Origin of the sequence: Maricaulis sp. (genome assembly GCF_039978735.1) — a bacterium.
Lineage (GTDB): Bacteria > Pseudomonadota > Alphaproteobacteria > Caulobacterales > Maricaulaceae > Maricaulis.
Genome location: NZ_JBDWAS010000007.1, coordinates 1 through 54,104 on the forward strand (window position 1 = coordinate 1; position 54,104 = coordinate 54,104).

Genomic DNA, 54,104 nt, shown 5'->3' on the forward strand with positions numbered 1-54,104 from the left:
CGGCGGACATCGTGTCCGGATTTGAAGCTTTGGTGGTGATGCCCGAGGCATCCCGCACGCGGAGATTTACCCGGATCCCTTGCGGGACCGTCTCGAAACCTGCAGGCACGGGCCGGTCGAGCTTTTTGCCGGTGTCCCCGCAGATGGCCACGCCGGAGCCTGATGCTGTCACCCACCAGGCGCGGACGAGCTCCGCACGCTCCCGGGCACAAGGGACTGAGCTCATGCCTCCCATCCCGGAAACCACTGACGAGCATACGCGCATCTGGGAGGGTGGGGATAAATCTCCCAAACCGCCCCCACAAACCGTCATCCTGACGAAAGTCAGGACCCAGTTCGTAAAGCGGAATTTCGGCTAACTGGGCTCAGAACGGGCGGTGGCGAAGTGCGGGATAAGTGCGATCCCGCGGCCACCGCGCTCTATGAACTGGGCCCTGACTTTCGTCAGGGTGACGGTGGATGTTGTACCGCCAACGCTCCTACTTCTCCCGGACGAAAGCCTGCGCAGGCAGGCTGCAGATCCGGGACCGACCGAAGATCGTTTCAAGCGATGTGTTTCCCGTAGGTCCAGGCACTTCGCCCGCGAGAGCGGGTGGCATGGAAAATGTCAAATGGGGGTCAGGACGCCGGTGCCTTTAGTAGGCGCGCCGGATGCCTCGGTTTCCAGCAAAGCGGGCAGGACTCCCGGGGCAGATTTCCCTCTTTGAATGCCACCGAAGCTGGTTCAATCTTGGGGTGAGGAGAGGCGCATGCGTCTGTGGATCTGGTTTGTCGTTGCGATGGCGATCGTCGTGGCCGCGTTTTTGGCGGTGCCGCCGTCCGAAATGGACCGAGGCTTGGGACGCGGGCTCAGGGACGCTGGTTGGCTTCCGCGGAATGCATTCGGAAGCTTCGTAGCGAACCATCATGCCGCCGGAGCGGGCCATGTGCCGTACTACCAGCGGCTTGGCGGTTACCAGGACGCGTGGGACGATCTGGTTTGGCTGCGCGCCACGGAATTCTATCCGCCAGCCCATCCGGGTGCTTTCATGGATACGCGCAGGGCGTTGGCATATGCCTATGCGGCTATTGGCCGGCCGGAGCCCGCGGCTGCGCGCATGCTGGATGCGGCCCGGTTGCCCAATCAGGTGAGCTTCTATGGTGGTTCTTTCACCGAGCTGGACTGGGAGCGCGCAGTCCTCATGACTTACGATGCGCATGGCCTTGAAGCGGCGCTTGAGGTCTGGCGAGAGGGCCTCGAAGCGCTGGAGTTGAACGAGCGGCTTTATCTGGAACGGGCCATTGCCGATGGTTGGGTCCTCACCGTGGACGAGGTGGTGGCAGCGAATGGTGAGGCGACTGGCGGGTGGCCCCGTGATCTGTATCCGCTGGAAGAACGCTATCGCGACGGGACCCGGATAGAGCTGGTCGAACGACTTCTCGCGGATCGCGACATTGCGCGTGCGGATACGCTTCTTGCCGAGCTTGACGAAGAGGGTGTGCAAGGCTGGTCGCTGACATCAGCCAGGATTCAGAGAGCCCTGAACGCGCTTGAACGCGATGGAGAGGTGCGCGACGCAGGCCACCTTGCAGATCTGTCCTATCCGTTGGTTCTGGCATCGTCGGTCGAACCGATGCGCTGGCATACTTCCGTTGGCTACACGGCTCTGGACCTGAACAGAACGGTGCATCTGCACGACACCTTGGGTCGGTGCGATGACGTTCGGCAGATTGTCGATGCCTACGCGGCAAGTGCGGAAGTTTCGCCGTCTCCAAGTGCGCTTCAGGACTCTGAAGCCGCACACCGGGCATGGCGAGCCTTGTCTGATGCGTGCTGGATCTCAAGCTGGCGCGGAGATAATGAAGCGGATGAGCTATGCCGCTTGAGGCGCCAAGTGTGGCAACAGGAAGCCGAGCGTATCGAGAGCGGTGATCGAAATCAGTCCTGGTTTCCCATGACGCTCAGGCCGCCGCCGGAGACACTTGAGTGCTATGCGCCAATCGCTCCTTAATGCGCCTCGGCCCAGCTCTTTCCGGCCTTCGCGTCGACATCCAGCGGCACGCTGAGCTCAACCGCCGGCGCGCAGGCCTCGCCCATTACTTTTGACGCCAGGTCGATCAGGCGGTCGGCCTGGTCTTCGGGGACTTCGAAGACGAGTTCGTCGTGGACCTGGAGGAGCATGCGGGCGTCGAGATTGGCGGCGCGGAGGGCGTCGTCCATGCGGATCATGGCGCGGCGGATGACGTCGGCGGCACTGCCCTGGATCGGGGCGTTGATGGCCTGGCGTTCGGCGAACATGCGCATGTTGGGATTCTTGTCGCGAATGCCCGGGAAGTGGCAGCGGCGGCCGAAGACGGTCTCGACATAGCCGGTATCCTTCGCCTCGGTCTTCATCCGCTCCATATAGTCGGCAATGCCCGGGAACTTCTCGAAATAGGCGTCGATGAAATTCTTCGCCTCCTCGCGGGAGACATCGATCTGGTTGGCCAGGCCGAAGGCGGAAATGCCGTAGATGACGCCGAAATTGATCGCCTTGGCCTTGCGGCGCACCATCGGGTCCATCCCCTCGACCGGTACGCCGAAGACTTCCGAGGCGGTCATGGCGTGGATATCCTGGCCGTCCCGGAAGGCCTGTTTCAGGCTCTCGACGCCGGCGATATGGGCCAGAAGCCGCAGCTCGATCTGGGAATAGTCGGCGGCGACCAGCACATGGCCGGGCTCGGGGATGAAGACCTCGCGGATCTTGCGGCCGGCCTCGGTGCGGATCGGGATATTCTGCAGGTTCGGCTCGGTGGAAGAGAGCCGGCCGGTCGTGGTGGCGGCCAGCGAGAAAGAGCCGTGAATGCGTTTTGTCTTCGGATTGATGTGGTCGAAGAGCGCGTCCGAATAGGTCGACTTCAGCTTGGCGTATTGCCGGTATTCCAGCAGCGCGACGGGCAGGTCATGGCCTTCTGCGGCCAGCTGGTCGAGCACGGTAACGTCGGTCGACCAGGCGCCGGTCTTGGTCTTCTTGCCGCCGGGCAGGCCCATCTCGCCGAACAGGATCTCGCCGATCTGCTTGGGCGAGGCGACGTTGAAGTCGCGCCCCGCCGCCTCGTGCGCCGCGGCCTCGGCGGCGGCCATTTTCTGGGCGAAGTCGGAGGACAATTGGCGCAGCTGGTCCGGATCCACCTTCACGCCCACCCGCTCCATGTCCGAGAGCACCTTGGCCATCGGCCGTTCCAGCGTCTCGTAGACCGTCGCCTTCTTCTTGGAGACCATGGCCGGCTTGAGGATTTCCCACAGGCGCAGGGTGACGTCGGCATCCTCGGCGGCGTATTGCGTGGCCTTGTCCAGCGGCACCTTGTCGAAACTGATCTGGTTCTTGCCGGTGCCGCAGATCTCCTTGAAGGCGATGCATTGATGGCCCAGGTGGAGCTCGGCCAGCTCGTCCATGCCATGCCCGTGCAGACCCGCCTCCATGACGTAGGAGATCAGCATCGTGTCGTCATAGGGCGCGACATCGATGCCGTAGCGGGCGAGGACGGAGAGATCGTATTTGAAATTCTGCCCGACCTTCAGCACGGCCGGATCTTCCAGCAGGGGTTTGAGGGCCGCGATGGCGTCGTCCATCGGGATCTGGTCGGGCCTTTCGCCCGTATCGAACATGTCGCCGGAGCCCTCCGGGTCGACATGGGCGAGCGGGATGTAGCAGGCCTCGCCCGGCGCGGTGGCGAGGCAGATGCCGACCAGGCCGGAGGCGGTGGCCGAGAGCGCGTCGGTCTCGGTATCGACAGCGATCACGCCAGCCGTGCGGGCCTTCTCGATCCAGCTTTCCAGCTGCTGCATCGTGGTGACGCACTCATAGCTGTCGCGGTCAATGGGTGCGGTGGCATCGCCCGTCTCGTCGGCGACCGGTCCGCCCAGGGCCTCCTCGACCTTGCGCGTGAAAGTGCGAAATTCCATTTCTTTCAGGAATTTGACCAAGGTTTCCGCATCCGGATCGGTGATGCCGAATTCGTCCATTTCGTCGGTGACGGGCGTGTCGGTCTTCAGCGTGACCAGCTGGCGGGAGATACGCGCATCCTCGGCATGGGCGAGGAGTTTTTCGCGCCGTCCCTTCTGCTTGATCTCTTCGGCGCGCGCCAGCAGCGTATCGAGATCGCCGTATTCATTGATCAAGAGGGCGGCGGTCTTCACGCCGATGCCCGGGACGCCGGGGACGTTGTCCACGCTGTCGCCGGCGAGCGACTGGATGTCGATCACCCTGTCCGGCCCGACGCCGAATTTCTCGATCACCTGTTCCGCTTCGATGCGCTTGTTCTTCATCGCGTCGAACATGTCGATCCTGTCAGAGACCAGCTGCATCAGATCCTTGTCGGAGGAGACGATGGTCACCTTGGCGCCCTTCGCCTCGGCCATGCGGGCATAGGTGGCGATGATGTCGTCGGCCTCGTAATTCTCCAGCTCGATACAGGGCGTGCCGAAGGCGCGCGTGGCGTCGCGGATGATGGAGAATTGCGGCACCAGGTCTTCCGGCGCCGGCGGGCGGTGGGCCTTGTACTGGTCGTAGATATCGTTGCGGAAGGACTTGCCGGAGTGGTCGAAGATCACGGCGAGGTGCGAGGGCGCATCCTCGCCCTTGAGATCCTCCAGCAGCTTCCAGAGCATGTTGCAGAAGCCCTGCACCGCACCCACCGGCGTGCCGTCCGACCGGGTGAGCGGCGGCAGGGCGTGATAGGCGCGGAAGATATAGCCCGACCCGTCGATCAGGTAGAGGTGGGAGGTCTCGTCGAGGGGCTTCTTGATGGCCATGGGGCTCTCTCTCGCTTGGATCGCCGCGAGGTTAACGCGGTGCGGCCAAGAGGTCATCGGTGGAGTGCGGTGGGGATGTCTGCGCACAGGGCGGTGCGTGTGCTATGATAATAATTATCCAGTCACGACGAGACCGCCATGCCCAGCTCCTACTCTCTCGGCGAACGCTATGAAAAGATGATCGAGGACCTCGTCGCCTCCGGCCGCTTCAATTCGAAGAGCGAGGTGCTGCGCCATGGCCTTCGCATGGTGGAGGAGAGCGAGGCGCGCTACCTTACCGAGCTCGAGGAGCTGCGCGAGGCCGTGCGGATCGGCATGGAAAGCGGACCGGGCATCCCGGCCGAGGAGGTGCGCGCCAACCTGAAAGCGCGAATCCGGGAGATCGCCGCCCGCTCGAAGTCGTCGTGATTGTTGTCATCGCACCTGCCGCCGAGGCGGATATGGGCGAAATCCTGGACTATATCGCCATCGATAACCCGGGCCGGGCGGAAAGCTTTGTCGATGAAATCATCGACCGATGCCTTGATATCCCGGAATTCCCGGAAGCGGGGACAGCCCGACCGGACGTGGCAGACGGTGCGCGCTCGATTGTGCACGGCCGCTATCTGATCCTGTATCGTCTTCGTCCCGGAGAAGTGCGTATCGAACGCATCGTGCACGGCAGCCGCAGCCTGCCCGACAGCCTTTAACCCCCGAAGCCCAGCATTGCCGCGACCGAGCCGACGCCGGCGATCGCCAGCACGGCGAGCAGGTTGAGCCGGAAACCGGCCTTGATCATCTGGCCCTGGGTGACCGCGCCTGACGCATAGACGATGGCGTTGGGCGCTGTGGCGACGGGCAGCATGAAGGCGGCCGAACCGGCGATGGCGACCGGGGCGATGAGCTGTTCGGCGGGCACGCCGGCTTCCACCGCGATAATGCCCAGCACGGGCATGAAGCCGGTCACCGTGGCGACATTCGAGGTGAGTTCGGTCAGGAAGACGATCACGGCGACGATCACCAGGATCAGCAGCGGGGTGGGCAGATCGGTGAGGAAATGCATCTGCCCGCCCAGCCAGTCGGCTAGGCCGGTGGCCGTGAGAGCGGCCGCCAGGGATAGTCCGCCGCCGAACAGGATGATGACATTCCAGGGCAGGCGGGCCGTGTCTTCCCAGGCCATCAGGGCCGTGCCGCGGCCTTCGGTGCGGCAGCCGGACGGGATGAGAAAGGCCGCCAGCGCGCCCATCACGGCGATCTGGGTATTACCCAGGCGGATATCGACGGGCAGGCCCAGCGTATCGCCGATCCAGCCGAGCAGGGGATTCCAGCCCCAGTTCCACTCGCCGGCGGGAATTCCGGGTATCCACGAGATCAGGAAGCTGGGCAGGGTGGCGCCCATCCACAGGATGGCGACGGTGCCGAACAGGGCGGCGACGCGCAGTTCCGGCATTGTCATGCGGCCCAGCTTGCCCAGCTCCTCCATCACCAGATCGTGCGCCGCGCCGCTGGCGCGTTCGCCCTTGAGGGAGAAGGCCCAGCGCGTCAGCACGAACCAGGCGGCGGGAATGATCAGCGCGACAACGGGCAGGCCGACACCCATCCAGCTGGCGAAATCCAGCGTGCGGCCGAACTCGTTCTGCAGGAAGCCCAGCCCGATCAGATTGGTCGGCGTTCCGACCGGGGTCGCCATGCCGCCGATAGACGCTGCGTAGGCGATGCCCAGCGCGAGGGCCGGGGCGAAGTATTTCGTGGTCACGCCTTCGCGTTCCACTTCGGCCGCCACGCGCAGGGCGATGGGGATCATCATCAGCGTCGTGGCCGTATTGGAGATCCACATCGACAGGAGGGCCGAGGCCAGCATGAAGCCGGCGATCAGCGCCGCCGGCTGTCCGCCGAAACGGGCGACGACATTGAGCGCGATCCTTGTGTGCAGATTCCAGCGTTCGATCGACAGGGCGATGATGAAGCCGCCGAGCAGCAGCATGACGATCGGGCTGGCATAGGGGGCGGTCGCCGCGCCGGTGGAGGTGATGCCCAAGAGCGGGAAAATGGCGATGGGGATGAGGGCCGTGGCGGCAATCGGGATGGCTTCGCTCGCCCACCAGCTTGCCATCAGCAGGGCGAGCGAGGCCAGCAGCCAGGCTTCACGCGAAAGCCCGTCCGGAACCGGAATGAATTGCAGGAGGACCGCCAGCACGAGGCCGGTGATCAGCCCGATACGCTGGCTGGCGGTTTGACCCAAAGACGCCTCCCCAGTCGTCTTGTGTGATCGGCGTCTTGCGGCCCTTGCGGGCTATTTCCGCCCGGTCAGGCGGCCGGATCCTGCGCCGAACCCTTCTTCACGAAGCGGCGGTCGCAATATCCGCACTCGACAAAGTCGTCCTCGCCCATTTCCAGATAGATTTTCGGATGGCCGAGCGCACCGCCGCCCCCGTCGCAGGCAATGCGATGGTCTTCGGTGACGATGACTTCCGGCGGCGGAAAGGCGTTGCTGGCGTCGGCCATTGAAAAGCCCTCATGGACAGACAGCGGGACGATCCCTAGGTATGACGCCTAGTTATGGCGCTTGACCCCGTCCCGTCAATTCCGAGGCGACATGTCCGACAGTTCTTCCATGCCCGAATACGCCCTTGAGGCCACCGATCTGCGCAAGACCTATGCAGGGTCCAAGAATGCTCCGCCGAAGGAAGCGCTGAAAGGCGTCGACCTGAAAGTGCGCCGGGGCTCGATCTTCGGCCTCCTGGGCCCCAATGGTGCCGGCAAGTCGACCTTCATCAATATCTTTGCCGGCCTGGTGAACAAGACGTCGGGCACGGCGAAGACCTGGGGTATCGATATCGATCGCGACAGCCGCGCTGCGCGCGCCGCGATCGGTGTGGTGCCGCAGGAAATCAATATGGACGTCTTCTTCACGCCCCATGAGACGCTGGAGCTGATGGCCGGCTTCTACGGCGTGCCGAAGGAAGAGCGGCGGACGGACGAATTGCTCGAGGCGGTCGGCCTGTCCGACAAGCGCGATGCCTATGTGCGGCAATTGTCCGGCGGCATGAAACGGCGCCTGCTGGTGGCGAAGGCGATGGTCCATACGCCGCCGGTCCTGGTGCTCGACGAGCCGACGGCGGGTGTGGATATCGAACTGCGCCGCCAGCTCTGGGCCTATGTGCGCGAACTGCATGCACGCGGCACGACGATCGTTCTCACCACGCACTATCTGGAAGAAGCCCAGGAGCTGTGCGACGAGATCGCCATTATCGACCAGGGCGAGGTGATCGCCTGCGAGCCCAAGGAAACCCTGCTCAAGCGCATGGATTCCAAGACGCTGGTGATCGATCCGGTCGATCCCCTGACGGCCGTGCCGCCCGAGTTGGCAGGATATGATGCGGAAATCCGCGAGGACGGTTCGCTGGCCATCACCTATCGCTATGGCGAACAGTCGGTCGCCGAGATGATCGAGAAATTCCGCGCTTCCGGTGCCCGGATCGACGATCTGCGCACCGAGGAAGCCGATCTGGAAGACGTCTTCCTGGCGCTGACCTATCATCGCGAAAGCGCCTGAGGCGGGATGTGGCGGGGGCCAGTCCCCCGGCGGCTGCCCCTTTTCCGGCATGATTGCGGCGCAGGGTTGAAGCCGGGTCCGCGATGGACCGAAGGGAGGTCGACATGCGCACTCATCCAATCCGCCGCTTTTTTGCAATCCTTGTTGCTGCGCCGGTCTTCGTATTCCTCGCCTGGTTCTTCGGTATCTTCCTGCAGCCTCAGGGCCAGCTGGGCGCCGGTTTCGCAGCCGGGCTGATCGCGATCAGCGCTCTGGCCGCCCTGTGGGTCTATGCTTGGCTGGTTCGTCCGGGACCGAAAATGCGCTTCCGCAACCGCGGTGTCGACGGGATCGACAAGGACTGGGGTGTCGGACTGACCGGCTATGCCCAGCACCAGGACGGCCGCCGCCGTCGTGACGATACCGATGGTGACGATCTGGGCGGGCGCCGCTCCTCCGACGACGTGGACGGTGATAGCGATATCGAGGATGGCAGCCTCGCCTGACAGGGTCGCAGGCCCCGATTTGACTCTATTTAGATAATTGGCTAATTATCTAAATATGAACGATGTCTTCAAAGCCCTGGCTGATCCGACACGCCGCGAAGTGCTGCAGCGGCTCAAGGCCGGCCCGATGAGTGCGGGCCGTCTGGCCGAGGCCTTTCCGGTATCCAAACCCACCATGTCCGCGCATTTTGCCGTGCTCCGGCAGGCCGGGCTCGTCACGACGCAGAAGGACGGCACCTCGGTGATCTATCACCTGAATGTCTCCGTCCTGGAAGAAGCCCTTCTGGGTTTTGCCGGCGTGTTCGGCCTGGGCAGCGGCGCCGCATCCCCGCAGGAGGAAAAATCATGATCACCCGTTCCATCAGGGGCTCGCTGGCCCTCGCCGGCGGCCTCATCCTGGCCGCCATCCTTTTTGCCTTTGCCGCTCGTCAGGGCTGGATCGGCGAGGATATGGACCGGCGCCTCGTGCAGGCGTTGATCGGGGCGGTCCTGGTTGTGTTCGGCAATGCGGTCGGAAAGCGCGAGCCTGGCGCAGAGGCGCAGCCCGATCCGCGGCCGGGCCTGGCGGCGGCGCGTCGCTTCTTCGGCCTTGCCCTTGTGGTTGGCGGCCTGGTGCACACGCTGTCCTGGCTTTTCGCTCCCCTGGAGATCGCCAACACGTTGTCGATGGCCGCCGTGATCCTGGCAATGCTGGCCGGGCTGGCCCGCGTGGCGCTGAGCCTGCGGGGACCGGGAACGCCGGCCGGATAGGCTGGCGGCTTCAGCGCGCGGGCCGTCTCAGGCCAGGCACCACAGCCCGGTGCATACGCCGAAGAAAACCTGCATGGCCAGGTCGAGCAGGCCGGTGATCACGAGCAGCGGGACGCCGACATAAAGAAAGACCAGCCAGACCGCCATCAGGGTCGGGCGCGGCTCGGTGATGCGGTGTCCCATCACGCTCTGGGCTTTTCTGGAAAACACGGTCAGTCTCCCGCGGGCAGTTCGGATCAGTTCCTGTTAACCGTGATTCCCTAACGCTTTGCCTATGCGACTCGACCCCGACATCAACCGGATCACCTGGGACATCGCCCTGATGAGCCGTCCGGCTGCGCTGCAGCAGGACTGGAGCTATGGCGAGGCGGTGACGGCCCTGGGCGGTGCCGTGCGACGGGTCGGGATTCTCGACGGCAATACGCTGGTGGGACTGGCGCAATTCACGACCCGCCGGATCGGCGGTGTCGTGCAGATGGCCCTGTGCACGCGCGGCCCGGTCTGGCTGGAAGATGTCGATCCGGCCGGCAAGGCTGCCGCAATCCGGACCCTGCGCAAGGGCCTGGGACTTGGCTGGCCGCGTCTCACCCTGGTCTCGCCCGATACTGAAACATTCGAGGGCATGGCCGGCCGCAGCCGGGTAATGACCGGGTATTCGACGGTCATGCTGGATCTCACGCAGGACTTGGAAGCCTTGCGCGCCGGTCTCGATCGAAAATGGCGCAACCGTTTGAATGCGGCTGAAAAATCGGACCTCGTCGTGCAGCAGAACGGCACCAAGCTGGCGCAGTATCGCTGGCTGCTGGAGACCGAGGAAGGGCAACGCGCCAGCCGCGGGTATCGCTCGACCCCGGCGGCACTGGTCCCCGCCTTTGTCGAAGCCAAGGGTGACCGCAACAGCCTGCTTGTCATGCGCGCCGATGAGGGACGCCACAAGTCTTCGGGTATGCTCTTCCTCATTCACGGCTGTGCGGCGACCTATCACATTGGCTGGAACGACCCGGACAGCCACGCGACGGGTGCGCACAATCTGGTGCTGTGGCGCGCTATTGGCGAGTTGCAGAAGCGGGGTGTTGCGCAGCTCGATCTGGGCGGCGTCAACACGGTAACCGGCGCCGGCATCGCGCGTTTCAAGATCAGCACCGGCGGCCGCGTCGTCACTCTCTGCGGCACATTCCACTAGTATTCGCTGGCTCAATTCCCCGTGATCGGCCTAAAATGCTCCAAGGCTCTGGGGACACACCATGAAAAAGACGATCGCCGGTCTTGCGGCCTTTCTGTTGCTGGCCGCCTGCGGCCCCGAATCGCGAACCGGTGGCGATCTGCCGGTCATCACCGTTTTCGGTGCGATCGAAGCCGAGCCGACACGGGCCGCCATGGACCCGGATGTCGAGCCGCTTTTTGCCCAGTACGGCCTTGTCTTTGAAGCCGCCGCCGAGCTGAGCTGGCCCCAGCTGGCGGCGCTCGAACAGCACCGGATCGATACGGATTTTCCTGCAGGCGGGCCAATGCGGCATTTCTCGGGCCCCCTGCTGCGTGATGTGATGGATCTGATCCGGCCGCGCGAGGAGGAGATCGTCGTCACGGCGCTGGACGGATACCAGCGATCCCTCGCCCGCATGACGCTGGATGTGCATGAAGTGATCCTGGCGATCCGCATGGACGGCGATCCGATCCCGCTGGGCGGTTTCGGTCCGGCCATGATTGTCTGGCCCCGCGCGCAGGATCAGGCGCTCAACGGCATGCCCGACGACGACTGGGTCTGGGGTGTCTTCGCCATTGAAGTGCGTGCTGAAAGCACGTCTCCCGCCCCCTGATCGTCCGGGTACCGCGGACCTTTTGCACAAAGCACCTCCCCAAAACCGGTCGCAGTCCCTAAGGTGGCGCAAACCGGTTTCGGGGGAGAGACATGGACGCATTTTTCGACGGGGTCACCACTTTCAGTGACTTCCTGTGGGGCGGGACCTGGGGCGATACGCGCATCCTGCCTGTCGGCATTATCACCATCGCCCTTCTGGGCACGGGCCTTTTCTTCATGCTGCGGCTGGGCTTCCGTCCGCTGCTGCGGGTTTTCCCGGCTTTCGGCGAGCTGTGGAGCGGCCGCAAATCGACGGGTGAGGGCGAGATCACGCCCTGGAACGCGCTGTCGACGGCGCTGTCCGGTCAGGTCGGTACCGGCAATCTTGCCGGTGTTGCAACCGCCATCACGCTGGGCGGTCCCGGTGCCATCTTCTGGATGTGGGTCACGGCCCTGTTCGGCATGGCTGCGGCCTACGCCGAATCCAGCCTCGCCGTGCGTTTCCGCGAGCGTCACCCGGACGGCCAGTTCCACGGCGGGCCGATGTATTACATCAAGAACGGTCTCGGAAAGAACTGGGGCTGGCTCGCCGTCCTGTTCTGCATCGGTACCGTCCTGTCGGCCTTTGCGACCGGCGGCATGATCCAGGCAAACTCGGTCACCCAGTCGGCGCTGGAGGCGGGTACTTCGCTCGGCTTCGAGCTGCAGAACTGGATGGTCGGTGTCGTGCTGGCTGCGCTGGTTTTCCTGGTCATCATCGGCGGCATCAAGTCGATCGGTAATCTGGCCGGCAAGGTCGTGCCGGTGATGGCGGTGGCCTACGTACTGTGTGCCCTCTTCGTGCTGATCACCCATATCGACCATATCCCGGGCGCTTTCGGCCAGATCTTCGGCCAGGCCTTCGGCTTAGGCCAGGCCGCCGGCGGTCTCGCCGGCTATGGCGTGCTCGCGGCGGTGCGGGCCGGTGTCGCACGCGGCCTGTTCTCCAACGAGGCCGGTCAGGGTTCCGCCCCGATCGCCCACGCGGCGGCGCAGACCAAGAACCCGGTCAAGCAGGGCGAGATCGCCATGCTGGGCGTGTTCATCGACACGCTGGTCATCTGCACCATGACGGCGCTGGTTATCCTGGTCGTCGAGGGTGCCTATCCCAATGATGACGGTACGACGGCGGCCTATGCCTGGCAGGCGACCTCGCTGGAAGCCTCGGCCATCACCACGGCAGCCTTCTCGAACGGCATGTTCGGCGGCGCCTGGGTGATCCTGGCTGCGCAGGCCCTGTTCGCCTTCACCACCATTATCGGCTGGTCCTACTATGCCGAGACCTCGCTGACCTATGTGCTCGGCGACTGGGCGGCCAAACCGTTCCGCTATGTCTGGGTGGCGGTCGCCTTCGTCGGCACGCTGATCCTGAACGTCGACGGGCTGTGGCGTTTCGGCGATGTGGCGAACTCCTGGATGCTGCTGCCGAACGTGGTGGCCTTGCTCATGCTGTCTGGCGTGGTGGTCTCCATGACCAAGCGCTTCGACAAGACCGGCGAGCTGCCGCCCAACTGGGCCGGCGATGACTGGGGCACGACCGAGACCCCGGACGACACCATCACCGCCGTATCGCCTGATGGCAGCGGCGAAGACAGCAAGCCGAACGCCTGATTGCCAGGTCTTTGGTGAAACAGGATCAGGCCCCGCTCCGGCGGGGCCTTTTCTTTTTGCCGGTCAGGAAGCCGTGTGGTCCCAGCGGCGAAGCCCGTTGAACAGGCGGATCAGGGCAAAGCCTGCCAGGATGCCGACCGCATCGGCAATCAGGTCGGCCAGAGAGGCAACGCGGCCCGCGTTCAGAGCCTCCTGCGCGGCCTCGATGCCGAAGCCATAGGCCAGCAGGAGCAGCGCGATCAACCAGCCTGACAGCCGCGGCCAGGCCAGGCGGGACACGATTGTCAGCGCCAGAAAGGCGGCGGCATGTTCGATCTTGTCGGAACCGAGCAGGCTGCCGGGCAGGTCCGGAGCCGGTTGCAAGGCAAGGTCGGTGATGACCGCAATCGCCACCACCAGCACGATCCGCGCTGCCCAGCGCAGTGTCATGTCTGGACGCGGCGCGCCACTGTTTCTAGGTTCCCTTGTCATTTTCCGGGACTGACCTTTCATGACCACACTGCTCAGCGATATCGACCTTCTGGCACAGCCCCGCATGGACTGGACGCGTGAAGACGCAGCCCGGATCTATCGCGCACCGTTCGGCGATCTCATCTTCGCCGCCCAGTCTGTGCACAGAAAGTGCCATCCGGCCAACCAGGTCCAGACCAGCCAGCTGCTTTCCATCAAGACCGGCGGCTGTGCCGAGGATTGCGGCTATTGCAACCAGTCCGCCCACTTCGACACCGGGCTGAAAGCCTCCAAGCTGATGCCGCTGGACGAGGTGCTCGACGCGGCGAAGAAGGCAAAGGATGGCGGGGCGACACGCTTCTGCATGGGCGCGGCCTGGCGCGAGCTGAAGCCGCGCGACGAGGAGAAGGTCTGCGACATGATCACCGGCGTGAAGGCGCTGGGCATGGAGACCTGTGTGACGCTGGGCATGCTCGCCGACGGTCAGGCCGAGCGTCTGCGCGATGCGGGGCTGGATTATTACAATCACAATCTGGACACCGCGCCGGAAGATTATGGCCGGGTGATCTCGACGCGCGCCTATCAGGACCGTCTCGACACGCTGTCGCGCGTGCGCGGTGCGGGCATCCATGTGTGCACCGGCGGGATTGTCGGCATGGGCGAGGACGAGAGCGCCCGTATCGGCCTGTTGACCGAGCTCGCCTCGATGGACCCGCATCCGGAAAGCGTGCCGATCAACCATCTGGTGGGCGTGGCCAATACGCCGCTGGGCGATTCAAAGCCGCTGGACGGGATCGAGTTTGTGCGCACCATCGCCACGGCGCGCATCCTGATGCCGAAATCCATGGTGCGCCTGTCGGCCGGCCGCGAGGGCATGAGCCAGGAATTGCAGGCGCTGTGCTTCCTGGCGGGAGCCAATTCGATCTTCGTCGGCGAGGAATTGCTGACCACGCCCAATCCGGGCGAGAGCGAGGATTTTGACCTGTTCCGGGCCCTGGGCATCGAGCCGATGGCCCTGCCGGCCGCGGAATAGACCAGCAAGCAGAACGGGAGATTGCAGATGGAGCGTATCGGAGCACAAGCCGCGCTGGCCCGCCTGAATGGCTGGTCTGCCGTCGAAGGGCGCGACGCCATCCGCAAGGTCTATGAGTTCGAGGACTTCAACGCCGCCTGGGGCTTCATGAGCCGGGTCGCGGTGAAGGCCGACAAGGTCGATCACCACCCCGAATGGTTCAATGTCTACAACAAGGTGGACGTGACCCTGGCGACGCATGACGCCGATGGCGTGACGCAGAAGGATGTCGATCTGGCATCCTTCATGGACGCGATCGCCTGAGTATCAGCCGTCAATCGGCGTGGATGATCACCATGCCGATCAGCACTTCGGCGCCTTCCTGGCCAAGAGTGATATCGGTCGCTTCCTGCAGAATCTGCGCGATGCGGTCGGCATCCGGCACGTCGCCGAAACGATAGCTCATGCCGGTATAGGCGCTCAGACCCGAAACCCAGGCATTGCGCAGGCGCGGCAGGTAGCGCTCGGCGCGGCGGCGCAACTCCGGATCGTCGATCTCCAGACCGGCCTCGATCTGCAGCAGGCCGCGGGCGCGGTGATTGGCCTGCACGGTCGCTGTCAGCGGCGGCAGGGGCATATAGGTCTGTGACGGCGTGATCATCCGCCGGCGCGTTTCCTCGCCCTGGGCCGGTGCATGGCTGCCACCGCCTCCGCCTCCGCCACCACCACCACCGCCTCCGGCGGCAAGGGCCGGACCGGTTGCCGAGGCCAGCAGGACGGCCACAAGGCCGCAGGTCAGAAGAGAGCGCGTGCGTGTCATGCCCCTGTCCTAGCAGGCGGCGGTAAAGGAAGCGTTCCTGTTGCAACTTCAGGGCCCTTGACTCTTTCCGGTGTTGGAACAAAAACAGAACAATGAGCCTGAAGCCGGATATCCTGGCCCCCGTGGCGGGGCATGATCTGCCCTTTCCCTACGGGCTGGGCGAAGCGGGTGTGCACGAGCTGGCCGAGGCCGGGTTCGGGGATTTCCCGGCGCTGACCGGGCTGGCCTTGGCGGCGATCCGCGATACGGGCCGTACCGGCGGGCTTGTCTGGATCCGCCAGGCGGCGCTGTCGCGCGAGCACGGGCGGCTCAGCGGGCGGGGCCTGGCCGGGTTCGGGATCGATCCGGGGCGTATGCTCCTGGTCGAGGCAAAGGGCCGGATGGAGGCCCTGCAGGCCGCTGAGGAGGCCTGCAGGGCATCCGGCCTTGCAGCCGTGATCGCCGAGCTGGACGATATGGATTTCACGGCTTCGCGGCGGCTGGGTCTGGCCTGCGAGGCCAGCCGGACGCCGCTGGTTCTGGTCTTTCCCCATGCGCGGTCGGGGGCAACGGCCGCCCAGGGGCGCTGGCGGGTCTCGGCCCGGCCATCCGCTCCGCACCAACACGATGCGCGCGCCCCGGGGCGGCCGGCCTGGCGCGCCATCCTGGAAAAGTCCCGCCTGCAGCCGGGCAAGGCGGGACGGGTCTTCGACCTGGAGTATGATGATGCGACGCCATGTCTGCGTCTGGTTTCCCGACTGGCCGCTCGACCGGCTGCGCCGCAGCCGCGCCGGATCGGTGCCGGGCTCGCTGGCGTCTGGCGCGACGCCGGATGACGCGGCCGGGGATGCCCCCTTCGTCCTGACCGAGGCCGGACGGAACGGCCTGCGTGTGGTCGCGGCCAATGATGCCGCACGCGCCTGTGCCATCGAGCCGGGCCTGCGTTTTGCCGATGCCCGCACCCGGGCGCCCGAGCTGGCGGCCGAACCAGTCGACCGGGCTGCCGATGCCCAGGCGCTGGAAAAACTGGCCCTGTGGATGGAGTGCTGGTCGCCTGCGATCGCCGTGGCGGGGGGCGACAGCATCCTGATCGACATGACGGGCGGGGCGCACCTGTTCGGCGGGGAAGATGCCATGCTGGATCATATGGAGGTCCGGCTGAAACGGGCGGGCCTGTCGGTCCGGCTGGGTCTGGCGCCCACCCCGGGCGCGGCCTGGGCGCTGGCGCATGAAGCGTCTGGCGGCCGGTCTGGGCGGCGTGTGGACGAGGCCGGGCTGAAGCCGGGGCTGGCGGATATGCCCATGGCGGGGCTGCGCCTGTCCGATGCCAGCCTCACCCTCCTGCGCCGTTTCGGCCTGACGCGCATCGGTCAGCTCTACGGCATCGACCGCAAGGCGCTGGCGCGGCGCTTCCATTCTGTCAGTGCAGCCGATGCCGTGCTGACACGGCTGGACCAGGCGCTGGGGCTGCGGCCGGAGCCGCTGGATCCGCTGCGTGCGCCGCCGGATCATTCCGTGCGCCTGCCCTGTCCGGAACCGCTGCTGCATCCGGACGGGATACGGGCGGGGCTGGAGCGCCTGGCCCCGGCCCTGTGCGAACGGCTCGAGGCGCATGGCGAAGGGGCCCGGCGTTTCCGGCTGGCGATTTTCCGCAGCGATCAGAGCGTCGCCGCCGTGACCGCCGGTGCCGCACGCCCGGTACACGATCCGGCCCACCTGCTCACCCTGTTCCGCGACCGGCTGGACGGGCTCGATCCCGGCTTCGGTGTGGAATTGATGGAGCTGGAGGCTGCCCGCACGGGCCCGGTCACGCCGCAGGCCCGGCCGCTGGATGCGGTTCTGGCCGGCGACGGTCCGGACGCGGCCGGTCTGGCCGTGCTGGCCGACCGGATCACCGCCCGGCTGGGCGATCGCGTGGTGAAAATCCTGCAGCCGGTGGAAAGCCATCTGCCCGAGCGCGGCGAGGCGCTGGCCGTCTATGACGGTGAATTGCCCGACTGGCAGTCCGCCACACCGCCCGGCCCCGCCCCGCGCCCGCTGCGTCTGTTCGAACGGCCGGAGAGCTTGCAGGTGATCGCGGAAATCCCCGACGGTCCGCCCATGCGTTTCGTCTGGCGCCGCATCGTGCACCGGGTACGCCGCGCCGACGGGCCGGAACGGATCGCACCGGAATGGTGGCGGGCGGGCGCGTCCGGTCCGGGCGGACGCCGCGCGCGCGACTATTACCGGGTCGAGGACGAGGAGGGGCGCCGCTACTGGATCTTCCGCGAGGGGCTCTATGGCGATGGCCGCGGCGGGCCGCCGGCCTGGTTCATCCACGGCCTGTTTGCGTGAGGCGGCGGCGATGACCGGTTATGCCGAACTGCTCTGCCTGACGAACTTCTCCTTCCTGCGCGGCGCCTCTCATGCCGAGGAACTGGTGGCGACGGCGCGCGCGCTGGGACTGGACGCGCTGGGCGTCTGCGACATCAACACGCTGGCCGGCGTGGTGCGGGCGCATCTGGCCGCGAAGGAACAGGGGATGCGCCTGCTGGTGGGCGCGCGGCTGCGTCCGTCCGACGGGCCGGACCTGGTTTGTTATCCCACCGACCGGGCCGCCTATGGCCGCCTCTCCCGCCTGCTGTCGCAGGGCAAGACGGGAGACGTGGTGGGCGAGGTGCCCAAGGGCGAGTGCCATATCACCGTCGAGGACATTATCGAGCATGCCGAAGGGCAGATCTTCATCGCTGTGCCGCCGGATGTGCCGGGGCCGGATTTCGAACCGCTTCTGGTCCGGCTGGCCGGTCTGTGGGGCGACCGGCTCTATCTGGCGGCTGTGCACCGCATGACCGGTGGCGACCGGGCCCGTCTGGGGGCGCTGGAGGCCTTGTCCGGCCGCACCGGTGTGCCACTGATTGCCAGCCAGGACGTGCTCTACCACACGCCGGCGCGGCGTCCGCTGCAGGATGTGCTGACCTGTATCCGCGAGGGCTGCTCGATGGAGACGGCCGGTTTCCGGCTCAACGCCAATGCCGAACGCCATCTCAAACCACCGGAGGAAATGGCGCGCCTGTTCACCGGGTTCGCCCCGGCCCTGGCGCGCACCCGCGAGATCGCCGCGCGCTGCCGCTTCTCGCTGGACGAGCTGTCCTATGTCTATCCCGACGAGCCCGTGCCGCCCGGCCGCACGCCGCAGGAACACCTGGTCGCCCTCACCTGGGCCGGTGCCCACACGCGCTATCCGGAGGGCATCCCCGACAAGGTCGCCCGGCTGGTTTCGCGGGAACTCGAGCTGATCGAGGATCTGGACTACCCGGCCTATTTTCTCACCGTGCACGACATTGTCGCCTGGGCCCGCGCCCAGGGCATTCTGTGCCAGGGGCGGGGTTCGGCGGCCAATTCCGCGGTCTGTTTCTGTCTCGGGATCACCGAGGTCGACCCGGCCCGCTCCAGCCTCCTCTTTGCCCGCTTCCTGTCGAAGGAACGCAAGGAGCCGCCGGATATCGACGTTGATTTCGAGCATGAGCGGCGCGAGGAGGTGATCCAGTATGTCTATCGCCGCTATGGGCGCGAGCGGGCAGCGCTGACGGCGACGGTGATCTGCTACCGTCCCCGCTCGGCCCTGCGCGAGGTGTGCAAGGCGATGGGCCTGTCCGAGGATGTCGCCACGGCGATGGCCGGCACCGTCTGGGGCAGCTGGGGCCGCAAGGTGGATGGCGAGCATATCCGCAAGGCCGGGCTGGATCCGGACAATCCGGGGGTGCGTCTCGCCCTGCGTCTGGCCGGCGAGCTGATCGGCTTTCCGCGCCACCTCTCCCAGCATGTCGGCGGTTTCGTGCTCACCCAGGGGCCGCTGGTGGAGACCGTGCCGATCGGCAATGCCGCCATGGACGAGCGCACCTTCATCGAATGGGACAAGGACGATATCGACGCGCTGGGCATCATGAAGGTGGATGTGCTGGCCCTGGGCATGCTGTCCTGCATCCGCCGCGCCTTCGACATGCTGTCGCTCTACAAGGGCGAGGACTGGACCATGGCCGCCCTGCCGCCGGGCGACGAGGCCGTCTATGACATGTTGTGCCGCGCCGACAGCCTGGGCGTTTTCCAGGTGGAAAGCCGCGCGCAGATGTCGATGCTGCCGCGGCTCAGACCGCGCAATTTCTATGATCTGGTGATCGAGGTGGCGATCGTGCGGCCGGGCCCGATCCAGGGCGACATGGTTCATCCCTATCTGCGCCGCCGCAAGGGCGAGGAGAAGGTGGTCTTTCCCAGCCCCGACCCGGAGCATGGGCCGCCGGACGAGCTGGAGCAGATCCTCCGGCGCACGCTGGGCGTGCCGCTCTTCCAGGAACAGGCGATGCAGATCGCCATCGATGCCGCCAAATTCACGCCTGACGAGGCGAACGGGCTGCGCCGGGCGATGGCGACCTTCCGCAAGCTGGGGACGATCGCGAATTACGAGGCCAAGATGGTCGAGGGGATGACCGCGCGCGGCTATTCCGAGGACTTTGCGCGGCGCTGTTTCGATCAGGTGAAAGGGTTCGGCGATTATGGTTTCCCGGAAAGCCATGCGGCCAGTTTCGCGCTTCTGGTCTATGTCTCCTCCTGGCTGAAATGCCATCACCCGGAGGTTTTTGCGGCTGCATTGCTGAATTCCCAGCCCATGGGATTCTACGCCCCCGCCCAGATCGTGCGCGATGCCCGCGAGCACGGGGTCGAGGTGCGGGCTCCCGATATCAATCACTCCGGCTGGGACTGCACGCTGGAACCGGCCGAGACCGGCGCGTTCGCCCTGCGTCTGGGTCTGCGGACGATTGACGGGATGCGCGAGGCCGATGCGGTGCGGCTGGTGGAGATGCGGGGCGCCGGCTATGCCGACCCGGCCGCCTTGCGGCGCCGGGCGGGACTGGACCGGGGGGCCATGGAGCGCCTGGCGGCTGCCGATGCCTTCCGCTCGGCCGGGCTGGATCGCCGCCAGGCCCTGTGGGCGGTGCGCGGCGGGGCGAAGGATACCGGCCTGCCCCTGTTCGACCGGGCCGACACGGACAGTTTCGGCCATGAGGACCGGGTCGCCCTGCCCGCCATGCCGCTGTCGGAGCATGTGTTGCAGGACTATCAGACCACCGGCCTGTCCCTGAAAGCCCATCCCATGCGCTTCCTGCGCGAGCGCTATGCGGGCATGGGGCTTGTGCCGACCCGCTCGGCCAATGCGCGGCCCAATGGCAGCTGGGTGAAGACCGGCGGCGTGGTGCTGGTGCGTCAGCGGCCCGGCACGGCCAGCGGCGTGGTCTTCATCACCCTCGAGGACGAGAGCGGTATTGCCAATCTCGTCGTCTGGCCACGCGTTTTCGATATCTATCGTCCTGTCGTCATGGGGGCACGCATCCTGGCGGTGCGCGGACGGGTGCAAAGCGCCGACAATGTCACCCACATCGTTGCCGAGGAGCTCGTCGACTGCACCGACGATCTCTATCGCCTGTCCGAGGATGCCCAGCGCCGCGCCCTGGACCGTGCCCTGGCCCCGACCGACGAGGTCGCCCGCCCCGTCAGCCGCGACCCCCGCGGCCGCCATCCCCGGAATGTCCGCGTGATCCCGAAGAGCCGGGATTTTCATTGAGGATGGAGACGGCGGCGCGCCGGTTGTCCCAAGCGCGCCGGACCGGTTCAGTCGATGCGTTCGCGGTCGAAGAAGTCTCCGCTGGGATAGGCCTGCCGCATGGCGCTGGCCCGGCCGCTGCGATAGCCGGGGAAATGGACCTGCACCGTATCATTGTCCGGGAAATGGAAGACGCCCGGCGCGAAGGGTGTGAGTGCGAGCACGTTATTGCTGCCCTGATAGCGCAGCTGTCCGTCCTCCAGCCAGACACGGCCGCCATTATACTGCCCGGTGCAGGCCTCCAGCTCGGCCGGGGTTGGAACCCAGCGGCCGGCCTCGGCCTGGGCCAGTGCCAGCTGATAGGCCGACTGCATGGCTTCCGGGCCCTCGATTTCCACGCCGGAGACCTGCCGGGTCAGGGCCTCGACCCGGGCCCGCTCCAGGGCGTCTTCCGCCGCAACCTCGATATCGGGCCGCACGCCGGTACGGTCCCAGTTTGCGCCGGTAAACGGGCTGCGGCCGGTCGTGTCCGGAATGAAGACGAGCAGCCCGGCAGGCGCGAGGAATATCCGTCCGGCATTGGCACCGCCCCCGGTGACCTCGCCGACCACCGTTGCGCGGCCCATGGCCTGAAGGTGATAGGCCAGCGCTTCGGCGGCCGAGAAACTCTCGCTTGAGACCAGCACGTAGAGCGGAACGTCCGGGCGATGACCCATCGGATGATCGGCGATCGTGTAGAGGTCTTCGGCGTCTACATTGCGCTGCAGGACCGTATTGTAGTGAACGCGCTCGCCAGCCGCCGTGAAATGGCTCAGCAGATAGTTCACCAGTTCCGGCTCGCCGCCGCGATTGCCGCGCAGATCGATGATGACGGCATCGGTATCGGCCAGGAAGGACAGGGCCGCATCCGCCTTCGATTGCGATGCGATCAGCGGGTTGAAGGTGGTGACGGCCATATAGCCGATATTGCCTTCCAGCACGCGTACATCGTTGAAGCCGTAATTCTGCGGCCGGTATTCGGCCCAGCGCTCGATACTGTCCTCTTCCTCGCCGCCGGCGGCTTCTTCCGCATCCCATTGCGCCTGGACTTGGGCAATGAATTCAGGACCGCGCCAGGCCGTATTGAAATGCCGGTCCCGCTCGCGCAGGAATTCGACCAGCGCCGTTGCCAGCTCCTGGCCGGTATCGAGGCCGGCGGCTTGCGGAGAGCGGGCAAAGGCGGCCAGTTCCTCGGCAATGGCGGCGCCACGGCCTGCGTCGTAATAGTTTTCGGCGATGAGATCGCCCACATCCGCGATCGCGGCATTGCGGGTCTCCGCATCGATCGGCGTGGGTGCGGGCTGGGCCTGGGCGGACGGTGCCGCCAGGACAAGCACTGCAAGGCAAACCAGAAACCGCATGTCAGCTCCCCTCAGGACATCATTAAAAGGCGTAGAGAGCCGGAGCGCCTAAATCAAATTACCGCTTGGTAGGACGGAGGGTGCCTGTTGCAGGCGACGGCGTGGCGATGCGGACAGCAGGGCTTTTCGCTTGGGGGGCTGGACGGACCAAGATCGAACCCGCAGGGTTCGCAAGCGCGACCGCGCGTCGGCCGGTCAGGCCGCCCCAATCGGAGGCGTCCGCGAAGCGGACCGCCGTGAGATCGAAGAAATGGTGGAGCCGAGGGGAATCGAACCCCTGACCTCGTCATTGCGAACGACGCGCTCTCCCAACTGAGCTACGGCCCCGTCACCTTCCCGCAAACGCAAGGCGCAGCAGGTTTGGGAGCGGTTTATGTGTCACCGGATTGCGGATACGTCAACGCGTCTGTCGCAGAAGGGCCCAACAGGCCGGAGCCGTCCGGCTGTCGCGGGATGTCTGCCGGCGAGCGCACGCGCTTCTGGACCTTCCCTGCCGGGCCGGGCTAGAAGCAGGGAAAGCGAGCGAATGCCGAGGAAAACCCGCCCATGTCCCCGATTGACGGCCTCATTGTCTACATCATCCACCCGTTGCTGAACCTGTTGTGGATCGTTGTTCTTGTCAGCGTGATCCTGAGCTGGCTGATCAGCTTCAATGTGGTGAATGCGCACAATCAGTTTGTCTCGACGATCTGGCGCGTAACTTCGGCGATCACCGAACCGCTCCTGTCGCCGATCCGGCGCATCCTGCCGCCGCTCGGCGGGATGGACTTCTCGCCCATCGTCCTTCTGTTGCTGATCGGCTTCGTGCAGGGCTATGTGCTCGGGGAGCTGATGCGCATCTTCTAGATGAGCGGCCTGCAGAGCGACGCGACCGGGCTTGTCCTGCATGTCCGCCTGACGCCCAACGCTTCGGCGGACGCGGTTGAAGGCTGGCAGGACAGCGCCGATGGCAGCCGGCACCTCGCGGTGCGCGTGCGCGCTGTGCCGGAGAAGGGCAAGGCGAACACCGCGCTGATTGCGCTTCTGGCGAAGCATCTGGGTCTTCCCAAACGCGATCTGGATGTTATACGCGGCGCCACATCCCGACTGAAGACCGTCCGCATCGAGGCCGAGGGCCCGGCGCTGGCGCGTATCCGGAGCCTGCTGGAGGGCCCAAGCGATGAGCGCTGAACTGATCGACGGCAAGGCCGTTGCGGCTGAAATCGACGCCCGGGCCGCCGAGGCTGCGGCCGGGCTGGCCAAATCCCTGGGACGCGTACCCTGCCTCGCCGTGGTGCTGGTCGGCGACGATCCGGCCAGCGACGTCTATGTCCGCAACAAGGGTCTGCGCACGGAAGCGGCGGGCATGCGCTCGATCGAGATCCGAAAGCCGGCGGAGACGAGCGAGGCCGAGGTGCTGGAGATCGTGGCGGGCCTCAACGCCGATGACGGTGTGGACGGCATTCTCGTCCAGATGCCGTTGCCCGATCATATCGACGCCAACCGCGTCATCGGCGCCATCCATCCGGACAAGGATGTCGACGGGCTGACCGAAGCATCGGCCGGCCGTCTCGTGCTCGGCAAGCCGGGCCTGCGTCCGTGTACGCCGTCGGGCTGTGTGCTGCTGGCCGAACGGGCGATGGGCGATGTGACGGGCAAGTCGGTGGTGGTGATCGGCCGTTCGATCCTGGTCGGCAAGCCGACCGCCCTGCTCTTCCTGGAAAAAAATGCCACTGTCACCATCGCGCACTCGCGCACGAAAGATCTGCCTGCGCTGGTCCGTACCGCCGATATCGTGGTGCCGGCCGTGGGCCGTCCTGAAATGGTCAAGGGTGACTGGATCAAGCCGGGCGCCTGCGTGCTGGATGTCGGGATCAACCGTATCCCGGCGCCCGAACGCGGCGAGGGCAAGACCCGCCTGGTCGGCGATGCGGCATTTGACGAGATCGTGAAACATGCGGGCTGGATTACGCCGGTTCCCGGCGGTATCGGACCGATGACGATTGCCATGCTGCTGCGAAACACGGTAATCGCCGCAGCACTGCGTCACAGCGTGAAGTTGCCGGACGGATTCTGACGACAAAAAGGGGCGTCATAAACAGTTCGGTAAGGCAACCGGGCTAATCTGGCGGATGAGGGAGGAAATGATGGCGAACCGCGCACTCAAGGTGCTGCACGTCGAGGACGATTTCGCGGATGCGATGCTGGTCCAGCACGCTGTCTGCGAAGCCGGTGACCTGGACATCGCTTTCGAGGTTGCCCGCACGCTGCGGGATGCCAAACGCCTGCTCGGCCGCAATGACTACGACCTCGTCCTGCTCGATCTGCGCCTGCCGGATTCCATCCATCCCCGCGATACGCTGGAAACCACGCAGAGCCATGCCGGCGACACGCCGATCCTGATCCTGTCGGGCTCGATGAGTGTCGACGCAGCCCGTCTGCCGGATGATATCTCCCGTCTCGACAAGAATGAGAGCTTCCGCAAGAGCTGCGGCGATGTACCCGTGCATCTGGCCCACCGCATCCGCGAAGCCGTCGACGGCGCCGACATCCAGACCATCTGATCCGTTCCTGGGTCTGACCAGCAAGACGCCGCGTCCCGGGAAGGGCCGCGGCACAATACCGCTTGCCCGCCCGGTCCGGCGTCCTAGGCTGTCCCCTCATCATATATGCGAAGGGGATTGTGCATGAGCCAGACGGACGTGATCGACTACAAGATCGGCGGCGGCGACATCCAGTATGTCGAGATCGAACTGGATCCGGGCGAGAGCGTCGTCTCGGAAGCCGGTGCGATGATGTACAAGTCGCCCAGTATCGGCATGGACGCCGTGTTCGGCGACGGTTCGTCGAAGCAGTCGGGCGTCTGGGGTGCTCTGGCCGGAGCCGGCAAGCGGCTTCTGACCGGCGAGAGCCTGTTCATGACCGTCTTCACGCACCAGGGGCAGGGCAAGGCGCATGTCGCCTTCGCCGCGCCGTTTCCGGGCACCATCATCCCGGTTCACCTGCCGGATATGGGCGGCGAGCTGATCTGCCAGAAGGACAGTTTCCTGGCTGCCGCCAAGGGCGTATCGATCGGCATCGCGCTGCAGAAGCGCATCATGACCGGCCTGTTTGGCGGTGAAGGCTTCATCATGCAGCGTCTGCAGGGCACAGGCTGGTGCTTTGTGCACGCCGGCGGCACGCTGATCGAGCGCGAACTGGCGCCAGGCGAGGAACTGCATGTCGATACCGGCTGCGTGGTCGCCTACACGCCAGGCGTCGACTTCGAGATCGAGCGGGCCGGCAACATCAAGTCGATGATCTTCGGCGGCGAAGGCGTGTTCTTTGCGCGTCTGCGCGGCCCGGGGAAAGTCTGGCTCCAGTCCATGCCGTTCTCGCGCCTCGCTGGCCGCATCCTGGCGAACGTGCCGCGCACCGGTTCCGGCCAGGGCGAAGGCTCGGTCCTCGGCCCGATCGGCGATATCATGCGCGGCAATTAGCGGGCTGGGCCGCCTGCCGGTCCGCCGTGCGGGTGGATCGGCGGCGCTCCCGTAAAACGGGGCGTGACTGACTCTGCATCATTTATGAAGTTGACAGTCATTCGCATTCGCGGGACAAGTTTCCCCACGACCTCCGGGAAACGAGTCCGCCCATGTATGTCTGCATCTGCAACGCCCTGCGCGACAAGGAACTCCAGGCCGCCGCCGCCGATCCGGCGGTGAAGGAAGTCGGCTGCGTGTTCAAGCGCTGCGAAGCCAAGCCGCGCTGCGGTCGTTGCCTGCCGGATGTGGCCGACATGATCGCGATGCACCGCCTTGGCCCGGAAGGCCTTGCCACGGCAGCCGAATAGCCGCGAGCGCTTCACACTTTCACTTGCAAAGATAGCGGTTGGCCGCAGGCCGCATTTCCTTACAGTGCGGCGCATCCAGTCACTACGGGAGATGCGCCATGAAGGGCGATGCCAAGGTCATCGAATATCTCAACCAGGCGCTCAAGCTCGAGCTGGCGGCGGTAAACCAGTATTTCCTGCATGCCCGCATGTACAAGGACTGGGGTTTCGGCAAGATCGCCGAGGTCGAGTACGAGGAATCCATCGACGAGATGAAGCACGCCGATCTGCTGATCGAGCGCATCCTCTTCCTCGAAGGCCTGCCCAATGTGCAGGACCTGTCCAAGATCTATATCGGCGAGACCCTGAAGGAATGCATCGAGTGTGACCTGAAGATCGAGAAGCGGGCCCACCCCTTCTATGTCGAGGCGATCGCCTATTGCGAACAGGCCCAGGACTTCGTCTCCCGCAAGATCTTCACCGACATCCTCGCCTCCGAGGAAGAGCATATCGACTATCTGGAGACCCAGCTCGGCCTGATCGAGAAGATCGGCGAAGAGCGCTACATGCAGTCCCAGATGAAGTCCGGCGATTAGTAGGGACGGCGCCGGATACGATCTGGATGAAGAGTGAGGGTTGCCGGCGTCTGTTGCCGACGCCCTCCTTCGCCGAGGCTTCGGCGGGGCACCACCCTTCGGGCCAGGCTTGAACCGCGCAGCCTTGAGCGCGTTCCATGTGAGCATCGACCCCGACACCGACTGCGGTGACAGGCTCGGGTCGAGCGGAACGGGAACAAAGGAAGAAATGGTGCCGCTTGCGTGACTCGAACACGCGACCTACGCATTACGAATGCGTTGCTCTACCAGCTGAGCTAAAGCGGCCCATTGCATCGTCTCCGGCCCGTCAGGCTGGAGGCGGCGGAAACTAACCGCGAAACCCGGCCCGGGCAAGTCCCGCTGCAGCAGGAAAATCACTTATTTGCGGCGCTGCGCCTCGACCGTGTCGATGACCGGCCGGGCCAGTGCGTCGAAATCCGGTTTGCCCATGTTTTCGACGACGATATCGGCGTGCGCGCGCTGGGGTTCGACATGCCGTTCATGCATCGGCTGGACGATCGTGTTGAACTGCAGCGTCACGGATTCCGGTGTGCGCGCACGCTCGCTGACATCGCGGGCCATGCGGCGTGCGAAGCGGGTCTGTTCGCAGGCGTGGACAAACACGGCCATATCCAGCGCGCGGGCAATATCCGGGCTGGCCAGAAGGTGCAGGCCCTCGACCAGGATGACCGGCGCCGGCTGGCGCTGTGCGGTCTCCGCGCGCCGGCTGTGCGTCCTGAAATCATAGAGCGGCGTATCCACCGCCTCACCCGCCTTCAGACGCTCCAGATGCGCGGCCAGAAGCGCGTGTTCTTTCGCCGCGGGCTCATCGAAATTGAAAGTGTCGGCATTGAAATCCGGGATCACCGTGGCGTCGATATAATAGTCGTCCTCGGGAATGACATAGGCGCCCTGCGGCGCGAAATGACGCGCCAGCGCCTCGGCGAGGCGCGACTTGCCGGAGGCCGAACCCCCGACAATGCCGAGCAGGAAAACCGGATCCGTCATGCGTTGCGGCCGTCGCCGTCCTCGTCCGTCTCGACACCGGGATCGTCCGGCATGCGCGGCGGGGCGTCGGCAAACTGGGCGCTGCGCGAGGCGGCAGCCCGTTTCGGCCGGGGCGCTTCCAGCAGGGCAGTTTCCGGCACGGTCTCGGCGATTCTCTCGAAGCGCTCATAGCGCGGATGGGTCAGCCGGTTCTCGTCGCCATAGACATAGACCATGCGCTTCCAGTCATCCGGCGTGTAGGCGAACAGCCGCCCGTCCGGGTCGATATCGGTCCAGTCGGCCTCGGCCGTGGCGTGGGAGGCGCGGGTCATCCAGCGCCGGGCCTGCTCGTCGCGGCCCTCCAGGCGCGCAAGGCGCGCCGCCAGGGCACACAGGCGCGAGGACGGTGCCTCGGTCTTGGCCAGGATCGGGTCCAGCAATTCACGCGCAGCCGGAGCGTCCCCGTCTTCCAGAGCGGTCTGGATGCGGATCAGGCGGCTTTCGCGGTGGTCGGGATGCAGGGCCGCCAGGGCGTTGAGGCGTTCCAGCCGCTTGGTCTTGCTGTCGGACTTGCGCAGTTCGCGATAGGCCTGCGCCAGCGCTGGGTGCGGGGCTGCAGCCCAGGCGGACTCGATCACTTCGGATGCCTTCTTGTGGCGCCGACCTTCCGCCAGCAGCCGTGCCGCGAGGGCGGCCGCCGGCGCGAAACCGGGAGCGGCACGATGGGCGGCAAGCGCCTGCTCGCGCGCCTTCTCGGCATCGCTCTGCTCGCAGGACAGCGCGGCGGCCGTCAGCAGGACGGCGCGGCGGCGCTTGGCGATATCCGGCGCGACATGCTTGCGCTTCTCGCCTTCGCTCAGGGTTGCAGCCGCCTCTTCCCAGCGGCCTTCGGCGACCTGGGCATCGAACAGCGCGTCGAAGGCCCAGCGGGCGCCCTTGGCCTGGCTGAAGGCATCGGCGGCATGCTCGGCCGTCGCCTTGTGATCGCCGCGCTCATGGGCCAGCTGGGTGAGGCCGCGGCGGGCAACCACACGCGTGCGCTGGTCTTCCAGCAGGGCTTCATACTGGGTCTGCGCACCATCGAGATTGCCGGCGGCTTCAGCGGCGCGGGCCGCCAGCAGGCGCGACAGGGCCGGCCGGTCCAGCAGGGCATCGGCGCGGGCAGCCTGGCGCACAGCGGCTTCGCCATCACCAGCAGCCGAGGCGATCAGGGCACGCTCCAGCGCGTCATAGCCTTGTTCCCGGCGGCGGCGGGACAGGAAGGCCTTCACCTTGTCCGGCGAAGTCCACAACATGTAGATGCCCCACCACACGACCAGCAGCATAAAGGCGAACAGGATCGTGCCGCCCGCCGCGACCACGAAGGGCATCTCCATGCGCGTGCCGAGAAACTCGAAGGTCGCGCGGCCGGGATTGAGGGCCAGGAAGGCGCCGAGTGCGGCGGTCAGTACGGCGAAGGCGACGGCGAGGATCAGGCGGATCATAGCGGATCGGCTCCCTGCGCAATGGCGTCGTCGGCGAGCGCCTGGCGCAGCCGGGTCAGGCGGAGGTCGAGATCCTGGCGGGCGCGAGCCGAAATCAGCCACTCCCGCGCGGCCTCGAGCGCCTCGCCTTCCAGGCGTTCGGTCAGGGCGATGGCGCCGTCCAGATCGTCCTGAGCCAGCCGGTCTTCGGCCAGGGCCGTGATCGCCAGCGCGCCGGTCTCGTCATCGCCGGCCTCGGCCTGGCGCACTTCGATCAGGCCGAAAAAGATGCGCCCGGGCCCGGCGGCTTCGCGAATGGCGCTGCCGGGATAATTGGCGGCCAGCTGGTCGAGCGTCGGAACACCGGCACGCGCGACAGGCGCCAGGGCTTCCAGATCGGCATTGTCACGCCACAGACGCGCGAGGGCGGCGCGTTCGGCTTCGAAGCCCTCACCCGTCATTGCGATCTCGCGCAGGGCTGTAAGCGCCAGGGCGCGGGCCGCGAGTGTCCGTGACGCCCGTGCATCATCGCCGCCGGTCGTCTCAGCGGTGCGTGTTGCGTTATCGGCCGCCGAACGGGCGGTCTCGGCCAGGGAGCGGGTTTCGCCGAGCTCATTGTCGAGCGCCGAGAGATCGCTTTCCAGCGCGGCAATCCGGGCATTGAGCGCCTCGATCTGCGGTGCCGGATCCTCGAAGCTGGCGGCGGGTGTTGCGCTGCCGGTATCGCCGGCCTGTTCAAGCGCGGCGAGGCGCTGGGTAATGTTCTGCAGGACTTGCGGATCGATGCTGTTGGCGGTCGAGGCCTGGGCACCGTCGAGCGCCTGATTGGCGAGGGCATCGACATCGGCGATCGCGGCTTCCAGACGGTCGAGCCGGCGTTCCAGCGGGGCCGGGTCGAAAGCGTTGCCGGCTGTGGCAGCGGGCGCGTTTTCCAGAGCAGTCAGCCGCGCTTCCAGCGGGGCAATATCGGTCTGGCCGCCGGCTTCCAGGGCTTGCATGATGGCCGACAGATCGCCTTCAGGAAGCCGATCCTCCACCGTAGCCAGGCGGCCTTCCAGTGCCGTGATCGCATCCGTGAGGGCGGCCCGTTCTGCCGCCGCGCCATCGTCAGACGGGGCCGGCGCGCCGAAATAGGTCTGCCCGGCATAGCCGATGGCACCGCCTGCTGCGCTCGCCAGCAGGAACACCGTGAACAGCGACAGCCAGCCCGGACCTTTGCGCACAGGCTTTCCGGCCGGGCGGGAATCGTCCGCCGGCTCGAACTCGGCATCGACGGGTTCGGGGTCGAGAGTATCGTTGGGATCAGCCATGTCGGCCCGTGATTCGCGTGTTTCGCCCAGCTTAGGACGCGTTGGAGGCGCGCGCCAGTTCCGAGGTCTCGTCCAGGAGGGCAAGAAGCGCGTCCTCATTGGGCCGGGGCGCGGCAACAAGGGCGCCGAAGCCGGCCCCTTCCAGCGGCGTCAGCGCATTGGCGGAGATGCCGTAGACCGTGACCGAGCCCAGCCAGTGATGCAGGCCGAACTTGCGCAGCAGGTCGAGGAAGGTCTTTGCGCTTCGCGCCGAATGGATCAGCACCGAGACCGGTGCACCGGAAACGATCGCCGCGATGGCCTCCTCACCCAGCGTGTCGACGGCGACCGCGCCATAGCCGATCGCGTCGTGTACCCGGAAACCATGCGGCTTCAGCGCGCCGTTCAGATCGCCCGCGACATGGATGCCGCGCACATGCAGGAGGTCGCCATCGGCCGGCTTCAGCTTGCGCAGGATCAGCCGGGCCAGCGCTTCGACATCGCCCTTGGCGGTGAAGACCTTCTTGAAGCCGATATCGCGGGCTGCGTCGGCGGTTGCGTCCCCGACAGCGAATACAGGCAGATCGCGCTCCGGCCGGCGCGGGCCCCAGGCCCGCACGCCGTTGGCGCTGGTGAAGACAATCGCCTGCGTGCCCGTCAGGTCGACATCGATCCGCGCCCGGAAATTGATATCCAGCACCGGTGACACAATGGGGTCGATGCCCATCCGCCGCAAACCTGCAGCGGTGCGTTCGGCGCCGGGCCATCCGCGTGTCACCAGAACCGTCATGCCGTACCGAGAACCTCCGCAAGCCGGTCTCCGGCAGCCGCGCGCACGGCCTCGCCCAGGGTCTGGCCGGCCGTGTCGGCGTCGGTGAGGGAGGCTGTCGTCATCTCGATCCGGGACTGTTCACGCCAGCGGTTCTGGCCATCAGGTGTCAGGACTTCGCCGATGAAATCCATTGATTCATTATTAAGATGGGCCGCAATCGGGGTGCGGCAAGACCCATCCAGTTTTCTTAGAAAAGCACGTTCCGCGACAATCGCAAGCTCTGTCGCAGCGTGATTGAGCGGTGCGAGCCAGGCCCGCGCCACGGCATCGTCCGTGCGGACCGCGACGCCAACTGCGGCCTGCGCGGCGGCGGGCAGCATCTCGTCCATCGCCAGCGGTTCGCGCTGTGCCTCGTCCCGTCCGAGACGGTTCAGTCCGGCGCGTGCCAGGAAAGTGGCGTAGATCTCGCCATCGCGCAGCCGGCCCAGGCGGGTGTCGACATTGCCGCGCAGGGGCACGACGGTCAGGTCCGGGCGGGCGTGCAGCAGCTGGGCCTGGCGGCGCAGGCTGGCGGTGCCGATGGTGACGCCTTCGGGCAGGTCGGCCAGACGGGTCTCGCCGCCGCGGGCGAGCAGCATGTCGCGCGGGTCTTCCCGCTCGAGAATGGCGCCGAGGGCCAGCCCGTCGGGCAGCTCGGTCGGGACATCCTTCATGGAATGCACCGCAAAGGTCGCCTCTCCGGCCAGCTGGGCATCGTCGATCTCCTTGGTGAAAAGGCCCTTGCCGCCGGCTTCCAGCAGGGTGCGGTCCTGGATCCGGTCGCCGGTGCTGACCAGGCCCAGAATGGGGAAAAGGCGTTCGCCCTCTTCCGTGTCGAGCCCGCAGGCGGCAATGAGGCGGGCCTGCACATCGCGGGCCTGGACCAAGGCGAGCGGCGAGCGGCGGGTGGCGATGGGCTGGGGCGTGGACGGCGGCTTCACGTTGCAGGATCCCGGTCTTGAGGCTATCGGTCTGCCATGGACTTAGCCCCCGCATCCGCATCCGCGCAACCAGGCGAACTCACCGTGCTTGGTCTGGAGTCGAGCTGCGACGAGAGCGCTGCCGCGATCCTGCGCCGTCATCCTGACGGCCGGATCGAGGTGCTGGCCGATCTCGTGCTCGGCCAGACAGAGGCCCATGCGCCCTTCGGGGGCGTGGTTCCCGAGATTGCGGCCCGTGCCCATGCCGAGGCGATGGACGGTCTCGCGGCCGCGGCGCTTGCCGAGGCCGGCCTGTCGCTGGACGCGCTGGATGCGGTGGCTGCGACATCGGGTCCCGGTCTGATCGGCGGGGTGATGGCGGCGCTGATGACAGCCAAGGGATTGGCCCTGGGCGCGGGCAAGCCGCTGATCGCGGTGAACCATCTGGAAGGCCACGCCCTGTCGCCGCGTCTGAGCGAAAATCTCGATTTCCCCTATCTGCTGCTGCTCGTGTCCGGCGGGCATACCCAGCTGCTGATTGCCGAAGCCGTGGGAGTCTATCATCGCCTCGGTTCAACCCTGGACGATGCCGCGGGTGAAGCCTTTGACAAGACGGCAAAAGTGCTGGGTCTGGGTTTTCCGGGCGGTCCGGCACTGGAACGCTGTGCCGAAGCCGGCGATGCGAACCGTTTCGACCTGCCCACCCCGTTGAAGGGCAAGCCGGGTTGCGATTTCTCCTTTGCCGGTCTGAAGACGGCGGCCCGGCAGATCTGGGACGGGCTGGATGCCCCGTCTGCGCAGGACAAGGCGGATCTGGCCGCGTCGGTCCAGGCCGCGATTGCTGCCTCTCTGGCGTCCCGCACCCGGCGGGCCATGGCGCAGTTTGCCGAAGAATATCCGGATGTTGACGGTCCGAGACCGCTTGTGGTGGCGGGCGGGGTCGCGGCCAACCGGACTGTGCGCACGGCTCTGGAAGCTGCTGCCGCACAGGAAGGCTTCCGCCTGGTCGCGCCGCCGATGAAATGGTGCACCGACAATGCGGCCATGATCGCCCTGGCAGGGCTGGAGCGGCTGGCGCGCGGCGACACCGACGGGCTGGACGCACCGGCACGGGCGCGCTGGCCATTGGACGCGGCCTCGGCCAAGCTGGCCCCCGTGATCGGATCCGGACGGAAAGGACCCAAAGCGTGAGCGATTATCAGACCATCGGCGTGATCGGCGCCGGCGCCTGGGGGACGGCCCTGGCCCAGACGGCTGCCAAGGCGGGCCGGGACGTGCTGCTCTGGTCCTTCGAGCAGGATGTGGCCGACGCGATCAACACGAAACGCCAGAACACGGTTTTTCTGCCGGAAGTGACGCTCGAACCCTCGATCGAGGCGGTGACGGCGATTTCCGATCTGGATGCCTGCGAGGCCGTCCTTGCTGTCGCGCCCGCGCAACATTTGCGTCGCGTACTGGAAACATTCGCGCCCTATGCGCGTGACGGTCTGCCCCTCATTCTGTGCGCCAAGGGGATCGAACAGTCCTCGCTGTCGCTGATGACGGATGTGCTGGGTCAAACCATTCCGCGTGCGGTGCCGGCCGTGCTGTCCGGGCCGAGTTTTGCCATCGATACCGCCCAGGGTCTGCCGACGGCGGTGACGCTGGCCTGTGCCGACGAAACGGTCGGCAATGATCTGATCGCGGCGCTGGGGACCAGCCGCTTCCGGCCCTATCTGGTGACCGACCTCATCGGTGCCGAGATCGGCGGGGCGGTGAAGAATGTGCTGGCGATCGCCTGCGGGATTTCCGAGGGCAAGGGTCTGGGCAAGTCGGCGCACGCGGCACTGATCTCGCGCGGCTTTGCCGAGATGACGCGGCTCGGGATCGCGATGGGCGCCCGGCGTGAAACGCTGGCCGGGCTGTGCGGTCTGGGCGATCTGGTGCTGACCTGTTCTTCGCCGCAATCGCGCAACATGTCCTGCGGCCTGGCGCTGGGGCGTGGCGTGTCGCTGGACGATATTCTCGCCAGCCGCCGGGCGGTCACCGAGGGTGTGGCGAGTGCGCCGGCGGTCGTTGCGCTGGCGAAACGGCATGGCGTCGAGATGCCGATCTGCGAGGCGGTGGACGATATCCTGGCTGGCCGCACCGGTGTCGACGACGCGATCGAGGCGCTGCTGTCGCGCCCCTTCACCCTGGAGACCGCCTGATGCTTTTCCTCATCCATACCTGGGACCGGCCCGGTGCGCTGGATGTGCGCCTGGCCAATCGCAATGACCATATCGCCTGGCTGAACTCGGCCGGGGATGCGGTGAAGGCAGCCGGGCCCTGGCTCGACGAAGCGGGCGACATGGCCGGCTCGCTGATCATTGCCGACATGGCGGATCGCGCGGCGCTGGATGCCTGGCTGGCGGAGGATCCCTATGGCCGTGCCGGCCTGTTCGAGCGGGTCGAGATCGCGCCCTGGCGCTGGCTGGTCAACCCGCCCTTCGACAACGCCGCATGAGGCCGAAACCCCCGGCAGGAACCGAGCTCGCCCGGCTGGACGAGATTCCCGATCCCGGTGCCCGCGCAGCGGCCTGGGAGAAGGGTGCGGTGCTGCTCGTGCGCCGGGGGCGCGATGTCACCGCCTGGTCGAACCTGTGTCCGCATGCCGGCCTGCCGCTCACCCTGCCCGACGGGCGGGGCCTGCTGCACAAGGGCGAGGCGCTGGTCTGCCCGGTCCATGGCGCCAGTTTCGAAGTTGAGGAGGGACACTGCACCGGCGGCCCGGCGGCGGGCGACCGGCTGGTCCCGATTGCCGTCGAGGTGACAGGCGGCGTGATCCGCGCCGCCTGACCTTATTCGTCCGTCGCTTCCGGGCGCGCGGCGTCGACCGCTTCGGCAGCATCGACCAGCGCCTGGCCGGCCGCATCGTCGCGGACGACGGCACAGAAAGCGCCGTCGCGGGAGCGGTGGTAGATCACGGCGTCCGTGGTGACGTCGTAAAGCTCGCCGGCCGCGCGGAAGAAATCGGCCGCCGCGGCATCGATCTGCTGGCGCTGGGCCTCGGGCAGGCTGACGATGTTGAAGGCATAGTCGGCCGGTGCGCCGCCGCGGGCATGGGAAACCAGCACCACGCCTGACGGGCCCCGCTCGATCAGCGTCTGTCCGGGCTCCAGATGGGCCGAGGGCGTGTCGGCGAAACAGGCCTGGGATGTCGCCAGATTGTCAGCGTCATAGCCGCCGGCGGCAGCCGTCCCGCCATCCTCCTGCGGTGCGGAACAGGCAGTGATCACCAGGGCGAGAGCGAGGCAGTAGACAGTCTTCATGGCGTGTCCCCTCCGTGAGGTCATGTCCGCCGGGCCTATATCGGATCGGCCGTGGACGGAGAAATGAAACTTATGTGTCGCCGTATCCGCCGCCCGGACGGTCCACCTTCGGCTTCGCCTGCGAGCTAAGCGCGCGGGGAGCCTTGATGCAAGCTGCGGCCGGAACGGGCTGCGACACTATGCGTTTGTCAGACCCCTTGCCGGGTGCAGGCATTGATGCCCAGATATCCGGCGTAGCAAGGAGGTGGCCGTCCATGAAGAAGCCGTTGATAGACACCGTGACCTGGCTTGCCGCTTTCGACGGCGGCAAGGCGTTGATCTGGCACAATGAAGGCTTTGACGATCAGCCCAATCTGAAACTGGTCGAAACGCTGGGCATCGACAATCCGCCCGATCGCGATCAGGGCGAGGACAGGCCGGGCCGTTTCCCCGATCCTGCTCATGGCCGGTCGGCGGTCAGCGAGACCGACTTTCACCAGCAGGCCAAGGAGCGCTTCATCGACGAGGTTGTCGAGCATCTCAACAAGGCTTGCGCGGAGAAGAAATTCGACCGCCTCGTTGTCATGGCGCCGGACAAGGCGCTGGGCGAGGCGCGCTCGCAATTCTCCGACGCGCTGGCGGAATGCCTGATCGAGGAGCCTGTGGATGTGATCAACGAGCCGGTCGACAAGATCGAAAAACGGCTCGCCGGTCTTCTGACAGCCTAGAGGCCGGACGGCCTATTCGGCCGCGCGCGCCAGGGGTTGGACGCCGAAGAAGGCGGTGAGCTCGGCGATCAGCGCGCCCTTGGAGACGGCAACGATCTCGGCGCCCTTTTCCGCCGTCGCCTGGGACGGGTCGGACCCGATCCGGCCGTCCGGGAAGGTGCGGCGATAATCGGCGGCATCGGTGAAACTGCCTGTCGGCGCGATCTTCGGCGACATCTCCACCGTCTTCACGGCCTGCGGATGCGCATAATAGGTCACGGCGACTTCCGATGCGGTGGCGTGCATGCCATCGCCGACCGGGAAGAGATTGCGGCAGGTATCGCCCACGCCGGGCAGTTCCCACCAGTTGCGCTGGCTCAGGCGGACCGGACAAGCCGCCGCGTCGAGCGAGAAATTGGCGTAGTATTCGGCGAAGGCGGCATTGATCGTGGTGATGTTGCCGCCATGGCCGTTGAGGAAATAGATCCGGTCGAACCCGTGCCGCGTCAGGCTCTCGATCCAGTCGTTCAGCGCGGCGATCATGGTCGAGGGGCGCAGCGTCATTGAGCCGGGAAAGGCCAGGTGATGCTGGGCAATGCCGACATTGAAGGTCGGCCCGATCAGGAAGCCGCTCTCGGCGCCGGCTTCCGCGGCGATCACTTCCGGACAGATCGCGTCCGTGCCGACAAGCCCGTTCGGCCCGTGCTGTTCCGTCGAGCCGATCGGAATCACGATGCCCTTGCAGCGTTTGAGATAGGCCTCGACTTCGGGCCAGGATGCGTGGTGCAGGAGCATGTCGGCCTCCCCGGATAACTGTTCCGCAGGAGCTAAACCGGACAGTGGTCCGCACGCAAGCGCGCGTTACCGGTGTTGCTGCCGCCGGCTTTCGCGGCGGTAGACAAAGGCGGCGAGTCCGGTGAGCACGACCGCAAAGGCCAGGATGATATGCATGTCCCCTCCATCGGACCCGCTGACCGGGGCCCTGATGGATTAACCCTATGCCTGAAAACCCCTTAGCAAGCGTAAACTCGCGCCTGGCGTGTCTCACGCCGCGTCACGGGTTCGTGATTTTTGCGGAGGGGGCTGTAGCGGCATGATCCGCCGGATTTCGGAGCGAGGCCTGAAGGATGAGGGAGAAATTCATGCGCCAGATGATTTCAGCGACAACAGCCATTGCGCTGGTCGCGGCGATGGCAGCGGCGATGCCGGCCATGGCCCAGGACGACAGCATGGCGGACGGCGCCATGCCGCACGACACGGAGATGCATCACCAGGCGGACATGTCGCATGACATGCATGCCGATCAGGAGATGCACGGCGAGCACGACGGGATGATGAATCAAGCCGGTGCCATGCCGCAGAGTCTGGAGGATGCCGTTTCCGACGAGACCCGGCCCGAAGAGGACCGGCTGCTCGACGTCAACCGGCATCCGGCCGAAGTCCTGCTGTTTGCCGGGCTGGAACATGGCTGGCGGGTCGCGGATCTGACGGCGGGTTCGGGCTATTACACCCGCGTGCTGTCAACGGCGGTCGGAGCGGAAGGCCATGTCTACGCGCACAATCCAAGCTGGATTGCCGAACGTTTTCCCGAGCCGAATGAAGCGCTGGGCATGCTGGCCGAGGACCGCGCCAACGTCACTCATGTCGTCTCGCCGATCGAGACGTTTGCCGCCGATATCGATGAGCCGCTCGACGGTGTGATGATGGTGCTCTTCTACCATGACACCGCCTGGGACGAGACCGACCGGGACGCCATGAACCGGGCCGTCTATGACGCACTTCGGCCGGGCGGGGTCTATCTGGTGATCGACCACCACGCGCCGGAAGGCAGCGGACTGGAACACGTCAACACCACCCACCGGATCGATGCCGCCGTCGTGCGCGCCGAGATCGAGGCGGCCGGTTTCGCCTTCGACGGTGAAAGCGACATGCTGGCCAATCCGGACGATCCGCGTGACATCTCGGTGTTCGACGACTCCATCCGCCGCATGACGGATCGCTTCGTCTACCGCTTCCGCAAGCCGGACATGTAGGCCGGCGGCAGAGCCGGGCGCGGTTACGCCGCGCCCAGCGACTGCCGGAAACGGTCGAGTTCCTCGTCCAGCTGGCGGGCAGATCCGTTCAGCTCGTTCGAGGCCTGGGCGAAACTTTCGGCGGCACCGGAGGTGCGGGCCGCGGCATCGCTGACCGAATCCATGCTGTCATTGACGCGCGAGGTGGCGGCTGCCGCCTTCTCGGCCAGTTCGGCGATTTCGCGCGTAGCCTGATCCTGTTGGGTGAAGGCATCCTGGACGCTGTCGGTGGCGCCGCGCAGTTCCGCGATGATCTCCGCAATGCGGCCCAGCGAAACGGCCGCACCGCTGGAGGCACCGCGCATCGACTCGATCCGGGTGGCGATATCGTTGGATGCCCGTGTGGTCTGCTCGGCCAGGGCTTTCACTTCCGACGCCACGACGGCAAACCCCTTGCCCGCTTCGCCGGCGCGGGCGGCTTCGATCGTTGCGTTCAGGGCGAGCAAATTGGTCTGTTCGGCCACATCGGCGACGAGCTTCATGATGCTTTCGATTTCCGTCGCGGCGGATTCGAGCTGTTCCACGGACCGGCCGGCGCCTTCGGCCTCGGCCACGGCCCGTTCGGACACGCCCGAACTGCTTTCCAGGATACGGGCGACTTCGCTGATCGAGGCCGAAAGCTCCTGGGCCGCGGCGGCGACGGACTGCACGTCGGAATTCGTCGAGGAGGCCTGGGAGACGGCTTCGCTGGCGCTCAGGCGCGTTGCCTCGGCATCGCTTCCCAGCTGACGGGCGAGGCTGTCGACCTGGCCGGATGCGCCGGAAATTCCCTTTGCGACCTGGCGCAGCTGAATCTCGAACTGTTCCGCCAGGGCCGCGATGTCCTGGCGCTGGCGTTCGGCATTGCTGCGCGCCGTCGAGGCCTGCTCCGAGCTGCTGGCGGCGTCCTCGCGCGCCTTGTCGGCTTCGGCGGTGTGCAGGTCTGCATCGCTGAGCGCTTTTGCGGCCTGCTGGGTCATCCAGATCAGGGCGGCGGCCTGGCCGACCACGATCACGGCGTGGAACACGACGCGCAGGAAGTTGGCACCTTCCGGGAAAACCGCCCAGGGCAGGAAGAAGTTGAGGGAGAGGTGGTGCACGGCGGTGACCGCCGAGGCCACCACGATGGCACGCCAGTCCAGCATGATGGCGCAGATCGCCAGGCTGGCGAAGAACATCATGTGCATGTCGATCTGCCAGGGCGAGCCGCTGAGCATGAAGACGAACAGGGCCGGAAAGGCAATCAGGGCCGCCGCCGTGGCGGACCGCGAGGCTGTGGTGTTGGGGCTGAGGCGCCAGTTGGCCAGTGCCAGCCCGGCGACCAGGATACTCATGATCGCAACCGCGGCCAGATGGTCGCGAGCGATGATGGCCGAGGTGGCAGGTGCCAGGACGGCGAGGCCGAGGATGACCATCGAGGCGACGCCCTGGGCGCGCAGACGCAGTGTATCCAGATTGCTCATGAGTTTCGGGCTCCGGTGGGCGGATGCAGGGGGGCGGTTGTCAGTTCGCCGCCGAGCAGACAGCCGCCAAGGGCTTGCGGCGGCAGGGTGAGCCAGGCGCCGGCCGCGCGCAGGCGGGCCAGGGCGTCCGGATCGCCGATCTCGACAATGCCGATATTCCCGAAGGCGCCGAAGCGCACGAGGCCGACATCGGCCCGGGCCACGGCTTGCATCACATCGGCCGGCTGCCAGCCGGGCGGGAACACGGCCGCCACGTCCGGACCGTCGACAGGTTCGGTCAGGACGAGCAGGGGCGTGCAGACCGTGAGGAGTGCCAGGATCGCCGCCGGAAGAAAGTTGAGAACGGGTTTTGCTTGCATCGAATCGCGTGAACTGAAGTGCGTTCAAGATCAGATGCCAAGGTTAACTAGTGCTTATCCAGACCACGTGGCCGCTTGATATTTTATAAGGCTTTACGACTGCCAGTCGCTGCGGGTGAGACCGTAGATCAGGCTGTCGCGCACGCCGATATGCGTTTCCCAGGCCTCGCGCAGCCGGCCTTCCAGCTGGAAGGCCAGTGCCTCGACCAGCCGGATCGAGGCGGCATTGTCCGGGTCGATATCGGCATAGAGACGGCGCAGGCCGAGCGTGTCGAAGGCGTGGCCGAGCATGGCCTGCACGGCTTCGCGGGCATAGCCGGAGCCGGCGGCATCGGGACGCTGGATATAGCCGATCTCGGCCGTGCCCTCGCGCCGGTCCATCAGGATAACCCAGCCCAGCGCATCGTGCGGTGCGCCGGCCTGGGCGAAGGCCCAGCAGAGCGCGCCATCGCCCTCGACATTCCAGCGCATATAGCGGCGCATGGCGTCGAGGTCTTGCAGTGCTGCCGATGACCAGTAGCGCATGTTTTCGTCATCTGCGAAGGCCGGGAAGAGCGCCTCGGCGTCGTCCATTGTCAGCGGGCGCAGGACGAGGCGGTCCGTGGTGAGCACGGGCAGTTCGGGACGGTCGGCCGGCGGGCTGAGAACCAGGCTCTTCGCATCCAGCCGGATTTCCTCGAACCGCTCCTCGATACAGTCCTGCATCGTGACGAAGCAGTCCTGGGAGAACCAGTCATTCTCCTTGAAACAGGCCTTGCGTACATCCTCGGACGGCCAGAGCGCATAGGACCAGTAGATCCCGTCTTCGTCGCAGTGCAGGGCCGCGCCGTGCGAGCCGCAGGTCTCGTGGATGCGGCGCGTACCCTCGGTCCAGGCCTCGCGGAATTCGGCATCGCGCCCGGGCTTGAGGCGCCAGCGATAGAGAACGGCAGAAGTCATGGGGCCAGCCCTATCCGGCGCGGGCCGGCTTGCCAAGCCACCCCGCACCGGATGGCCGGATCAGGGTTCGAACCCGTAGGTTCCCAGCGAGACGGAACTGGCGCGCGACGGGTCGGCCTCTGACGGTGTTGCCGCAAAGTGGATGCCGCGCTGTTCGTCCTCGGACTCCAGGTAGATCTGCAGGCGCGCGCCATCCATCCGCCAGGCGATCGGCCGGAAGGGGCCGTAATCATTGGCGATGCGCACATAGGCTCCGGCGAAGCCGGCGAAATCTTCCAGATCGGACGCTTCGGCGGTGGCCGGGTCGTATCCGTGCAGCCGCATGGCTGCGTCGCGCGTCTGCATGACATCGCCTGACAGGATCGCGGTCACGGCATCGGCCAGGCGCGGCAGGACCGGTTGGTCGGGAATATCCGAAAGGCGGGAGATCGGCGCCCAGCCATCCTGCGGTGTCGGCCGGTAGCGGTCCTCGCGTTCCGCCATGCCCGGATGCAGCGCCGCGGCTGCGGCGGTGACAATGTCGGGCACGTCGCGCTCATTGCCGGCCAGCCGGTTATTCAGGCTGATAATGGTGAAGGCCGGGTCGCGCGCGATCACCCAGGCGTGGGTAAAGCCGGGCACATGGCCGGTTGCCAGGAGGTAGGACGGATCGCGGGCATCGGGCCGGCCGAACTGCGTGAACAGCTCCTGCTGCGCGGTCTCGCTGAGATAGCCGGGTTCGCGGATCGCATCGCTCAGGCGTTCCAGGTCGCGCAGCGAGGCATACAGCCCGCCGGTGCTGTAGCGCTGGGAGATCGGGTGGCCGGAGACCCGCTCCAGCGATGGGCCGGCATAGCCGTGCAGGTGCCGGTCCTCACCCAGCACATCCACGCCGAAGCCGGTGTCGGTCAGGCCGGCCGGTGCGGCGACCAGTGCATCGATCGCCTCGGCATAGGTCCGGCCGGTCACGGCTTCGATCACCGCCCCCAGATGCATGTAGCCCAGATTGGAGTAGGCCGTGCGGCTGCCCGGTTCCGACTGCGGACCCAGATCACCCAGCGTATCCATGAAAGCCAGGGCGTACCCGTCCTCGTCAAAGATGACGCCCTCGCCCTCGGCGCCCGGCTCCCGCGGCAGGCCCGAGGAGAAGTTCAGCAATTGGCGCAGGGTCACGGTGCCGGCCCAGTCGGCATCGAGACCGGGGCGGACACTGGCGAGCGTCTGGTCGAGATCCAGAGCGCCCCCGTCGACGAGACGCAGGATGGCGATCTGGGTGAAGAGCTTGGTCAGCGAGGCGATCCGGAAGCGGCTGGCCTCGTCGACACCGCCTGCGAAAAGGCGGTGCGGTGCGTTGTCGCCAGCCTGCAGGCTTTGTGCGCCGGACAGGCGGCCGGCCTGCGCCGCCGCTTCAAGTGTCGCGATGGCCTGGTCCTGGGGTGACTGGCAGCCTGCCAGCCCCGCGACCAGAGCCAGGGTGATGATCATTCGTTTCATGGCAAACCCCCGTTTGAGCCCGGCCGGACCATGCCAACCCCGAACCTGCGTCAGGCCTAACGGAAAATGGCAGTTTGGTAAGGCGGGCGGCGGTCGGGCAGGTCCTGCCACATTCTGCCCCGAAATCACCCCAACTGCGGCAGGAACCGATGGCCGGGGGCGGGCATTTCTAGGTCATTCGCAACGGGTGAGCTGCCGAGGCAGCGCCCGAAAGCAACGGAAAGGAAATTTGCCATGAAAACGCTGCTGATGATTTCCGCCGCGACGCTGTTCGGTGCTTCCGCCGCGCTCGCTCAGGACAACCAGACCTTCATCACGCTGGACTCCAACCAGAACGGTTCGGTGTCCTTCGACGAGGCCGTGATCGCCGATCCGTCCCTGGACCGCGCGTCCTTTGACGCCCAGGACAGCGATGGCGACGGCTCGCTGAATGTCGCCGAGTTCGAAGCCTGGCTGGAAGGCCGCGCCGATGCGGAAGCCGGCGTCGAGAGCGATGTCGACAGCGATCCGGTCGAGGACAACCCGGTCTATGACGAGCCGCAGGACAGCGCGATCGAGTCCGAGGCCGAGATCGAGGCCGAAACGGGTCTGGAATCGGAAACCGGGATCGACCCGATGGAAGATCCGATGGACGACCCGCTCCAGGACCCCATCACCGACCCGGAAGTCGGCAATGATGCCGAGCTGGGTGTCGATACCGATATCGATGCCGAAGGCTCGCTTGAAGATCCGATGCGCGGGTAATCCTCCCCGAACCCGTCATCGATACCTGGAAACCCCGGTGCCCCGCGCACCGGGGTTTTCTTTTGCGGGATTTTCTTTATCGCGTCAGGCTTCGCCTGCGAGGCGCTGTTTTTTCAGCACGCTCGCCCGGACCTTCTCGCTTTCCGAGCGCAATTGTCCGCAGGCGGCGAAGATGTCGCGGCCGCGCGGAGTGCGGATCGGCGAGGCATAGCCGGCGCGGTTGACCACATCGGCAAAGGCCTCGATCTGGTCCCAGTCGGAGCACTCATAGGGGCTGTTCGGCCAGGGGTTGAACGGGATCAGATTGATCTTCGCCGGCACGCCCTTGAGGAGCTTCACCAGCGCCCGCGCCTCGGCCAGGCTGTCATTGACGCCCTTCAGCATCACATACTCGAAGGTCACGCGCTTGGAATTGCCCAGGCCCGGATAGGCGCGGATCGCATCCATCAGCTGGGCCAGCGGGTACTTCCTGTTCAGCGGCACCAGCTCGTTGCGCAGATCGTCATTGGTGGCGTGCAGCGAGATGGCGAGCATCGTGCCCGTGCGCTCGCCCAGTTCCTGGATCTTCGGCACCACGCCCGAGGTCGACACCGTCGTGCGCCGCCGGCCGATCGCCATGCCGTCGCCATCGGAAATGATGTCGATCGCGTCGGAGACATGGTCGAGATTGTACAGCGGCTCGCCCATGCCCATGAAGACGATATTGGTGATCTTGCGGTTCTCGTTCGAGGTCGGCCATTCGGCCAGGTCGTCGCGCGCGATCATCACCTGGGCGGCGATCTCGGCCGCGGTGAGATTGCGCACCAGCGCCTGGGTGCCGGTATGGCAGAAGGTGCAGTTCAGCGTGCAGCCGACCTGGCTGGACACGCACAGCGCCCCCGAGCGCGCCACGTCCGGGATGAAGACGGTCTCGCACTCCACGCCCGGCGCCAGCCGGATCAGGTATTTGCGCGTGCCGTCGACCGAGACGAGGCGTTCCACGATCTCCGGCCGGTGCAGCGTGAACTCGCGCGCCAGTACGGCGCGCAGGTCCTTGGAGACATTCGTCATCTCGTCGAACGAGGTAACGCCATAGTGATAGATCCAGCGCCAGAGCTGGTCGGCGCGCATCTTCGCCTTCTTCTCGTCGACACTGGCGCGCTCGATCAGCGCATCGCGCAATTGCGTGCGTGTCAGGCCGGCGAGCGAAAGCGGTCCGGCCGGCGCGGCCGGGCGGCGGGCGGCGGACAGGTCGAGGGAATGGCTGGTCTGTAGGTTCATGGCGGCGTCACATACAGGAAAACACTGCACTCCGCGAGGGGGCAGAACGCATGACGGGGTTGCGCGCGCGGGGCAGGCCGCGCTGTGATGGGGGCATGAAACTGATCTGTCATCCCCTCACTGCCGAAGCCCCGACAATCCGCCCGGCCGGAAGCCGCCGCGACTGGATGGACGCCACGCCGGAAAGCTCGGCCTATCGCTGCCTGCCGCTGGCGCTGGCCAATCAGCATGGCTGGGAGGTGTTCACCCCGACCGGCTTCACCGCCAGCTGGAATGGCGGCGAGCGGGTCGAGGATGTGACGGTGCACATGGACGACCCGCTGGCGATGGGCAAGCCCGGCGCGCCGATGGCGAATTTCGGCTCGGGCATCCTGACGTTCGAGACGGGCTTCCTGCTGCGCACGCCGCCGGGCTGGAATATCTGGGTGATGGGGCCGGTGAATGCGCCCAGGGACGGGATCGCGCCGCTCAATGGTGTGATCGAGACCGACTGGAGCCCCTACGCCTTCACCATGAACTGGCGCTTCACCCGGCCCGGCGAGGTGCGTTTCGAGGCCGACGAGGCCATCGCCCAGCTTTTCCCCGTGCGCCGGGACCTGTTCGACAAGATCGAGACCGAGATCCGCCCGCTGCACGCCGATCCCAAGACGTTCGCACAGTTCGAGACCTGGCGGGTCAGCCGCGCCGATTTCGCCACCCGCCTGCGCGAGGGCGACAAGGACGCGGCCGAGCTGAAATGGCAGAAGGGCTATTATCGCGGCCTGATGCCCGACGGCTCGAAAGGCCCGCCCAGCCACAAGACCAAGCTGCGCCCGAAACCGTTCGGGGATGGGGAGTGAGGTAAATTTCCTTTGTCATCCCGGCCGAATGCCCCGTGCAGGCGGGGCGCAGAGCCGGGACCCGTACGCTCGCTTTTGGCCGGAAGCAGGCACGATATCGAGGCGGCTTGTCCGGCACTGCGATTATGGGTCCCGGACTTTCGCCCGGCCCAAGGCCGGGCATCCATCCGGGATGACAATGTTTTGGGAAACGAGTTACCCGCAGAGCGCTTCGACGCGTTGCAGGGCCGCCGTCACGCCGGAGAGCGAGAATTCGTAGGCGGTGGCAACGCCGGCGGCGGTGGTGGCGGTCACGTTCATGGCAGAGCCGCGGCGCATCTGGCGCACTAGGTCGCTCTCGTCCGACAGGTCGTCCAGGAAGGCTTCGCTGCCATCGGTGAAGGTGTCGAAGCGCGACGAGCCGACCCGCACTTCCGGCGGGCTGGTGGGACGCAGATCATAGCCGGTCAGCAGGTTGGGCTGTTCGTTGACGGCGCCGTTCTGCCAGGAAGCCACGATGAAATACACCGTGCCGTGGTCGAAGGTGCGCGGGGCGCTGTCGGTGGGCCGGCTGAGCGCATAGCAGACCAGCCCGGCCTCGGTCGGCCGGGTGAAGACGCGCCAGTCGGAATATTCGCCGCGGAATTCCGGCTCGTCCTGGGCGAGGGCCGGGACGGCGCTGGCGAAGGTGAGGGTCAGGGCGGCAAGGCAGGGTCGCAGGAACACGGTTGAGGTCATCCTCTGTTCGGTAGCCAATCGGACTGTGCGCGTCGGAACCGGTAAGGCGGCGAGGGTTAAATCCCCCCTAATCTGGCATGCCTGCGGCCGCGATCAACGATGCATGCCGAACTTCTTTTCCGCATCGTCCGGTGAGGTCTGCGGACCGCCCGGCATCAGCGGCCGTTCGGGAAATCCGCCGAAGTTCAGCGTGCGGTCGTAGAGCGTGATCGCGCAGGCAACCGAAACATTGACGCAGAATTTCGTCGGGATCTTGACGATGTGCTGGCAGCGCGCCTGCATCTCCTCGGTCAGCGAGCCGCGCTCGCGGCCGAACACATAGGCGGCGCACAACGGGTGGCGGAAGGCCGGCAGGTCGACGGCTTCGTCGGTCAGCTCGACCCCGACCAGCTGGCAATTGTCCGGCAGCGCCATGGCGCCGATATCGGCCCATTCGTAATAGGGCACATGGCTCACCGACTTGGCGGTGTCGGCCTGGTAGACATCGCGGACCCGGTGGCTGGCATTGACCGAAAAGGCAAAGCTGGCGCCGAAAGCGTGCGCCGTGCGCAGGATCGCGCCGAGATTCATCGGTTTGGAAATGCCTTCCGCTCCGACTGCAAAATAACCGCGCATTCCCGCTCCTGCCCTGCTGCCCGATCCCTGGTCGCTCAATCGACGTCTACAGTGATCCGCCCGTCCGGGTATACCGCCGCGCGCTTCATGCCGGGCGAGTTGAAGGGCTGGGCCAGATTGCCGTCGCGATCGACACAGATCACGCCGCCCTCGCCGCCCAGGCTGCCGACATCGCCGATCGCGCCGGCGGCGGCTTCGGCGAGCGTCTGGCCGCCATAGGCCATGCGGGCGGAGATATCCTTGGCGGTGGCCTGGCGCAGGAAGAACTCGCCCTGACCGGTGCAGGAGACGGCGACATGGCCATCCGCCCAGCAACCGGCGCCCAGGATGGGGCTGTCGCCGACCCGGCCTTCCAGCTTGTTCAGCGTGCCGCCGGTCGAGGTCGCCGCCGCGAGGCGCCCGGACACATCCAGCGCCACACAGCCGACCGTACCGGTCGCGATCTCGCGATCATCCGGAGCCGCGGCGGGGGTGTAGTAGTCGTTGACGCTTTCCACCCGCTCGAGGCCCTGCAGGCCGGCGAAGCGCTCTGCGCCGCGCCCGGCGAGCATGACATGCCGCGTTTCCTCCATCACGGCACGCGCCGCATGGACCGGGCTGATGAAGCCGGTCAGGCCGGCGACCGACCCGGCGCGCCGGTCCGAACCGTCCATGATCGCGGCATCGAGTTCATAGCGGCCGGCCTGGTTGGGCGAAGCGCCCTTGCCCGCGACATAGAGGCCGGACGCCTCCAGCCGCCGCACGATCTCCGTCACCACGTCCAGCGCCGCGTCGCCCGCTTCCAGCATCGCCTTGCCGGCCTCGGCCAGTTCGCGCATGTGGGTGCGTTCGGGATCATAGCTGCGCGGCGCAAGCACGCCGGCGCCGCCGTGCAGGAGAAGGGCGTAGGTCTGGCTCATCGGATCGTCCGTCGGTGGGGTTGCAGCGCTAGCTCTAACACCGGGCGGCGGCCGCACCCAACCGGGATTTCCAGCCGCGACGATGCGGGCGATTTTCTTTTTTGCGCCGACGCGCTATGCCGCAGGGCAAGTCGATAAAGGGGAAGACAAATGAAAATTGACAATTCCATCGCCGCCATCGTCACCGGCGGGGCTTCCGGTCTTGGCGAAGGCACAGCCCGCCGTCTGGCCGCCGATGGTGCCAAGGTCGCGATTTTCGACATGAATGCCGAGAAAGGCGAAGCGGTCGCCAAGGAAATCGGCGGCGTGTTCTGCCAGGTCAATGTGGCCGAGGAAGACAGCGTGGATGCCGGTTTTGCCAAGGCGCGCGAGGCCCATGGCCAGGAACGCGTACTGGTGAACTGCGCCGGTATCGGCTGGGCCGAGAAGACGGCACGCCGGTCCTCCTCGACCGGCGAGATCAGCCCCCACTCTGCCAAGGGTTTCCAGACCGTCATCGCGATCAACCTGGTCGGTTCCTTCCTGTGCGCCTCCAAGGCGGCCGCCGGCATGATGGCGCTCGACCCGGCCGGCGATAGCGGCCGCGGTGTGATCGTCAACACCGCTTCGGTTGCGGCGCAGGACGGTCAGATCGGCCAGCTGGCCTATTCGGCTTCCAAGGGCGGTATCTACGGCATGACCCTGCCGATGGCGCGCGACCTGGCCCGCGAAGGCATCCGCGTGAACACCATCCTGCCGGGTTTCTTCGAGACGCCGATCTACCAGCAGATGCCGCCGGAAGTGAAAACCTCCCTGGCCTCGCACCTGCAATTCCCGCAGCGCTTCGGCACCCCGGCCGAATATGCCGATCTGGTCGCCTTCATGGTGACCAATGACTACATCAACGCCGAATGCGTCCGTCTGGATGCCGGCGCCCGCATGCCTCCGAAATAGGTAGCGGCGCGAATAAAAACGAAGAGGGCCGGCGCATGCGCCGGCCCTTTTGCTTTTTCGGTTTCTGTGCGCGCCGGTCAGCCCGGTTCGGGCCGGACGATGTCGTCGGACAGGTTGGCGATCACGTCGCGTGCGTCGAAAGCACTGGGGTCGTCGGGCTTGGTGCCGCGTCCCAGGAAGATCTCGGCGCTCGCCTCATAGCGGGTGGTTTCGCGATAGCGGGTGTCGTCCCAGAACGGATCCCGCCAGCCATGCCAGCCCCAGCGGGGATGGTAGTAGGAATAGTGCACCGGAAAGGCGGAATAATAGGACGAACCGAAACCGCTCGCCGTGACGCGCGTGTCCTCGTCGGTCGCGCGGGTGACCACGGTGAAATAGTCATATCCCTGTTCCACCGTCAGTTCGGCCGCGCGGTAAAGCAGATAGGTCTCCACGGTTTCGCGGTCGGTCAGCGAATTCCCTTCGAAGGAGAGCCGGAACCGGTTGGTCTCGATCTGCTGTTCTTCAAAGCCCCGGCGGCTGCCGTCGGCGGCCTGGTAGGGGGTGGGCGATGCACAGGCGGCCAGCATCGAAACGGCTGCCAGTGAAAATAGAACGCGCCTCATGTCGGGCTCCTTGGGACTCGTGTTACCCTCGCATTCTGGATTATGACGGGTCTGGCCGCGGTTGAAAGGGGCCGTATTGCAGTTCGGGCAAGAATTGATCGGCTTTTCACGCGATGACGGGCCGGTCGCAAAGGGGGATAAACCGGAATGACCGGCATCATGCAGGGGGCAGGAGTGGTTGCAGCGCTGTTGATGACGGCGCAATCCGATCCGGATCCCGAGGCCGTGCGGGGGGCGCTGGTCGAGGCCTGCGAGGCGGCCGGCGGATCGCCCGGCGCCTGTGCTTGCGTGTCACGCGAGACAAGCTCGCGTTTCAATGAGCGCCAGATGCGGGTGATCGTGGCGGCAATGCCGGACATGCAACGGGTCGGCGAGCCGCAGGCCCTGGCCGACGAGCTCGGCTTTTCCTTCGACCAGATCCTCAATCTGCGCCAGCGTGCCCTGCGGGCCGATCCCGTGATCCGCTCGGCCTGTGGCGCAGGCCTGTCCCGCAAGGATTGAGCGGGCGGCCGGCTCAGTTCAGCCGCATCTGACAGTCGGCGAACCGCCACTCGGCCGGCCGGATCAGACCCTGATGGGCAATCCGCACGGTGTGGATGACGGCATCGATCTCGTTCTTCCAGAAATCGAGAAACCGGGTCAGGCGCGGATATTTCGGCGCCAGGTCCTGGGTCTGCCACACAAAGGTCTGCAGCAGCGCCGGATGGTCGGGCATGTAGTAGGTCACCTCGGCCGTTGTCAGCCTGAGGCCGCGGATCTGTTCCGCGAAATCGCGATCGACTTCCCTCATGATCTGCCTCCTTGCAGCGATCGAGCCTTCCGGCTCCAGCCCCCGCAACGAATCAAGATTATGAGAAACCGATGAATGAAAGCTGACCGCCGCCGGTCTGGAGGAGCGGCATCAGGGCAGGTCGATTTCCAGGATCACGGTTGCCGGCTGCGCGCCGTCCGGTCCCTCGCTGTCTGCCGGGAAGCGCGGCCAGGCCGCGTTCGCGACCAGCCAGGCCCGCCCGTCGGCCGGGTCGATCAGCGTGGGTTCGGCGAGTTCGCCGGTCATCGCCGGATGGCCGCGCAGCAGCACTTCGGTGCTGGCCACGGCATGACCGTCCGCGTCCAGATCGATCGCCATGACCTGGTGCGGCCGGGTTCCGTTGCGCACGGCCAGTATGCGGCCGTCGCGGGTCTGGCGCAGCCCGTCAATGCCGATCAGGCTCTCCGTCCCGCCCCGCACCAGCGAGACCGACCGGTCGCCCAGATCGATCCGCCACAGGCCCATCGCATAGTCGGCGACGTAGAGCGCGCCCCGGGCGAGTGCAACGCCCTGCAGGCTGACGAAGCGCGGATCCTCTGCCAGCACTTCCAGTTCGCCGGAGACGCTGTCGAGCACATAGACCCGCGGCGCCTGGCTGTCGGAGGCGTAGACGGTGCCGTCGCGCACGGTGAAGTCGGCGATCTGCACGGCATCGTCGATCTGGTAGCGGCGATAGAGGTCGCCGGTGACCAGGTCGAAAGCGAACAGGGCGGTGCCGCCGGTCTCTCCGTCTTCCAGCGGTGTCTGTTCGATCGCTGCCGATCCGGCCCAGACGACACGGGTACGGTCATCGACCGCAAGGCCGAACACCGACCACAGCCCGTCTTCCCGGTCGGCAAAGACCTGGGGTTCGTCGCGGGCGAAAGGTTCCAGCAGCAGGATTTCGCGGCCGGTGACGGACGAGACAAAGAGGCGGTCGGTCTCGATATCGATCGCGACGCCCTCGATCAGCGCGCCGGGCCGGTCGATCTCGGCGACGACTTCTGCCTGCCCGACCGGGGCGCTGTTGGCAGCGAGTTGCCCGGCGACGGCTTCGAAGCGCGCCGTGTTGGCGGTGCGCAGCAGGTTTTCCAGGGGCTCCGGATCGAAGGCGATACCGGCCCGGGCCATGCGTTCCAGGGCCCGGAAACCGTCTTCGGGATTTTCCGCCCGCAGGGCCACAATGGCGAGACCACGCAGGATGGCGGGGTGGGCCGGTTTGAGGTCGAGGGCGGCTTCCAGCAGGCGCCGCGCCGCTTCGTAATCTGCATTGCCGATGGCGGTATTCGCCTCGGCGAACATCTGCTGGGCCAGTGCTTGCGGCGTGGTCGCGGTTTCCGAAGCGCCGGGCTGGGCCGCAGCCGGAGCGGCGAGCAGGGCAAGCGGCAGCGCAAGGCGCAGGATCGTGTTCATGGACATCTCCCCCAATCTGTCCCCCGAACCGTGTCACGATCACGGCATGAAGCGGGATATTATGGGAAATATCACAGGCGAAAAGGAGGCTTTGCGGTGCAACGCGCCAGCGGATCAGATCTGCGGTTCAGATCTGCGGTTCAGATCTTAAGGGCGAGATCGACCTCGCCCTCGTCTTCCACGGGGCCGGTGAGGATCACGTGATCGTCGGCGATGCGCCATTCCACATGCAGTTCGCCGCCATCGGCCATGATCGAGGCCGAACGATCTGCGAGGCCGCGCCGGTGTGCGGCAACGAGCGCGGCGCAGGCGCCGGTCCCGCAGGCCGCAGTGATGCCGGCGCCGCGCTCCCAGACGCGCAGACGGATATGCGTCTCGTCATAGATCTGGGCGAAGCCGGCATTGACGCGCTCGGGAAACAGCGGGTCGTATTCCACTTCCGGTCCCAGCCGCGCGATCGGCAGGGTCTCGACATCCTTGACGAAGAAGACGGCATGCGGATTGCCCATGCTCACCGCGCCCGGGCGCTCGATGCGGATACCGCCGGCTTCGGCGACATAGTCCAGCGCGACCGTGTCCATATCGCGCGCCAGCGGGATGTCCTGCCAGTCCAGCCGTGGCTTTCCCATGTCGACACTGACGGTCAGCGCGCCGGCGCGTACCGCCTGCAGCAGGCCGCTGGCCGTGCCGATGCTCACCGCCGGCTGCCCGCTTTCCTCCATCAGGAACCAGCCCGCCGCCCGCGTTCCATTGCCGCAGGCACCGACCTCGTCGCCATCGGCATTCCATATCCGCATGAAGGCATCTGCGCTGTCGCTGTGCTCGAGCACGAGCAGCTGGTCGAAATGCAGCGCGTGCGCCCAGGCCCGCACGGTATTCCGGGACAGGCCGAGGAAACCGGCATGCGCGCGCGCGTCCGCGAGGACGAACTTGTTGCCGGCACCATTCATAAGTCGCGCTTTCATGCTGCCCCGATAGCGCTGTGACGCCTTTACGTCCAGCACCAGTCCGGGCTTAACTGCGCGCGACACAAGTCAAAGGGGTGACTGACATGACGTTTAAGAAGCAGTTCTGGGCGTTGAGCGCGGGGGTGCTCGCGCTCGCCGCCTGCTCCCAGCCCGCGAGCGAAGAGAGCGATACCGTGACGACCCAGACACCGGACACCACCAGCGAGCGCCAGATCGTCCAGATCGATCCGGAAAACGATCCGCGCGTCTGGCTCGAAGAGGTCGAGGGCGAGCGTGCGCTGGAATGGGTCGAGGGCCAGAATGAGCGCACGTTCGACCGCCTGCGCGGCGATGCCCGCTATCAGGGACTCTACGATCAGGCGCTGGCGATCTACCAGAGCGAGGACCGGATCCCCTATGGCGCCTATTATGGCGGCTATGTCTGGAATTTCTGGCAGGATGCCGACAACACCCACGGCCTGTGGCGCCGCACCTCGCTGGCGAGCTATCTCTCCGAGACGCCGGAATGGGATGTGATCCTCGATCTCGACGCGCTGTCCGAAGCGGAAGACCGCAACTGGGTCTGGCGCGGCGCCAACTGCCTGGCACCGGATTATGACCGCTGCATGCTGACCCTGTCGGACGGCGGTTCCGACGCGGCCGTGCGCCGTGAATTCGACGTCTCCGACCGCGCTTTCGTCGAGGGCGGTTTCGAAACCCCGAACGCCAAGGGCGGTGTCAGCTGGGTCGACGAGAACACGCTGCTGGTCGGTCTGGCCACCAGCGAGGAAGATTCCACCGACAGCGGCTACCCCTCGGTCTCCTACCGTTGGGAGCGCGGCACCGACCTGTCCGAAGCGACCGAAGTCGTGCGTGGCGACCGCGAGGATGTCGGCCTGTTTGCCTTCCGCACCGAGGACAGCGACGGCACCGTCTACATGATGGCTTCGGAAGCCGACACGTTCTACGACACGACCTGGTGGTACCTGCCGCTGGACAGCGATCCGGTAGCGCTGCCGATCCCGGCCAAGGCCGATATCCAGGACCTGTATCAGGGCGAGCTGGTCTTCTCGATCAATGAGGAATGGACGCCTGTGGAAGGCGGCGAGACCTATCCGCAGGGCGCGCTGCTCTCCTTCACCATGGCGGATTTCGTCGCCAGCGGCGAACTGCCGGAAGTGAAGACGGTCTATGTGCCGGGTGCGCGTGAATCGATCGGCGGTGTCGGTGCGACGGCGTCGGCGCTCCTGGTGGCGATCGACGAGAATGTCGTCGGCGGTCTGGAAGCCTTCCACTACGAGAACGGAAACTGGAGCTCGGATACGGTTCCGGTGCCGGACAATATGACGATCGGCCTGGGTTCGACGAATTCGAACGAGGATATCGCCTTCATGAATGCCGAAGGCTTCCTGACGCCGGACTCGCTCTACATGGTCAATGCCGCCGAGCTGACGGTGGAGCCGATCAAGTCGATCCCGGACCGGTTCGACACGGAAGGCCTGATCGTCGAGCAGCACGAGGCCGCCTCGACCGACGGTACGATGATCCCCTATTTCGTCGTGCGCCGTGAAGACGTGCCGATGGATGGCACCACGCCGACGCTCCTGTATGCCTATGGCGGTTTCCAGGTCTCCATCCGTCCGAGCTATTCCGGCTCGCGCGGCCAGCTGTGGCTGGAAAACGGCGGCGCCTATGTGGTGGCGAACATCCGCGGCGGTGGCGAGTTCGGTCCGGCCTGGCACCAGGCGGGCCTGAAGATGGACCGCCAGCGCATCTATGACGACCTGATCTCGGTCGCCGAGGACCTGAACGGGCGCGGTCTCACCAGCCCGCGGCATCTGGGCGTCTATGGCGGTTCGAATGGCGGTCTGCTGACCGGTGTGATGTACACCCAGCGTCCGGACCTGTGGAACGCGGTCGTTTCGGCCGTACCGCTGCTCGACATGCTGCGCTTCAACCAGCTGCTGGCGGGTGCGTCCTGGATGGGTGAATATGGCGAC

60 protein-coding genes and 2 tRNA genes (1 of these 62 running past the window's edge) are annotated in these 54,104 nt (G+C 66.0%); 33 read left to right on the plus strand and 29 right to left on the minus strand.

The window, feature by feature from the left end; translation table 11 throughout:
* Positions 1-226 (minus strand): hypothetical protein (locus ABJO18_RS01815; protein ID WP_348515704.1); only part of this gene is annotated, 226 nt, incomplete at its 3' end.
* Between the two features lie 523 nt (positions 227-749).
* On the opposite strand from ABJO18_RS01815, the gene ABJO18_RS01820 reads away from it, so the two are divergent.
* Positions 750-1,991: a hypothetical protein gene (locus ABJO18_RS01820; RefSeq protein ID WP_348509190.1), complete on the plus strand. Its 1,242-nt coding sequence runs from the start codon at positions 750-752 to the stop codon at positions 1,989-1,991.
* On the opposite strand, the gene polA is transcribed toward ABJO18_RS01820, so the two are convergent.
* Positions 1,988-4,774, minus strand: coding sequence for a DNA polymerase I (polA, locus tag ABJO18_RS01825; RefSeq protein WP_348515705.1), 2,787 nt, complete (start codon positions 4,772-4,774; stop codon positions 1,988-1,990). The two genes, ABJO18_RS01820 and polA, sit on opposite strands and share 4 nt — an antisense overlap.
* 138 nt (positions 4,775-4,912) lie before the next feature.
* Between polA and ABJO18_RS01830 the strand changes: the two genes are divergently transcribed.
* Both ABJO18_RS01830 and ABJO18_RS01835 read left to right on the plus strand, forming a co-directional pair.
* Complete coding sequence (locus tag ABJO18_RS01830) at positions 4,913-5,182, plus strand: type II toxin-antitoxin system ParD family antitoxin (RefSeq protein ID WP_348508075.1); 270 nt, start codon at positions 4,913-4,915, stop codon at positions 5,180-5,182.
* Complete coding sequence (locus ABJO18_RS01835; protein ID WP_348508074.1) at positions 5,179-5,463, plus strand: type II toxin-antitoxin system RelE/ParE family toxin; 285 nt, start codon at positions 5,179-5,181, stop codon at positions 5,461-5,463. Before ABJO18_RS01830 ends, ABJO18_RS01835 begins: the two co-directional genes overlap by 4 nt.
* On the opposite strand, the gene ABJO18_RS01840 is transcribed toward ABJO18_RS01835, so the two are convergent.
* Together ABJO18_RS01840 and ABJO18_RS01845 are read right to left on the minus strand one after the other, a co-directional pair.
* Positions 5,460-6,995, minus strand: coding sequence for an SLC13 family permease (locus ABJO18_RS01840; RefSeq protein ID WP_348508073.1), 1,536 nt, complete (start codon positions 6,993-6,995; stop codon positions 5,460-5,462). The genes ABJO18_RS01835 and ABJO18_RS01840 overlap by 4 nt on opposite strands.
* Before the next feature lie 65 nt (positions 6,996-7,060).
* Entirely contained in the window at positions 7,061-7,258 is a 198-nt protein-coding gene (locus ABJO18_RS01845) for a zinc-finger domain-containing protein (RefSeq protein ID WP_348508072.1), read from the minus strand.
* A gap of 91 nt (positions 7,259-7,349) precedes the next feature.
* Between ABJO18_RS01845 and ABJO18_RS01850 the strand changes: the two genes are divergently transcribed.
* The 4 genes from ABJO18_RS01850 to ABJO18_RS01865 all read left to right on the plus strand — a co-directional run bounded on the left by ABJO18_RS01850 (position 7,350) and on the right by ABJO18_RS01865 (position 9,544).
* Positions 7,350-8,309, plus strand: a complete 960-nt coding sequence (locus tag ABJO18_RS01850) for an ABC transporter ATP-binding protein (protein WP_348508071.1) — start codon at positions 7,350-7,352, stop codon at positions 8,307-8,309.
* A gap of 104 nt (positions 8,310-8,413) precedes the next feature.
* The gene (locus tag ABJO18_RS01855; RefSeq protein ID WP_348508070.1) at positions 8,414-8,794 is read left to right on the plus strand and encodes a hypothetical protein; all 381 of its coding nucleotides are present in this window, start codon (positions 8,414-8,416) and stop codon (positions 8,792-8,794) included.
* Positions 8,795-8,849: 55 nt separating this feature from the next.
* Positions 8,850-9,143, plus strand: a complete 294-nt coding sequence (locus ABJO18_RS01860; protein WP_348508069.1) for an autorepressor SdpR family transcription factor — start codon at positions 8,850-8,852, stop codon at positions 9,141-9,143.
* Entirely contained in the window at positions 9,140-9,544 is a 405-nt protein-coding gene (locus ABJO18_RS01865; RefSeq protein WP_348508068.1) for a hypothetical protein, read from the plus strand. The genes ABJO18_RS01860 and ABJO18_RS01865 overlap by 4 nt, the downstream gene beginning before the upstream one ends.
* Positions 9,545-9,571: 27 nt before the next feature.
* Here ABJO18_RS01865 and ABJO18_RS01870 read toward each other — a convergent pair whose 3' ends face one another.
* Positions 9,572-9,754: a hypothetical protein gene (locus tag ABJO18_RS01870; protein WP_348508067.1), complete on the minus strand. Its 183-nt coding sequence runs from the start codon at positions 9,752-9,754 to the stop codon at positions 9,572-9,574.
* 64 nt (positions 9,755-9,818) lie between these two features.
* On the opposite strand from ABJO18_RS01870, the gene ABJO18_RS01875 reads away from it, so the two are divergent.
* From ABJO18_RS01875 to ABJO18_RS01885, 3 genes are all read left to right on the plus strand, one after another.
* A complete protein-coding gene (locus ABJO18_RS01875) occupies positions 9,819-10,727 on the plus strand; it encodes a GNAT family N-acetyltransferase (protein ID WP_348508066.1) in 909 nt (302 codons plus the stop codon).
* A gap of 61 nt (positions 10,728-10,788) precedes the next feature.
* Entirely contained in the window at positions 10,789-11,361 is a 573-nt protein-coding gene (locus ABJO18_RS01880; protein WP_348508065.1) for a hypothetical protein, read from the plus strand.
* Positions 11,362-11,453: 92 nt separating this feature from the next.
* Positions 11,454-12,992 (plus strand): alanine/glycine:cation symporter family protein, encoded by a 1,539-nt coding sequence (locus ABJO18_RS01885; protein ID WP_348508064.1) that lies wholly within the window; start codon positions 11,454-11,456, stop codon positions 12,990-12,992.
* A gap of 63 nt (positions 12,993-13,055) precedes the next feature.
* Here the strand turns inward: ABJO18_RS01885 and ABJO18_RS01890 are convergent, their stop codons facing one another.
* Positions 13,056-13,421, minus strand: coding sequence for a VanZ family protein (locus ABJO18_RS01890; protein ID WP_348508063.1), 366 nt, complete (start codon positions 13,419-13,421; stop codon positions 13,056-13,058).
* A gap of 61 nt (positions 13,422-13,482) precedes the next feature.
* On the opposite strand from ABJO18_RS01890, the gene bioB reads away from it, so the two are divergent.
* Together bioB and ABJO18_RS01900 are read left to right on the plus strand one after the other, a co-directional pair.
* The gene (bioB, locus tag ABJO18_RS01895; RefSeq protein ID WP_348508062.1) at positions 13,483-14,475 is read left to right on the plus strand and encodes a biotin synthase BioB; all 993 of its coding nucleotides are present in this window, start codon (positions 13,483-13,485) and stop codon (positions 14,473-14,475) included.
* 27 nt (positions 14,476-14,502) lie between these two features.
* On the plus strand, positions 14,503-14,778 hold the full coding sequence (locus tag ABJO18_RS01900; RefSeq protein ID WP_348508061.1) for a 4a-hydroxytetrahydrobiopterin dehydratase: 276 nt from the start codon (positions 14,503-14,505) through the stop codon (positions 14,776-14,778).
* A gap of 10 nt (positions 14,779-14,788) precedes the next feature.
* On the opposite strand, the gene ABJO18_RS01905 is transcribed toward ABJO18_RS01900, so the two are convergent.
* A complete protein-coding gene (locus tag ABJO18_RS01905) occupies positions 14,789-15,274 on the minus strand; it encodes a hypothetical protein (protein WP_348508060.1) in 486 nt (161 codons plus the stop codon).
* A gap of 92 nt (positions 15,275-15,366) precedes the next feature.
* On the opposite strand from ABJO18_RS01905, the gene ABJO18_RS01910 reads away from it, so the two are divergent.
* The 3 genes from ABJO18_RS01910 to ABJO18_RS01920 are packed head-to-tail and all read left to right on the plus strand — an operon-like array spanning position 15,367 to position 20,849.
* Positions 15,367-16,089: a hypothetical protein gene (locus ABJO18_RS01910; protein ID WP_348508059.1), complete on the plus strand. Its 723-nt coding sequence runs from the start codon at positions 15,367-15,369 to the stop codon at positions 16,087-16,089.
* Complete coding sequence (locus tag ABJO18_RS01915) at positions 15,980-17,587, plus strand: DNA polymerase Y family protein (protein ID WP_348508058.1); 1,608 nt, start codon at positions 15,980-15,982, stop codon at positions 17,585-17,587. The genes ABJO18_RS01910 and ABJO18_RS01915 overlap by 110 nt, the downstream gene beginning before the upstream one ends.
* 10 nt (positions 17,588-17,597) lie before the next feature.
* Entirely contained in the window at positions 17,598-20,849 is a 3,252-nt protein-coding gene (locus ABJO18_RS01920; protein ID WP_348508057.1) for an error-prone DNA polymerase, read from the plus strand.
* 47 nt (positions 20,850-20,896) lie between these two features.
* On the opposite strand, the gene ABJO18_RS01925 is transcribed toward ABJO18_RS01920, so the two are convergent.
* A complete protein-coding gene (locus tag ABJO18_RS01925) occupies positions 20,897-22,228 on the minus strand; it encodes a S41 family peptidase (protein WP_348508056.1) in 1,332 nt (443 codons plus the stop codon).
* A 251-nt stretch (positions 22,229-22,479) separates the two neighbouring features.
* Positions 22,480-22,555, minus strand: a tRNA-Ala gene (locus ABJO18_RS01930).
* A 219-nt stretch (positions 22,556-22,774) separates the two neighbouring features.
* Here ABJO18_RS01930 and ABJO18_RS01935 point away from each other — a divergent pair.
* The 7 genes from ABJO18_RS01935 (at position 22,775) to bfr (ending at position 26,611) form a co-directional block, all read left to right on the plus strand.
* The gene (locus tag ABJO18_RS01935) at positions 22,775-23,074 is read left to right on the plus strand and encodes a YggT family protein (RefSeq protein WP_271187448.1); all 300 of its coding nucleotides are present in this window, start codon (positions 22,775-22,777) and stop codon (positions 23,072-23,074) included.
* Entirely contained in the window at positions 23,075-23,398 is a 324-nt protein-coding gene (locus ABJO18_RS01940) for a DUF167 family protein (protein WP_348508055.1), read from the plus strand.
* Positions 23,388-24,284 carry a bifunctional methylenetetrahydrofolate dehydrogenase/methenyltetrahydrofolate cyclohydrolase FolD gene (folD, locus tag ABJO18_RS01945; protein WP_348508054.1) on the plus strand — a complete coding sequence of 299 codons (897 nt, stop codon included), beginning with the start codon at positions 23,388-23,390 and terminating at the stop codon, positions 24,282-24,284. Before ABJO18_RS01940 ends, folD begins: the two co-directional genes overlap by 11 nt.
* Before the next feature lie 70 nt (positions 24,285-24,354).
* Entirely contained in the window at positions 24,355-24,771 is a 417-nt protein-coding gene (locus ABJO18_RS01950) for a response regulator (protein ID WP_348508053.1), read from the plus strand.
* Between the two features lie 123 nt (positions 24,772-24,894).
* Positions 24,895-25,686, plus strand: coding sequence for a TIGR00266 family protein (locus ABJO18_RS01955; protein ID WP_348515706.1), 792 nt, complete (start codon positions 24,895-24,897; stop codon positions 25,684-25,686).
* A gap of 152 nt (positions 25,687-25,838) precedes the next feature.
* The gene (locus tag ABJO18_RS01960) at positions 25,839-26,036 is read left to right on the plus strand and encodes a (2Fe-2S)-binding protein (protein WP_271187443.1); all 198 of its coding nucleotides are present in this window, start codon (positions 25,839-25,841) and stop codon (positions 26,034-26,036) included.
* A gap of 98 nt (positions 26,037-26,134) precedes the next feature.
* Positions 26,135-26,611, plus strand: coding sequence for a bacterioferritin (gene bfr / locus ABJO18_RS01965; RefSeq protein WP_348507435.1), 477 nt, complete (start codon positions 26,135-26,137; stop codon positions 26,609-26,611).
* 209 nt (positions 26,612-26,820) lie between these two features.
* On the opposite strand, the gene ABJO18_RS01970 is transcribed toward bfr, so the two are convergent.
* From ABJO18_RS01970 to hemC, 6 genes are all read right to left on the minus strand, one after another.
* Positions 26,821-26,896, minus strand: a tRNA-Thr gene (locus tag ABJO18_RS01970).
* Between the two features lie 93 nt (positions 26,897-26,989).
* Positions 26,990-27,619: a uridine kinase gene (gene udk / locus ABJO18_RS01975; protein WP_348507436.1), complete on the minus strand. Its 630-nt coding sequence runs from the start codon at positions 27,617-27,619 to the stop codon at positions 26,990-26,992.
* Entirely contained in the window at positions 27,616-29,082 is a 1,467-nt protein-coding gene (locus tag ABJO18_RS01980) for a heme biosynthesis HemY N-terminal domain-containing protein (protein WP_348507437.1), read from the minus strand. Before ABJO18_RS01980 ends, udk begins: the two co-directional genes overlap by 4 nt.
* Entirely contained in the window at positions 29,079-30,371 is a 1,293-nt protein-coding gene (locus ABJO18_RS01985) for a hypothetical protein (RefSeq protein WP_348507438.1), read from the minus strand. The genes ABJO18_RS01980 and ABJO18_RS01985 overlap by 4 nt, the downstream gene beginning before the upstream one ends.
* Positions 30,372-30,402: 31 nt before the next feature.
* Entirely contained in the window at positions 30,403-31,140 is a 738-nt protein-coding gene (locus ABJO18_RS01990; protein ID WP_348515707.1) for a uroporphyrinogen-III synthase, read from the minus strand.
* On the minus strand, positions 31,137-32,102 hold the full coding sequence (gene hemC, locus ABJO18_RS01995; protein ID WP_348507440.1) for a hydroxymethylbilane synthase: 966 nt from the start codon (positions 32,100-32,102) through the stop codon (positions 31,137-31,139). The genes ABJO18_RS01990 and hemC overlap by 4 nt, the downstream gene beginning before the upstream one ends.
* Before the next feature lie 36 nt (positions 32,103-32,138).
* Here hemC and tsaD point away from each other — a divergent pair, with 36 nt between their 5' ends.
* The 4 genes from tsaD to ABJO18_RS02015 are packed head-to-tail and all read left to right on the plus strand — an operon-like array spanning position 32,139 to position 34,898.
* Positions 32,139-33,272 (plus strand): tRNA (adenosine(37)-N6)-threonylcarbamoyltransferase complex transferase subunit TsaD, encoded by a 1,134-nt coding sequence (gene tsaD / locus ABJO18_RS02000; protein WP_348507441.1) that lies wholly within the window; start codon positions 32,139-32,141, stop codon positions 33,270-33,272.
* Complete coding sequence (locus ABJO18_RS02005) at positions 33,269-34,270, plus strand: NAD(P)H-dependent glycerol-3-phosphate dehydrogenase (protein ID WP_348507442.1); 1,002 nt, start codon at positions 33,269-33,271, stop codon at positions 34,268-34,270. The genes tsaD and ABJO18_RS02005 overlap by 4 nt, the downstream gene beginning before the upstream one ends.
* A complete protein-coding gene (locus ABJO18_RS02010) occupies positions 34,270-34,566 on the plus strand; it encodes a YciI family protein (RefSeq protein WP_348507443.1) in 297 nt (98 codons plus the stop codon). The genes ABJO18_RS02005 and ABJO18_RS02010 overlap by 1 nt, the downstream gene beginning before the upstream one ends.
* A complete protein-coding gene (locus tag ABJO18_RS02015) occupies positions 34,563-34,898 on the plus strand; it encodes a Rieske (2Fe-2S) protein (protein WP_348515708.1) in 336 nt (111 codons plus the stop codon). The genes ABJO18_RS02010 and ABJO18_RS02015 overlap by 4 nt, the downstream gene beginning before the upstream one ends.
* 2 nt (positions 34,899-34,900) lie before the next feature.
* Here the strand turns inward: ABJO18_RS02015 and ABJO18_RS02020 are convergent, their stop codons facing one another.
* Positions 34,901-35,371, minus strand: coding sequence for a hypothetical protein (locus ABJO18_RS02020; RefSeq protein ID WP_348515709.1), 471 nt, complete (start codon positions 35,369-35,371; stop codon positions 34,901-34,903).
* Between the two features lie 254 nt (positions 35,372-35,625).
* Between ABJO18_RS02020 and ABJO18_RS02025 the strand changes: the two genes are divergently transcribed.
* Positions 35,626-36,078: a host attachment family protein gene (locus ABJO18_RS02025; RefSeq protein WP_348508836.1), complete on the plus strand. Its 453-nt coding sequence runs from the start codon at positions 35,626-35,628 to the stop codon at positions 36,076-36,078.
* Between the two features lie 12 nt (positions 36,079-36,090).
* Here ABJO18_RS02025 and ABJO18_RS02030 read toward each other — a convergent pair whose 3' ends face one another.
* Positions 36,091-36,852 carry a creatininase family protein gene (locus tag ABJO18_RS02030; RefSeq protein WP_348508837.1) on the minus strand — a complete coding sequence of 254 codons (762 nt, stop codon included), beginning with the start codon at positions 36,850-36,852 and terminating at the stop codon, positions 36,091-36,093.
* Between the two features lie 347 nt (positions 36,853-37,199).
* Between ABJO18_RS02030 and ABJO18_RS02035 the strand changes: the two genes are divergently transcribed.
* The gene (locus ABJO18_RS02035; RefSeq protein WP_348508838.1) at positions 37,200-38,090 is read left to right on the plus strand and encodes an SAM-dependent methyltransferase; all 891 of its coding nucleotides are present in this window, start codon (positions 37,200-37,202) and stop codon (positions 38,088-38,090) included.
* 23 nt (positions 38,091-38,113) lie between these two features.
* On the opposite strand, the gene ABJO18_RS02040 is transcribed toward ABJO18_RS02035, so the two are convergent.
* From ABJO18_RS02040 to ABJO18_RS02055, 4 genes are all read right to left on the minus strand, one after another.
* Positions 38,114-39,571, minus strand: coding sequence for a methyl-accepting chemotaxis protein (locus ABJO18_RS02040; protein ID WP_348508839.1), 1,458 nt, complete (start codon positions 39,569-39,571; stop codon positions 38,114-38,116).
* Positions 39,568-39,930 (minus strand): hypothetical protein, encoded by a 363-nt coding sequence (locus ABJO18_RS02045; RefSeq protein WP_348508840.1) that lies wholly within the window; start codon positions 39,928-39,930, stop codon positions 39,568-39,570. Before ABJO18_RS02045 ends, ABJO18_RS02040 begins: the two co-directional genes overlap by 4 nt.
* 93 nt (positions 39,931-40,023) lie before the next feature.
* Positions 40,024-40,869 (minus strand): GNAT family protein, encoded by an 846-nt coding sequence (locus ABJO18_RS02050; RefSeq protein WP_348508841.1) that lies wholly within the window; start codon positions 40,867-40,869, stop codon positions 40,024-40,026.
* A 60-nt stretch (positions 40,870-40,929) separates the two neighbouring features.
* Positions 40,930-42,342 carry a serine hydrolase domain-containing protein gene (locus tag ABJO18_RS02055; RefSeq protein ID WP_348508842.1) on the minus strand — a complete coding sequence of 471 codons (1,413 nt, stop codon included), beginning with the start codon at positions 42,340-42,342 and terminating at the stop codon, positions 40,930-40,932.
* Between the two features lie 234 nt (positions 42,343-42,576).
* Between ABJO18_RS02055 and ABJO18_RS02060 the strand changes: the two genes are divergently transcribed.
* Complete coding sequence (locus ABJO18_RS02060; protein ID WP_348508843.1) at positions 42,577-43,086, plus strand: hypothetical protein; 510 nt, start codon at positions 42,577-42,579, stop codon at positions 43,084-43,086.
* 84 nt (positions 43,087-43,170) lie between these two features.
* Here ABJO18_RS02060 and rlmN read toward each other — a convergent pair whose 3' ends face one another.
* Positions 43,171-44,346, minus strand: coding sequence for a 23S rRNA (adenine(2503)-C(2))-methyltransferase RlmN (rlmN, locus tag ABJO18_RS02065; protein WP_348508844.1), 1,176 nt, complete (start codon positions 44,344-44,346; stop codon positions 43,171-43,173).
* A 95-nt stretch (positions 44,347-44,441) separates the two neighbouring features.
* Here rlmN and ABJO18_RS02070 point away from each other — a divergent pair, with 95 nt between their 5' ends.
* Positions 44,442-45,185 (plus strand): DUF6065 family protein, encoded by a 744-nt coding sequence (locus ABJO18_RS02070; RefSeq protein ID WP_348508845.1) that lies wholly within the window; start codon positions 44,442-44,444, stop codon positions 45,183-45,185.
* 195 nt (positions 45,186-45,380) lie between these two features.
* Here ABJO18_RS02070 and ABJO18_RS02075 read toward each other — a convergent pair whose 3' ends face one another.
* The 3 genes from ABJO18_RS02075 to ABJO18_RS02085 form a co-directional block, all read right to left on the minus strand.
* Positions 45,381-45,890: an invasion associated locus B family protein gene (locus ABJO18_RS02075; RefSeq protein ID WP_348508846.1), complete on the minus strand. Its 510-nt coding sequence runs from the start codon at positions 45,888-45,890 to the stop codon at positions 45,381-45,383.
* A 105-nt stretch (positions 45,891-45,995) separates the two neighbouring features.
* Complete coding sequence (locus ABJO18_RS02080; protein WP_348508847.1) at positions 45,996-46,517, minus strand: RNA methyltransferase; 522 nt, start codon at positions 46,515-46,517, stop codon at positions 45,996-45,998.
* A gap of 35 nt (positions 46,518-46,552) precedes the next feature.
* A complete protein-coding gene (locus ABJO18_RS02085; RefSeq protein WP_348508848.1) occupies positions 46,553-47,416 on the minus strand; it encodes an isoaspartyl peptidase/L-asparaginase in 864 nt (287 codons plus the stop codon).
* A gap of 150 nt (positions 47,417-47,566) precedes the next feature.
* On the opposite strand from ABJO18_RS02085, the gene ABJO18_RS02090 reads away from it, so the two are divergent.
* Positions 47,567-48,349, plus strand: coding sequence for an SDR family NAD(P)-dependent oxidoreductase (locus tag ABJO18_RS02090; RefSeq protein WP_348508849.1), 783 nt, complete (start codon positions 47,567-47,569; stop codon positions 48,347-48,349).
* A gap of 77 nt (positions 48,350-48,426) precedes the next feature.
* Here the strand turns inward: ABJO18_RS02090 and ABJO18_RS02095 are convergent, their stop codons facing one another.
* The gene (locus ABJO18_RS02095) at positions 48,427-48,954 is read right to left on the minus strand and encodes a hypothetical protein (protein WP_348508850.1); all 528 of its coding nucleotides are present in this window, start codon (positions 48,952-48,954) and stop codon (positions 48,427-48,429) included.
* A 147-nt stretch (positions 48,955-49,101) separates the two neighbouring features.
* Between ABJO18_RS02095 and ABJO18_RS02100 the strand changes: the two genes are divergently transcribed.
* Positions 49,102-49,455, plus strand: coding sequence for a hypothetical protein (locus ABJO18_RS02100; protein ID WP_348508851.1), 354 nt, complete (start codon positions 49,102-49,104; stop codon positions 49,453-49,455).
* Between the two features lie 13 nt (positions 49,456-49,468).
* On the opposite strand, the gene ABJO18_RS02105 is transcribed toward ABJO18_RS02100, so the two are convergent.
* From ABJO18_RS02105 to dapF, 3 genes are all read right to left on the minus strand, one after another.
* On the minus strand, positions 49,469-49,744 hold the full coding sequence (locus ABJO18_RS02105; RefSeq protein ID WP_348508852.1) for a Usg family protein: 276 nt from the start codon (positions 49,742-49,744) through the stop codon (positions 49,469-49,471).
* 111 nt (positions 49,745-49,855) lie between these two features.
* Entirely contained in the window at positions 49,856-51,157 is a 1,302-nt protein-coding gene (locus ABJO18_RS02110; RefSeq protein ID WP_348508853.1) for a hypothetical protein, read from the minus strand.
* Between the two features lie 140 nt (positions 51,158-51,297).
* Positions 51,298-52,122, minus strand: coding sequence for a diaminopimelate epimerase (gene dapF / locus ABJO18_RS02115; RefSeq protein WP_348508854.1), 825 nt, complete (start codon positions 52,120-52,122; stop codon positions 51,298-51,300).
* Between the two features lie 86 nt (positions 52,123-52,208).
* Here dapF and ABJO18_RS02120 point away from each other — a divergent pair, with 86 nt between their 5' ends.
* On the plus strand, positions 52,209-54,104 hold the 5' portion of the coding sequence (locus ABJO18_RS02120; RefSeq protein ID WP_348508855.1) for a prolyl oligopeptidase family serine peptidase. It continues 330 nt past the right edge of the window; only the first 1,896 of its 2,226 coding nucleotides appear in the window; it begins with the start codon at positions 52,209-52,211; the stop codon falls past the right edge of the window.

Coding starts and splice junctions, on each gene's coding strand:
- ABJO18_RS02090 (WP_348508849.1), top strand. CDS start 47,567: ATGAAAATTGACAATTCCATCGCCGCCATCGTCACCGGCGGGGCTTCC.
- ABJO18_RS01875 (WP_348508066.1), top strand. CDS start 9,819: ATGCGACTCGACCCCGACATCAACCGGATCACCTGGGACATCGCCCTG.
- ABJO18_RS01880 (WP_348508065.1), top strand. CDS start 10,789: ATGAAAAAGACGATCGCCGGTCTTGCGGCCTTTCTGTTGCTGGCCGCC.
- ABJO18_RS02015 (WP_348515708.1), top strand. CDS start 34,563: ATGAGGCCGAAACCCCCGGCAGGAACCGAGCTCGCCCGGCTGGACGAG.
- ABJO18_RS02055 (WP_348508842.1), bottom strand. CDS start 42,342: ATGAAACGAATGATCATCACCCTGGCTCTGGTCGCGGGGCTGGCAGGC.
- ABJO18_RS01985 (WP_348507438.1), bottom strand. CDS start 30,371: ATGGCTGATCCCAACGATACTCTCGACCCCGAACCCGTCGATGCCGAG.
- dapF (WP_348508854.1), bottom strand. CDS start 52,122: ATGAAAGCGCGACTTATGAATGGTGCCGGCAACAAGTTCGTCCTCGCG.
- ABJO18_RS01865 (WP_348508068.1), top strand. CDS start 9,140: ATGATCACCCGTTCCATCAGGGGCTCGCTGGCCCTCGCCGGCGGCCTC.
- ABJO18_RS02040 (WP_348508839.1), bottom strand. CDS start 39,571: ATGAGCAATCTGGATACACTGCGTCTGCGCGCCCAGGGCGTCGCCTCG.
- ABJO18_RS01845 (WP_348508072.1), bottom strand. CDS start 7,258: ATGGCCGACGCCAGCAACGCCTTTCCGCCGCCGGAAGTCATCGTCACC.
- ABJO18_RS01890 (WP_348508063.1), bottom strand. CDS start 13,421: ATGACACTGCGCTGGGCAGCGCGGATCGTGCTGGTGGTGGCGATTGCG.
- ABJO18_RS02060 (WP_348508843.1), top strand. CDS start 42,577: ATGAAAACGCTGCTGATGATTTCCGCCGCGACGCTGTTCGGTGCTTCC.
- ABJO18_RS01950 (WP_348508053.1), top strand. CDS start 24,355: ATGGCGAACCGCGCACTCAAGGTGCTGCACGTCGAGGACGATTTCGCG.
- ABJO18_RS01955 (WP_348515706.1), top strand. CDS start 24,895: ATGAGCCAGACGGACGTGATCGACTACAAGATCGGCGGCGGCGACATC.
- folD (WP_348508054.1), top strand. CDS start 23,388: ATGAGCGCTGAACTGATCGACGGCAAGGCCGTTGCGGCTGAAATCGAC.
- ABJO18_RS02100 (WP_348508851.1), top strand. CDS start 49,102: ATGACCGGCATCATGCAGGGGGCAGGAGTGGTTGCAGCGCTGTTGATG.
- ABJO18_RS01920 (WP_348508057.1), top strand. CDS start 17,598: ATGACCGGTTATGCCGAACTGCTCTGCCTGACGAACTTCTCCTTCCTG.
- ABJO18_RS02070 (WP_348508845.1), top strand. CDS start 44,442: ATGAAACTGATCTGTCATCCCCTCACTGCCGAAGCCCCGACAATCCGC.
- ABJO18_RS01820 (WP_348509190.1), top strand. CDS start 750: ATGCGTCTGTGGATCTGGTTTGTCGTTGCGATGGCGATCGTCGTGGCC.
- ABJO18_RS02025 (WP_348508836.1), top strand. CDS start 35,626: ATGAAGAAGCCGTTGATAGACACCGTGACCTGGCTTGCCGCTTTCGAC.
- ABJO18_RS02045 (WP_348508840.1), bottom strand. CDS start 39,930: ATGCAAGCAAAACCCGTTCTCAACTTTCTTCCGGCGGCGATCCTGGCA.
- udk (WP_348507436.1), bottom strand. CDS start 27,619: ATGACGGATCCGGTTTTCCTGCTCGGCATTGTCGGGGGTTCGGCCTCC.
- bfr (WP_348507435.1), top strand. CDS start 26,135: ATGAAGGGCGATGCCAAGGTCATCGAATATCTCAACCAGGCGCTCAAG.
- ABJO18_RS01855 (WP_348508070.1), top strand. CDS start 8,414: ATGCGCACTCATCCAATCCGCCGCTTTTTTGCAATCCTTGTTGCTGCG.
- ABJO18_RS01940 (WP_348508055.1), top strand. CDS start 23,075: ATGAGCGGCCTGCAGAGCGACGCGACCGGGCTTGTCCTGCATGTCCGC.
- ABJO18_RS01960 (WP_271187443.1), top strand. CDS start 25,839: ATGTATGTCTGCATCTGCAACGCCCTGCGCGACAAGGAACTCCAGGCC.
- ABJO18_RS01860 (WP_348508069.1), top strand. CDS start 8,850: ATGAACGATGTCTTCAAAGCCCTGGCTGATCCGACACGCCGCGAAGTG.
- ABJO18_RS02095 (WP_348508850.1), bottom strand. CDS start 48,954: ATGAGGCGCGTTCTATTTTCACTGGCAGCCGTTTCGATGCTGGCCGCC.
- ABJO18_RS02010 (WP_348507443.1), top strand. CDS start 34,270: ATGCTTTTCCTCATCCATACCTGGGACCGGCCCGGTGCGCTGGATGTG.
- ABJO18_RS01885 (WP_348508064.1), top strand. CDS start 11,454: ATGGACGCATTTTTCGACGGGGTCACCACTTTCAGTGACTTCCTGTGG.
- ABJO18_RS02080 (WP_348508847.1), bottom strand. CDS start 46,517: ATGCGCGGTTATTTTGCAGTCGGAGCGGAAGGCATTTCCAAACCGATG.
- ABJO18_RS01990 (WP_348515707.1), bottom strand. CDS start 31,140: ATGACGGTTCTGGTGACACGCGGATGGCCCGGCGCCGAACGCACCGCT.
- ABJO18_RS02020 (WP_348515709.1), bottom strand. CDS start 35,371: ATGAAGACTGTCTACTGCCTCGCTCTCGCCCTGGTGATCACTGCCTGT.
- ABJO18_RS02085 (WP_348508848.1), bottom strand. CDS start 47,416: ATGAGCCAGACCTACGCCCTTCTCCTGCACGGCGGCGCCGGCGTGCTT.
- rlmN (WP_348508844.1), bottom strand. CDS start 44,346: ATGAACCTACAGACCAGCCATTCCCTCGACCTGTCCGCCGCCCGCCGC.
- ABJO18_RS02035 (WP_348508838.1), top strand. CDS start 37,200: ATGCGCCAGATGATTTCAGCGACAACAGCCATTGCGCTGGTCGCGGCG.
- polA (WP_348515705.1), bottom strand. CDS start 4,774: ATGGCCATCAAGAAGCCCCTCGACGAGACCTCCCACCTCTACCTGATC.
- ABJO18_RS01910 (WP_348508059.1), top strand. CDS start 15,367: ATGAGCCTGAAGCCGGATATCCTGGCCCCCGTGGCGGGGCATGATCTG.
- ABJO18_RS01905 (WP_348508060.1), bottom strand. CDS start 15,274: ATGACACGCACGCGCTCTCTTCTGACCTGCGGCCTTGTGGCCGTCCTG.
- ABJO18_RS01900 (WP_348508061.1), top strand. CDS start 14,503: ATGGAGCGTATCGGAGCACAAGCCGCGCTGGCCCGCCTGAATGGCTGG.
- ABJO18_RS01830 (WP_348508075.1), top strand. CDS start 4,913: ATGCCCAGCTCCTACTCTCTCGGCGAACGCTATGAAAAGATGATCGAG.
- ABJO18_RS02030 (WP_348508837.1), bottom strand. CDS start 36,852: ATGCTCCTGCACCACGCATCCTGGCCCGAAGTCGAGGCCTATCTCAAA.
- ABJO18_RS01850 (WP_348508071.1), top strand. CDS start 7,350: ATGTCCGACAGTTCTTCCATGCCCGAATACGCCCTTGAGGCCACCGAT.
- ABJO18_RS01915 (WP_348508058.1), top strand. CDS start 15,980: ATGCGACGCCATGTCTGCGTCTGGTTTCCCGACTGGCCGCTCGACCGG.
- bioB (WP_348508062.1), top strand. CDS start 13,483: ATGACCACACTGCTCAGCGATATCGACCTTCTGGCACAGCCCCGCATG.
- ABJO18_RS01935 (WP_271187448.1), top strand. CDS start 22,775: ATGTCCCCGATTGACGGCCTCATTGTCTACATCATCCACCCGTTGCTG.
- ABJO18_RS01980 (WP_348507437.1), bottom strand. CDS start 29,082: ATGATCCGCCTGATCCTCGCCGTCGCCTTCGCCGTACTGACCGCCGCA.
- ABJO18_RS02050 (WP_348508841.1), bottom strand. CDS start 40,869: ATGACTTCTGCCGTTCTCTATCGCTGGCGCCTCAAGCCCGGGCGCGAT.
- ABJO18_RS02110 (WP_348508853.1), bottom strand. CDS start 51,157: ATGAACACGATCCTGCGCCTTGCGCTGCCGCTTGCCCTGCTCGCCGCT.
- ABJO18_RS01925 (WP_348508056.1), bottom strand. CDS start 22,228: ATGCGGTTTCTGGTTTGCCTTGCAGTGCTTGTCCTGGCGGCACCGTCC.
- ABJO18_RS02105 (WP_348508852.1), bottom strand. CDS start 49,744: ATGAGGGAAGTCGATCGCGATTTCGCGGAACAGATCCGCGGCCTCAGG.
- tsaD (WP_348507441.1), top strand. CDS start 32,139: ATGGACTTAGCCCCCGCATCCGCATCCGCGCAACCAGGCGAACTCACC.